The sequence below is a fragment of the Streptomyces sp. NPDC086549 genome, from assembly GCF_044746205.1.
Lineage (GTDB): Bacteria > Actinomycetota > Actinomycetes > Streptomycetales > Streptomycetaceae > Streptomyces.
In genome coordinates this window covers 1-57,671 of sequence record NZ_JBIVBS010000019.1, presented here as the reverse complement: position 1 = coordinate 57,671, position 57,671 = coordinate 1, and the positions used below count along the sequence as shown (strand labels likewise).

Here is a 57,671-nt window from a genome sequence, read left to right as displayed (position 1 = left end):
CGGTGTGCCCGACCTCGGCCAGGTCACCGTCGAACACCCGCTGCTGGCGGCGGCGGTGGAGACCGCCGAGTCCGGCGGCCACGTGTTCACCGGCCGGCTCTCGCTGAGCACCCACCCCTGGCTCGCCGACCACGAGGCCCTCGGCACCGTACTGCTGCCGGGCACCGCCTTCGTGGAGCTGGCGATCCGGGCCGGTGACCAGGCCGGCTGCGGCACCCTCGACGAACTGACCCTGCACGCGCCGCTCGTGCTTCCCGAGCGCGGGGGAGTGGCCCTGCAGGTGCTGCTCGGCGCCCCCGACGAGTCCGGGGCCCGTACCGTCGGCATCCACTCCCGCGCCGACGGCGAGGACCAGCCCTGGACCCGGCACGCCTCCGGCGTCCTGACCCCGCAGACCTCCGACGCCGGCTTCGACCTCGCCCAGTGGCCGCCCGCCGGCGCCGAGCCGATCGGCCTGGACGGCGCATACGACCGGCTCTTCGGCCGCGGTTACGCCTACGGCCCCGTCTTCCAGGGGCTGACGGCCGCCTGGAAACGCGGCGACGAGCTGTTCGCCGAGGTGACCCTGCCGGAGCAGGCGCACGCCGACGCCCAGGCGTTCGGCCTGCACCCGGCGCTGCTGGACGCCGCCCTGCACACCGAACTCGTCGGCGCCGAGGGGCAGGACGAGGGAGAAACCGTCCTGCCCTTCGCCTGGACCGGAGTCAGGCTGCACGCGGTCGGCGCGACCGCGCTCCGGGTACGTCTCGTCACCGACGCGCAGGGCAACACCCTGCTGGAGGCCGCCGACACCAGCGGCAGCCCCGTCGTCAGCGTCGAGTCCATCGTGGCCCGCGCGGTCTCCGCCGGACAGCTGGACGCCGCCGGCGGACGCCGGGAACTGCCCTACCGCCTGAACTGGACCACCGTGGCCCTGGACGGTGCCGCCCAGGACACCGACCTCGTCCACGTCACCGGCTTGGACCAGCTGGACCCCGACCAGCCGGTCCCGCCCACCGTGGTCGTCGGCTTCGACGCCCCCGGAGCCGACGGCACTCTGGAGGACGTCCGCGCCACCGCCCACCGCGCCCTGGACCTCGTACAGACCTGGCTCGGCGACGACCGGTTCGGCGAGGCGCACCTGGTCGTCGTCACCCGCGGCGCGGTCGCCGCCCCCGGCGACTTTGCGCCCTCCCTGACCCTCGCGCCCGTCTGGGGTCTGCTGCGGGCCGCGCAGGCGGAGAACCCCGGCCTGGTCACCCTGGCCGATCTGGACGACACCGACGCCTCCCGGCGCGCCCTCGCCTCAGCCCTGGCCACCGGCGAGCCGGAACTCGCCCTGCGCGAGGGCACGATGTACGCACCCCGGCTGGCCCGCACCGCCGACGCCGAGGCCCCCGCCGAGCCGGCCGCGCTCGATCCCGAGGGCACCGTCCTGATCACCGGCGGCACCAGCGGCCTGGGCGCCCTCGTCGCCCGCCACCTGGTCGCCGAGCACGGCGTACGGCACCTGCTGCTGACCAGCCGCCGCGGCGCCGACGCCCCCGGCGCCATCGCCCTGCACGACGAACTCGCCGCCTCCGGCGCCACCGTCACTCTCGCCGCCTGCGACGTCTCCGACCGAGCGGCGCTCGCCGCACTCCTCGGCACCGTCCCCGACGAGCACCCCCTCACCGCCGTGATCCACGCGGCAGGCGTCCTCGACGACGGTACGGTCGCCGCCCTCACCCCCGAGCGCCTGGACACCGTCCTCGCCCCGAAGGCCGAAGCCGCCTGGCACCTGCACGAACTCACCGCCGGCCACGACCTGGCGCTGTTCGCGCTGTTCTCCTCCGCCGCGGGCACCCTGGGCGCCGCGGGGCAGGCCAACTACGCCACCGCCAACGTCTTCCTCGACGCCCTCGCCGCCCACCGCCGCGCGGCCGGACTGCCGGCCACCTCCATGGCGTGGGGCCTGTGGGCCGAGGCCACCGGCATGACCGGAAACCTCGACGAGGCCGACACCGAACGGCTGCGCCGCCAAGGCTTCCCCGCCATGACCACGGCCGAGGGCCTCGCCCTGTTCGACCAGGCGCTCACCGCCGACGAGCCGCTCCTCCTGCTGCTCCGCCTCGACCTGGCCGCCCTGCGCGTCCAGGCCGGCGCCGGCAGCCTGCACAGCGTCCTCGGCGACCTGGTGCGCGTCCCCGTCCGCAAGACGGCCCGCACCGGCGGCGCCGCAGGCGGCTCCCTCGCCGACCGGCTGGCGCGACTGCCCGAGCCCGAACGCGACACCCTCCTGCTCGACCTCGTCCGCAGCCATGTCGCCGATGTCCTCGGCCACGACTCCGCCGACGCCGTCGAACCCGACCGGGCCTTCAAGGAACTCGGCTTCGACTCGCTGACCGCGGTCGAACTGCGCAACCGGCTCAGCGCCACGACCGGCCTGCGCCTGCCCGCCACCCTCGTCTTCGACCACCCCAGCACCCGCGCCGCGGCCCGGTTCCTCAAGGAGACGGCGCTCGGCACCTCAGCGTCCGGCGCCGCCGCGCCCGCCGTCACCGCCGTCGCGGCCGACGAGCCGATCGCCGTCGTCGCCATGGCCTGCCGCTTCCCTGGCGGCGTCGAGAGCCCCGAGGACCTGTGGCGGCTCGTCGCCGAGGGCACCGAGACGGTCTCCGCCTTCCCCACCGACCGCGGCTGGGACATCGAAGGCGTCTACCACCCCGAGCCGGGCACCCCCGGCCGCACCTACACACGCTCCGGCGGATTCCTCTACGACGCCGCCGAGTTCGACGCGGAGTTCTTCGGCATCAGCCCGAACGAGGCCCTCGGCATGGACCCGCAGCAGCGGCTGCTCCTCGAGACCTCCTGGGAGATCTTCGAACGAGCCGGACTCGACCCCGCCACCCTCCGGGGAAGCCGCACCGGCGTGTTCACCGGCGCGATGTACCACGACTACGCCAACTCCCGGGCCACCGGCTCCATCAACTCCGGCCGCCTCTCCTACACGTACGGGCTCGAAGGCCCCGCCGTCACCGTCGACACGGCCTGCTCGTCCTCCCTGGTCGCCCTGCACCTGGCGATCCAGGCGCTGCGCTCGGGTGAGTGCACCCTCGCCCTGGCCGGCGGCGTGACCGTGATGGCCACCACCGAGGTCCTCGTCGAGTTCGGCCTCCAGCAGGGGCTGTCCCCCGACGGCCGCTGCCGCTCCTTCGCCGAGGACGCCGACGGCACCGGCTTCTCCGAGGGCGTCGGCCTGCTGCTCGTCGAGCGCCTCTCCGACGCCCGCGTCAACGGTCACCCCGTGCTCGCGGTCGTCCGCGGCTCCGCCGTCAATCAGGACGGCGCCAGCAACGGCATCTCCGCTCCCAACGGCCCCGCCCAGCAGCGCGTCATCCGTCAGGCCCTCGCCAACGCCGGCCTCGGCCCGGCCGATGTCGACGTGGTCGAGGCGCACGGCACGGGCACGGTGCTCGGCGACCCGATCGAGGCGCAGGCCCTGCTGGCCACCTACGGCCAGGACCGCCCCGAGGACCGGCCGGTCTGGCTCGGCTCCATCAAGTCGAACATCGGCCACACCCAGGCGGCGGCCGGAGTCGCCGGTCTGATCAAGGTGATCGAGGCCATCCGCCACGGCGTCCTGCCCAGGACGCTGCATGCGGACGCCCCCTCCACCAAGGTGGACTGGACGGCGGGCAACCTTCGGCTCCTTACCGAGACCCAGGAATGGCCCGCCGCGCCGGACCGTCCGCGCCGGGCGGGTGTCTCCTCCTTCGGCATCAGCGGCACCAACGCCCACGTCATCGTGGAACAGGCCCCCGAGCAGTCCGCCGACCAGGCACCGGAGCAGTCCCCCGACACCGATGGCGACACTGCCGGCGTCCTGCCCTGGCTCCTGTCCGGCCGCACCCCGCAGGCCCTGCGCGCCCAGGCCGCCAGGCTCGCCGCCTGGCTCGGCACCGACCGGCAGGCCGCCGCGCCGGACATCGCCCGGGGGCTCGCCGTCGAACGCACCGCCTTCGAACACCGCGCCACCGTGCTCGCGGAGGACCGCGACCAGGCCCTGCGCGCCCTCACGGCCCTCGCCGAGGGCGACCTCCCCGCCACGACGGTGAGCGACCGGGCCCGCACCTCCGGCCGCAAGCTCGCCTTCCTGTTCACGGGGCAGGGGGCGCAGCGGGTCGGGATGGGGCGTGAGCTGTATGAGGCGTTCCCGGTGTTCGCGGAGGCTTTCGACGCTGTCCTGGCGGAGCTTGGTGAGCTTCCGTTGCGGGAGGTGGTCTGGGGTGAGGACGTTGAGCGGCTGAGTCGGACGGAGTTCACTCAGCCGGCTTTGTTTGCGGTTGAGGTGGCGTTGTATCGGCTGGTGGAGTCGTGGGGTGTCAGGCCCGATTTCCTGGCGGGTCACTCGATCGGTGAGTTCGCGGCTGCGCATGTGTCGGGTGTGTTGTCGCTGGCGGATGCGGCGAGGTTGGTGGCTGCGCGTGGCCGGTTGATGCAGGCCCTGCCGGAGGGCGGCGCGATGGTGGCCGTCCAGGCGACCGAGGAGGAAGTGCGTCCGCTGCTGGCCGACGGTGTGGGTATCGCCGCGGTCAACGGGCCCACCGCGGTGGTCGTCTCGGGTGTCGAGGCGGAGGCTCTGCGGATCAAGGCGCACTTCGAGGCCGAGGGTCGTAAGACGACCCGGCTGAAGGTGTCGCATGCGTTCCACTCGCCACTGATGGAGCCGATGCTGGCCGAGTTCCGTGCCGTGGCACAGGAACTGTCGTACGGCACCCCGTCCATCCCGATCGTCTCCACGGTCACCGGCCTCCCCGTCGGCGCCGACGAGATCGGCACCCCCGAGTACTGGGTCCGCCACGTCGGTTCGACCGTCCGTTACGCCGACGCCATGGCCCAGCTGCAGGCGCTGCAGGTCGGGACGTTCGTCGAGATCGGACCTGACGCGGCGCTGACCGCCACCGGCCCCGAGTGCCTGACCGGCGGGGACGAGGCCGACGCCGTGTTCGTGGCGGCGCTGCGCCGGGGCCGCGAGGAGCGGCGGGAGCTGGCGGCGGCCGTCGCGCTGGCCCACTGCCGGGGCGTCGCCGTCGACTGGCAGGCCTACTTCGCCGGGCACCCGGCCCGCCAGGTCGAGCTGCCGACGTACGCGTTCCAGCGTCGCCCCTACTGGCTCGCCGAGATCGGCGGCGACGGGGTCGTCGTCATCGGCGGCGCGACCGGTGCCACCGAGCAGGACGGCGCCGACACCGGGCGCTGGCGGGAAATCCTCGCCCTGCCCGACGGCGAACGGGAGCGGGCCGTACTGACCCTGGTCCGCGGCCAGGTCGCCGCGGTGCTCGGCCACGAGTCGTCGGACGCGATCGAGCCCGACCGGGCCTTCACCGAGCTCGGCTTCGACTCGGTGGCGGCGGGCGAACTGCGCAAGCGGCTCACCCGCCTCACCGGACACGGCCTTCCGGCGACCCTCGCCTTCGACCACCCCAACTCCCAGGCGGTGGCGGTCCTACTGCTCCAGGAGGGCTCGTCGGCCGAGGCAGGACCGGCCCAGTCGCTCCTCGCGGAACTCGACCGTGTCGAAGCTGTCCTGTCCGCCGCCCCCGAGCTGAACGGTGACACCACCCGGGTCACCGCCCGGCTCGAGGCCCTGCTGCGTGCCTGGCGCGACGCCCGGGGGAGGGCGGCCGAAGAGCAGCCGGACGACGACTTCACCACGGCCAGCGACGACGAGCTCTTCCAGGCACTGGACAACCTCGAGATTGGTTCATGAGCGATGGGGACTGACGACAAACTTCGTGACTACCTCAGGCGCGCCACGGCCGATCTCCAGCAGACCAGGCGCCGACTGCGCGAGACCGAGGCCAAGGACCACGAGCCGATCGCCATCGTGGCCATGAGCTGCCGGTTCCCGGGTGACGTCACCTCACCCGAGGAGCTGTGGGAGCTCGTGGACTCCGGCCGCGACGCCATCTCCTACTTCCCGGACAACCGGGGCTGGGACACGGAGGCGCTCTACGACCCCGAGCCCGCCAAGCCCGGCAAGACGTACAGCCGCCAGGGCGGGTTCCTGCACGACGCCGGCTACTTCGACGCCGACTTCTTCAAGATGAGCCCCAAGGAGGCCAAGGAGACCGACCCGCAGCAGCGACTGCTGCTGGAGACAGCCTGGGAGGCCCTGGAGCGGGCCGGCATCGACCCGGTCACGCTCAAGGAGACCAAGACGGGCGTCTTCGTCGGTGTGGTCTACCACGACTACCTCGTCGGTGGCGGCACCGGCAGCCTGGCCAGCGTCGCCTCCGGCCGCATCGCCTACACCCTCGGCCTCGAGGGCCCTGCGGTCACGGTCGACACGGCCTGCTCGTCCTCGCTGGTCGCCCTGCACCTGGCGGTCCAGGCGCTGCGTTCGGGCGACTGCACCCTGGCCTTCGCGGGCGGCGCCACCGTCATGGCCCACCCGCACTCCTTCGTCGGCTTCAGCCAGGATCGCGGTCTGTCCCCCGACGGCCGCTGCAAGTCGTTCGCCACCGCCGCCGACGGCACTGGCTGGGGCGAGGGCGTGGGCATGCTGCTCGTCGAGCGCCTCTCCGACGCCCGCGCCAACGGTCACCCCGTGCTCGCGGTCGTCCGCGGCTCCGCCGTCAATCAGGACGGCGCCAGCAACGGCATCTCCGCTCCCAACGGCCCTTCCCAGCGCAGGGTCATCCAACAGGCCCTGGCCTCGGCACAGTTGACCGCCGACCAGGTCGACGCCGTGGAGGCGCACGGCACGGGCACGGTGCTCGGCGACCCGATCGAGGCGCAGGCCCTGCTGGCCACCTACGGCCAGGACCGCCCCGAGGACCGTCCCCTCTGGCTGGGATCCCTGAAGTCGAACATCGGGCACGCCCAGGCCGCGGCCGGCGTCGGCGGCATCATCAAGGTCGTCGAGGCGATGCGGCACGGTGTGCTGCCCAGGACGCTGCACGTCGACGAGCCCACCTCCAAGGTCGAGTGGTCCGACGGAGCGGTGAGACTGCTGACCGAGGCCCGGGAGTGGTCCGTCACACCGGGCCGTCCGCGTCGGGCCGGCATTTCCTCCTTCGGCTTCAGCGGCACCAACGGCCACGTGATCATCGAGGAGGCACCGCCCGCCGAGGATTCCGAGCAGGGTGAGGCGACCGTCGGTGCCGCCGACGTCGTCCCGGTCCTCCTCTCCGGCAAGGGCACGGACGCCCTGCGCGACCAGGCACTGCGCCTGCTCGCCCGCGTCGGTGCCGACGACGAGCCCACCCTCCTCGACCTCGGCCACTCCCTGGCCACGTCCCGCACGGCCCTCCAGGACAGGGCGGCCGTCATCGCCACCAGCCGCGTCGAACTGCTCCGCAGGCTCACCGCCCTGGCCGAGGGCCGCCCGTCGCCCGGAGTCGTCCAGAGCGGCACCGTCTCCGACGGTCTTACGGCGTTCCTGTTCACGGGGCAGGGGGCGCAGCGGGTCGGGATGGGGCGTGAGTTGTATGAGGCGTTCCCGGTGTTCGCGGAGGCTTTCGACGCTGTCCTGGCGGAGCTTGGTGGGCTTCCGTTGCGGGAGGTTGTCTGGGGTGAGGACGTTGAGCGGCTGAGTCGGACGGAGTTCACTCAGCCGGCTTTGTTCGCGGTTGAGGTGGCGTTGTATCGGCTGGTGGAGTCGTGGGGTGTCAGGCCCGATTTCCTGGCCGGTCACTCGATCGGTGAGTTCGCGGCTGCGCATGTGTCGGGTGTGTTGTCGTTGGCGGATGCGGCGAGGTTGGTGGCTGCGCGTGGCCGGTTGATGCAGGCTCTGCCGGAGGGCGGGGCGATGGTCGCGGTGCAGGCGACCGAGGAAGAGGTACGTCCGCTGCTGGCCGAGGGTGTGGGTATCGCGGCGGTCAACGGGCCCACCGCTGTGGTCGTCTCGGGTGTCGAGGTGGAGGCTCTGCGGATCAAGGCGCACTTTGAGGCCGAGGGTCGTAAGACGACTCGGCTGAAGGTGTCGCATGCGTTCCACTCGCCGCTGATGGAGCCGATGCTCGACGAGTTCCGTGCCGCTGCACGGGAACTGTCGTACGGCACCCCGTCCATCCCGATCGTCTCCACGCTGACCGGCGTCGCGGTGACCGAAGGCGAGTTGGCGGATCCGGAGTACTGGGTCCGGCATGTCCGTGAGGCCGTCCGCTTCGCGGATGCCGTCGGTGTCCTGGCGGACAAGGGTGTCACCACGTACCTCGAACTCGGTCCGGACGCGGTCCTGACGGCGATGGGACAGCAGACCGCCGAGAACGCGGCCTTCGTGCCGTTGCTGCGCCGCGACCGCGAGGAGGAGACCGAGCTGGTCACCGGCGTCGCGCTGGCCCACTGCAGGGGTGTCGCCGTCGACTGGCGGGCCTTCTTCGCCGGGCGCGGAGCCGGGCTGGTCGACCTGCCGACGTACGCCTTCCAGCGCCGCTGGTTCTGGCGTGACCCGGAGGCCGCCGTCACCGCCGCGCCCGTCACCGCGGACGCCGTGGACACCGCCGTGTGGAACGTGCTGGAGCGGGCGGACGCCGGCTCCCTGGCCGACCGGATCGGCGTACCGGCGCCCGTGCTGGACGAGGTGCTGCCGGCGCTGAAGGACTGGCGCCGTCGGCAGCGCGACGAGGCCCGCACGGACTCCTGGTGCTACCGCGTCGACTGGCAGCCCGTCACGCTGCCGTCCGCCGAGCGCACCACACCGGACGGGACCTGGCTGCTCGCCGTACCCGAAGGACGTACCGACGACCCGCGTGTGCGTGCCGTCACGGAGGGGCTTGCCGCACAGGGCGTGTGGACCGTACGGCTCGAAGTCGGCGACCAGGACCGGGAGGCGCTCGCGGGACAGCTGCGCGCCTACACGAACCTGGCCGGAACGCTCTCGCTGCTCGCCCTCGACGACCGCCCCCACCCCCACCACGACTCGTTGTCACGCGGCACCGCCGCCACAGTCACCCTCGTGCAGGCCCTTGAAGACGCCGGACTCGGTGCCCCGCTGTGGTGTGTCACCGCCCAGGCAGTCGCCGCCGGCCCCGACGACGGGACGGCCGACCCCGCGCAGGCGGCCGTGTGGGGCCTGGGCTCCGCGCTCGGGCTCGACCTGCCCGGGCGCTGGGGCGGTCTGGTCGACCTGCCCGCCACGGTCGACGCCGAGACCGTGCGCCATCTGTGCCAGGTGCTCGCCGCGCCCGGCGACGAGGACCAGCTCGCCCTGCGCGGCGACCGGGTGCTCGGCCGCCGCATGGTCCGCACGCCGCTCGCCGACCGGCCCGCCACCCGTGACTGGACGCCCCGCGGCACGACTCTGATCACCGGCGGCACCGGAGGACTCGGCGCCCACGTCGCCCGGCTGTTCGCCGACCGGGGCGCCGAACACCTGCTGCTGACCAGCCGCCGTGGGCCGGACGCCGAAGGCGTCGCGGACCTGGTCGACGAACTGGCCGCACGCGGCACCCGGGTCACGGTCGAGGCGTGCGACGTCGCCGACCGCGAGGCGGTGCGCCGCCTGCTCGCGTCGATCCCCGAGGACCAGCCGCTGACCGCGGTCGTGCACGCGGCCGGCGTCATGCAGCGCATCGCCCCGCTGTCCGACCTGACCCTGGAGGAGTTCGCCGCCGTCGCCGACGCCAAGGCGGGCGGCGCCCGGCACCTCGACGAACTGCTCGGCGACCGTCCGCTGGACGCCTTCGTACTGTTCTCCTCCGGATCGGCGGTCTGGGGCAGCACGGGACAGGCCGCCTACGGCAGCGCCAACGCCTACCTCGACGCGCTCGCCCGCGCCCGCCGGGCCCGCGGTGCCACAGCGACCTCCGTCGCCTGGGGCTCGTGGGACGGCGGCATGGTCGACGCCGAACTCGGCGCCGCCCTCAGCCGGATCGGCACCCCACCGATGGACCCCGGTCTCGCCGCCGCCGCGCTGGGCCGCATCCTCGATCGCGACCTGACGCATCTCGTCGTCGCCGACATCGACTGGGCGCGTTTCGCCCCCGTCTACACCATGGCCCGCCCCCGCCCGTTGATCGACGCGGTGCCCGAGACCCGGGCCGCACTCGACCAGGGCGCGGCGCAGGGCGGCGCGGACCAGGAGGGGCCGGGCCTCGCCGCGCGGCTGAAGGAGCTGCCCCAGGCCCAGCAGGGCCGGGCGGTCCTCGATCTCGTCCGTACCCACGTGGCCGCGCTGCTCGGCTACGACGATCCCGCGGCCCTCGACCCGGCGCGGCCCTTCACCGACCTCGGCTTCGACTCGGTGGCCGCCACCGACCTCAAGCTGGCGTTGTCCGCCGCGACCGGACTCCAGTTGTCGGCCACGCTGGTCTTCGACCACGCGACCCCGGCCGCGCTCGCCGCCCACCTGCGCGACGAGCTGTGCCCGGAGACGGACGGCGGCGGGATCATGGCCGTCCTGGCGGAGCTCGACCGGCTTGAGGAAGCCTTGGCGGCCCTGCCGCCCGAGGACGTCGAGCGGCACCGCATCCCCGGCCGGTTGCAGACCCTTACGGCCCGGCTCGCCGGGACGGGCACGGACCCGTCGCAGGACGAGCAGCTCGCCGACGACGCGAGCGTCGACGACGTCCTGTCCTTCATCGACAAGGAGCTCGGCCTTGCCTGAGCTCCCCGGCACCGGCACCGGCCGAACGTGACCACCCGTACTACTCGAATCACCCGAATCACCCGAACCATTCGAACCAGCGAAACCATGCGTATCCCAAAGGATGTTGCGAGGCGGGCAGATGGCTGACGATCAGAAGCTCCTCGGGTACCTCAAGCGGGTCACGGCCGACCTGGCCCAGACCCGCCGCAGGCTCCAGGAGTACGAGGCCAGGGAGCAGGACCCGATCGCAATCGTGGCCATGAGCTGCCGTTACCCGGGCGGGGTCACCTCCCCCGAGGAGCTGTGGCGGCTGGTGGCCGACGGCGTCGACGCCGTCGGCCCCTTCCCGGCCGACCGCGGCTGGAACCTCGACTCCGTCGACGACGTCGAGTTCGCGCGTCGCGGCGGATTCATGGACGGAGCGGCGGAGTTCGACCCCGCCTTCTTCGGGATCTCGCCGCGCGAGGCCGTGGCCATGGACCCGCAGCAGCGGCTGATGCTGGAACTGTCCTGGGAGGCACTTGAGCGGGCCGGCATCCCCGCCGACAAGGTGCGCGGCGGCCAAGTGGCCGTCTTCGCCGGATCCGGTTTCCAGGACTACGGCGACCTGCTCAACGCCGCTCCCGAGGCGGCCGGCCCCTTCATGGGCACGGCCGCCGTCGCCGCCGTCATCGCCGGCCGCGTCTCCTACACCCTGGGCCTCGAAGGACCCTCGGTGACCGTGGACACCGCCTGCTCCTCCTCGCTGGTGGCCGTGCACCTCGCCGCCCAGGCGCTGCGCGAACGCGAGTGCAGCCTCGCGCTGGCCGGCGGCGTGATGGTGATGTCCACTCCAGGTCCCTTCATCGGCATGGCCCGCCAGGGCGGTCTCGCCGCCGACGGCCGCGCCAAGGCCTACGCGGACGCCGCCGACGGCACCGGCTGGGCCGAGGGCGCCGGCATCCTCGTACTCGAACGCCTCTCCGACGCCCGCGCCCACGGCCACCCCGTGCTCGCCGTGGTCAAGGGATCGGCTATCAACCAGGACGGCGCAAGCAACGGCCTCACCGCGCCCAACGGCCCCTCCCAGCAGCGGGTCATCCGCGAGGCGCTTGGTGCCGCCGGGATTTCCGCCACCCAGCTCGACCTGGTCGAGGGCCACGGCACGGGCACCACGCTGGGCGACCCGATCGAGGCGCAGGCGGTGCTGGCCACCTACGGGCAGGGCCGGCCCGAGGACCGTCCTCTCTGGTTGGGTTCCCTGAAGTCGAACATCGGGCACGCCCAGGCCGCGGCCGGCGTCGGCGGCATCATCAAGATGGTCATGGCGATGCGGCACGAGTCCATGCCGCGGACCCTGCACATCGACCGGCCCTCCACCCACGTCGACTGGAGCGCGGGCAACGTCCGGCTGCTCACCGAGGAACGCCCCTGGCCTCGCGGCGAGCACCCGCGCCGGGCCGCGGTCTCCGCGTTCGGCGTCAGCGGCACCAACGCGCACCTCATCCTGGAGGAGGCGCCCGCACCCGAGCCCGTCGATGACGGGGCCGTGGAGGCCGCACCGGCCCCGGCCGCCTGGCCGGCCGGCGCCCCGCTGCCCTGGCTCGTCTCAGCCCGCAGCGCCGACGCCCTCCGCGCCCAGGCCGAGCGGATCAGCGCATACGTCGACGAGCGCACCGACCTGAGCCCCCTCGACCTGAGCCACTCCCTCGCGACCACCCGTGCCGCGCTCGAACACCGCGCGGTCGTCCTGGCCGACGACCGAGAGTCGGCCGTCACCGCCCTCACCGCCCTCGCCCAGGGCGAGACCCGCTCCGATGCGCTGCGCGGCACCGTCTCCGACGGTCTTACGGCGTTCCTGTTCACGGGGCAGGGGGCGCAGCGGGTCGGGATGGGGCGTGAGCTGTATGAGGCGTTCCCGGTGTTCGCGGAGGCTTTCGACGCTGTCCTGGCGGAGCTTGGTGGGCTTCCGTTGCGGGAGGTGGTCTGGGGTGAGGACGCGGAGCGGCTGAGTCGGACGGAGTTCACCCAGCCGGCTTTGTTTGCGGTTGAGGTGGCGTTGTATCGGCTGGTGGAGTCGTGGGGTGTCAGGCCTGACTTCCTGGCGGGTCACTCCATTGGTGAGTTCGCGGCTGCGCATGTGTCGGGTGTGTTGTCGTTGGCGGATGCGGCGAGGTTGGTGGCTGCGCGTGGCCGGTTGATGCAGGCCCTGCCGGAGGGCGGGGCGATGGTCGCGGTGCAGGCGACCGAGGAGGAAGTGCGTCCGCTGCTGGCCGAGGGTGTCGGTATCGCGGCGGTCAACGGGCCCACCGCGGTGGTCGTCTCGGGTGTCGAGGCGGAGGCTCTCCGTATCAAGGCGCACTTTGAGGCGGAGGGTCGTAAGACGACTCGGCTGAAGGTGTCGCATGCGTTCCACTCGCCGCTGATGGAGCCGATGCTCGACGAGTTCCGTGCCGTTGCACGGGAGTTGACGTACGGCGAGCCCTCGATTCCGATCGTCTCCACGCTGACCGGCGTCGCGGTGACCGGAGGCGAGTTGGCGGATCCGGAGTACTGGGTCCGGCACGTGCGTGAGGCCGTCCGCTTCGCGGATGCGGTACGGGTGTTGGAGTCGGAGGGTGTGACCCGCTTCCTGGAGCTGGGTCCCGACGGTGTGCTGACCGCGATGGCGCAGCAGTCGGTCGAGTCGGAGTCGGTGCTGCTGACGGCCGCGCTCCGCAAGGACAGGCCGGAGGTCGCCGCCGTGCTCGCGGCCGCCGGACAGCTGCACGTGCGCGGTGCGGCCGTGGACTGGGCGGGCGTCTTCGCCGGGCGTGGCGCGGGCCGGGTCGACCTGCCGACCTATGTCTTCCAGCGCGGCCACTACTGGATCACCCCTGAGAATGGCGCCGGCGACGTCGCCTCCGCCGGTCTCGACGCGGCCGATCACCCGCTGCTCGGCGCCGCAGTGACACTGGCCGACACGGACGGGGTGGTGCTGACGGGCCGCCTGTCGACGTCCGTGCAGCCGTGGCTGGCCGACCACGTGGTCGGCGGCACCGTCCTCTTCCCCGGCACCGGCTTCGTCGAACTGGCCGTACGCGCCGGCGACCAGGTCGGCTGCGACGTCCTTGAGGAGCTGACCCTGGAGGCTCCGCTCGCCCTGCCCGAGCGCGGTGCCGTCCAGGTGCAGGTCGCCGTGGGGGCGGCCGACGGCTCCGGCACCCGTCCGCTGACCGTGCACTCCCGTCCCTCCCAGGACGCCCCCTGGACCCGGCACGCGGCCGGTGTGCTGGCGCGCGGCGCGGACCAGGGACGCTTCGACCTGACCCAGTGGCCGCCGTCCGGTGCCGAGGCCATCGACGTGGCCGGTCTGTACCCGGACCTCGCCGGCCTCGGCCTCCAGTACGGCCCGGTGTTCCAGGGGCTGAAGGCCGCCTGGCGCGACGGCGAGACGGTGTACGCGGAGGTCGCCCTCCCCGAGCAGGGGCACAAGGACGCGGAACGGCTGGGCCTGCACCCCGCCGTCCTCGACGCGGCCCTGCACGCCGTCAGCTTCACCGGCGTGACCGGTGGGCAGGCCGCGCTGCCCTTCGCCTGGTCAGGGGTCACCCTGCACGCGGCGGGAGCGGCCGCCGTACGGGTCCGGCTGACACCGACCGGTTCGGGCGTCGCCCTTGCCATCGCCGACTCCGGCGGCCGTCCGGTTGCCACGGTCGAGTCCCTGGTGCTGCGGCGCATTACGGAGGAGCAACTGGCGGCCGCCCGGACCGGTTTCCACGACTCGCTCTACCACGTCGAGTGGACCCCCCTTCCGGCGGTTCCGTCCGATACGCAGCCGTCCACCGCCGTCTTCACCAGCGCTCCCGGCTCGGACGCGGAGGCGGTACGGGCCGCCGTCCACCATGCGTTGGCCGAACTACAGTCCGCCGACGGGCGGTTGGTGTTCGTGACGCGTGGTGCGGTGGCGCTGCCGGGTGAGGATGTCACCGACCTGGCGGGTGCGGCCGTATGGGGTCTGGTGCGCTCGGCGCAAGCCGAGGACCCGGACCGTTTCGTCCTCGCCGACACCGACGACGAGGACGGCGCCGAGGCGGCCGTGTCCCTCGCCCTGGCGACCGGTGAACCGCAGGTCGTCGTACGGGGCGGAGCCGCCTACGGTGCCCGCCTGGCCCGCACGCCCGTGGCGACGGACGAGCAGGACCCGGTCTTCTCCGCGCAGGGCACGGTCCTGCTGACCGGTGCGACCGGCACGCTGGGTGGGCTGTTCGCCCGGCATCTGGTCACCGAGCATGGTGTGCGCCGGCTGCTGCTGATCAGTCGCCGGGGTGAGCAGGCGCCGGGCGTGGTGGAGTTGAGGGGGGAGCTGGCCGGGCTGGGTGCCGAGGTGACGGTGGCCGCCTGTGACGCGGCCGACCGTGAGGCGCTGGCCGCACTGATCGCGGACGTCGACCTGTCCGCCGTAGTCCATGTCGCCGGTGTCCTGGACGACGGCATCATCGCCTCCCTCACCCCGGAGCGGGTGGACAAGGTGCTGCGCCCGAAGGTGGACGCGGCCCTCAACCTGCACGAACTCACGGCGGACAAGAACCTGACTGCCTTCGTCCTCTTCTCCTCCGGATCCGGCACCCTGGGCGCCCCCGGCCAGGGCAACTACGCCGCCGCCAACGCCTTCCTGGACGGCCTCGCCGCCCACCGCAGGGCGCAGGGTCTGCCCGCCCAGTCCCTCGCCTGGGGCCTGTGGGCCGGGGGCATGGCCGACACCCTCGACGAGGCCGAGCGCGGCCGGATATCCCAGGGTGGGATCCACGCGCTCACCCCCGAGGAGGGGCTCGCGCTCTTCGACGCCGCCCAGCGCAGCACCGAAGCCACCCTCGTCCCCGTCAAGTTCGACCTGGCCGCGCTGCGTTCCCAGGGCGAGGACACGCCCGCCCTGCTGCGCACGCTCGTGCCGACCGGCACCCGGCGCCGCCGCAGCGCGGGCACCCCCAAGACCGAGACAGGCACGCTGAAGCACCGGCTCGCCGCGCTGCCGGAGGAGGAGCGGCAGCAGGCGCTGCTCGACCTGGTCCTCAACCGGGCGGCCGTCGTCCTCGGCTTCGCCGACGCACGGGCGGTCGAGCCCGAGCGCGCCTTCCGGGACCTCGGCGTCGACTCCCTGGCCGCCGTCGAACTGCGCAACGGGCTCAACGACGACACCGGCCTGCGGCTGCCCGCCACCCTCGTCTTCGACTACCCGAGCCCGGTCGACGTGGCCCGCCACATCCTGGAGGAGCTCTCCGGCCAGGACGCGGACGCGCCCGCGGCCGGACCGGCGAAGGCCGCCCCCCTCGACGGCGATCCGATTGTGATCGTGGGGATGAGCTGCCGTTATCCGGGTGGGGTGGAGACGCCGGAGGATCTGTGGCGGCTGGTGGCCGGTGGGGTGGACGCGGTGTCGGAGTTCCCGGCGAACCGTGGCTGGAACATCGACGAGCTGTACGACCCGGACTCCGAGCGTCCGAACACGAGTTACGTCAAGCACGGCGGCTTCCTGCACGACGCCGCCGACTTCGACCCGGCCTTCTTCGGCATCTCCCCGAACGAGGCCCTGGGCATGGACCCGCAGCAGCGGCTTCTGCTGGAGACGTCGTGGGAGGCGTTCGAGCGGGCGGGCATCGACCCGGCCGCGGTGAAAGGCTCGGCCACCGGCGTCTTCGCCGGGATGATGTACCACGACTACGCCGCGAACAGCGGCACCGGCGCCATCGCCTCCGGCCGTGTCTCGTACGTCTTCGGCCTCGAAGGCCCCGCCGTCACGATTGACACCGCCTGCTCGTCGTCGCTGGTGGCGCTGCATCTGGCGGCGCAGGCGCTGCGGTCGGGTGAGTGCACGCTGGCGCTGGCGGGTGGTGTCGCGGTGATGGCGACGCCGGAGGCGTTCGTGGAGTTCAGCCGGCAGCGGGGGCTGGCTCCGGACGGCCGCTGCAAGTCCTTCGCGGCTTCCACCGACGGCACGGCCTGGGGCGAGGGCGCGGGCATGCTCCTGCTGGAGCGCCTCTCCGACGCCCGCGCCAACGGCCACCCCGTCCTCGCCGTGGTCCGTGGCTCCGCCCTCAACCAGGACGGTGCGAGCAACGGTCTGACGGCTCCGAACGGTCCGTCGCAGCGCCGGGTGATCCGGCAGGCGCTGGCTTCGGCGGGCCTGACCACGAACGACGTGGACGCGGTGGAGGCGCACGGCACGGGTACCACGCTGGGTGATCCGATCGAGGCGCAGGCGTTGCTGGCGACGTATGGCAAGGATCGTGCGGAGGGCCAGCCGTTGTGGCTGGGTTCCATCAAGTCGAACATGGGTCACACCCAGGCGGCGGCGGGTGTTTCGGGCATCATCAAGATGGTTGAGGCGATCCGTCACGGTGTGCTGCCGCCGACCTTGCACGTCGACGAGCCCACCCACCAGGTCGACTGGTCCGAGGGCAACGTTCGTCTGCTGACCGAGTCCCAGCCCTGGCCGGAGACGGGCCGCCCCCGCCGGGCGGGTGTCTCCTCCTTCGGCATCAGCGGCACCAACGCCCACGTCATCATCGAACAGGCACCCGCCCTCGACACCGAACAGCCCTCGACCGGGGCCGACCTGCCCGCCGTACCGTGGCTGCTGTCGGCGAAGACGGACGAGGCGCTGCGGGGCCAGGCCGAACGCCTGCGGGCGTATGTGGAGAGCGACCCGGCGCTGCGTCCCGTAGACGTCGCCTACTCCCTCGCCACCGACCGATCCGCCATGGACCGCCGCCTCGCTGTGGTGGGTGCGGGCCGGGATGAGCTGCTGGCGGGTCTGGCCGCGTTGGTGGAGGGCCGGTCGGCTGCTGGTGTGGTGCAGGGGAGTGTGCGGGGGGCTGGTCGTACGGCGTTCCTGTTCACGGGGCAGGGGGCGCAGCGGGTCGGGATGGGGCGTGAGTTGTATGAGGCGTTCCCGGTGTTCGCGGAGGCTTTCGACGCTGTCCTGGCGGAGCTTGGTGGGCTTCCGTTGCGGGAGGTTGTCTGGGGTGAGGACGTTGAGCGGCTGAGTCGGACGGAGTTCACTCAGCCGGCTCTGTTTGCGGTTGAGGTGGCGTTGTATCGGCTGGTGGAGTCGTGGGGTGTCAGGCCCGACTTCCTGGCGGGTCACTCGATCGGTGAGTTCGCGGCTGCGCATGTGTCGGGTGTGTTGTCGCTGGCGGATGCGGCGAGGTTGGTGGCTGCGCGTGGCCGGTTGATGCAGGCCCTGCCGGAGGGCGGCGCGATGGTGGCCGTCCAGGCGACCGAGGACGAGGTACGTCCGCTGCTGGCCGACGGTGTGGGTATCGCCGCGGTCAACGGGCCCACCGCGGTGGTCGTCTCGGGCGTGGAGGCGGAGGCTCTCCGTATCAAGGCGCACTTCGAGGCGGAGGGTCGTAAGACGACTCGGCTGAAGGTGTCGCATGCGTTCCACTCGCCGCTGATGGAGCCGATGCTCGATGAATTCCGCGCGGTGGCGTCATCGCTGTCGTACGGCACCCCGTCCATCCCGATCGTCTCCACCCTCACCGGTGCCGCGGTGACCGGAGGCGAGTTGGCGGATCCGGAGTACTGGGTCCGGCACGTCCGTGAGGCCGTCCGCTTCGCGGATGCCGTACGGGTGTTGGGCTCGGAGGGTGTGACCCGCTTCCTGGAGCTGGGCCCCGACGCCGTACTCACTGCGATGGGCCAGCAGTCGGCCGAGAACGCGGCGTTCGTGCCTGCCCTCCGCCGCGACCGCGACGAGACCCGCGAGCTCGTCTCCGCGGTCGGGCGGATCGCAGTGCTGGGCGGGACCGTCGACTGGACGGCGTTCTACGCAGGCACCGGCGCCCGCCGCGTCGACCTGCCGACGTATGCCTTCCAGCGCCAGCGCTACTGGCTGGACGCGCTGGAATACTGGGCCGACGCCTGGGCGGGCGCGGACACCGGCGGCGTCACGTCCGCCGGCCTGGACCGGGCCGCGCATCCGCTGCTCGGTGCCGTGCTGGCGTCGCCGGACAGCGACGGTGTGGTGCTGACGGGCCGCCTGTCGACGTCCGCGCAGCCGTGGCTGGCCGACCACGCGGTCGGCGGCACCGTCCTCTTCCCGGGCACCGGCCTGGTGGAGCTGGCGATCCGCGCCGGCGACGAGGTCGGCTGCGCCCAGCTGGAAGAGCTGACGCTGGAGGCGCCGCTGGTGCTGCCCGAGCGCGGCGGAGTCGCCGTACAGGTGGTGGTGGGCACCGCCGCCGACGACGGCACGCGGCCGGTGCACATGTACGCGCGCCCCGACGACGAGGAGCAGTCCTGGACGCGCCACGCGACCGGTCTGCTGTCCCCCGGAGCGCCGGCGGCCGCATTCGACCTGGCACAGTGGCCGCCTCGCGGCGCTGAGCCGGTTGATCTGACCGGGATGTACGACACCCTCGCGGAGGCCGGTCTGGAGTACGGGCCGGTGTTCCAGGGCCTGACGGCCGCCTGGCGGTCCGGCGAGGACGTGTACGCCGAGGTGACCCTGCCCGAGGACACGGCTGCCGACGGGTTCGGCGTGCACCCGGCCCTGCTGGACGCGTCCCTGCACGCGACCGGGCTGCTGGCGGGCGGGGCCGAGGCCACACGCCTCCCCTTCGCGTGGACCGGCGTCTCCCTGCACGCCACCGGCGCCTCCCGGCTCCGGGTGCGGCTCTTCCGCAAGGGCGCCGAGGGCGTCGCCCTGGAGGTCGCCGACGAGCAGGGCCGTCCGGTCGCCACGGTCGGTTCCCTGGTCCTCCGGGAGGTGGCGGCGGACCAGTTGGCGGCGGCCCGGTCGGCGTTCCACGAGTCCTTGTTCCAGCTGGAATGGGTACGGCTGCCGGAGGTGCGAGCCGATGGATCGACGCCGGGTGATGTGGTGGTGCTCCGCACTGAGGCGGGTGCGGATGCGGACGCCGTGCGGACGGCGGTGCATCGGGCGCTCGCCGAGCTGCGGTCGGCTGCCGGGCGGTTGGTGTTCGTGACGCGTGGTGCGGTGGCGCTGCCGGGTGAGGATGTAACGGACCTGGCGGGTGCGGCCGTATGGGGTCTGGTGCGCTCGGCGCAGTCGGAGGACCCGGACCGCTTCGTCCTCGTCGACACCGACGAGGACGGCGACTCCGCAGTGTCCCTGGCGCTCGCGTCGGGGGAGTCCCAGGTCGTGGTCCGGGACGGTGCCGCGTACGGCGCCCGGCTCGTGCGCACTCCGGCGACACAGGACGACCGGGCAAGGCCCGCGTCGGTCTTCTCCGCGGAGGGCACGGTCCTGTTGACCGGTGCGACCGGCACGCTGGGCGGGTTGTTCGCCCGGCATCTGGTCACCGAGCATGGTGTGCGCCGGCTGCTGCTGACCAGTCGCCGGGGTGAGCAGGCGCCGGGTATGGCGGAGTTGGGGCGGGAGCTGGCCGGGCTGGGTGCCGAGGTGACGGTGGCCGCTTGTGACGCGGCCGACCGTGAGGCGCTGGCCGCACTGATCGCCGATGTGGATCTGTCTGCTGTGGTCCACGTGGCCGGTGTCCTGGACGACGGCGTGATCGCCTCGCTCACCCCGGAGCGGGTGGACAAGGTGCTGCGGCCGAAGGTGGACGCGGCCCTCAACCTGCACGAACTCACGGCGGACAAGAACCTGACCGCCTTCGTGCTGTTCTCGTCGGCCGCCGGAACGCTGGGCAACCCGGGCCAGGGCAACTACGCGGCCGCCAACACGTTCCTGGACGCCCTGGCCACGCACCGGCAGGCGCAGGGTCTGCCCGCCCAGTCCCTGGCCTGGGGCCTGTGGGGCGGAGGCATGGCCGGTGAGCTGAGCCAGGCCGACATCGACCGGATGAAGAGCACCGGCGTGCACGCGCTCACACCCGAGCAGGGCCTGGAGCTGTTCGACACGGCGGGTGCGCTCCCCTCACCCGCCCTGGTCCCCATCCGGCTGGACGTCAAGGCACTCGGCGCGGGCGACGGTGAACTGCCCGAACTCTTCCGCAGCCTGGTCCGCCGCCCGGCCCGCAGGGTCGTCAGCGGTACGACGGGTACCGCGGCCGCCTCGGCCCTGGCCCAGCGGCTCGCCGGGATGTCCCCCGAGGCGCAGGAGGCCGAGATCCTCGGCCTCGTCCGGGCCACGGCCGCGGCGACCCTCGGTCACGCGGGACCCGAGGCCATCGACCCGGAACAGGCCTTCAGCGAGCTGGGCTTCGACTCGCTGAGCGCGGTCGAGTTCCGCAACGGCCTCGGCGAGGCCGTCGGCATGCGGCTGCCGGCCACCCTCGTCTTCGACTACCCGAGCCCCGCAGTGCTCGCCCGGCACCTGGCCCAGGAGGTCACGGGCACCGGCGACGACCCCACGGGCGCGGCCGTCACCGTGGCCGTGACCGACGGCGATCCGATTGTGATCGTGGGGATGAGCTGCCGTTATCCGGGTGGGGTGGAGACGCCGGAGGATCTGTGGCGGCTGGTGGCCGGTGGGGTGGACGCGGTGTCGGAGTTCCCGGCGAACCGTGGTTGGAACATCGACGAGCTGTACGACCCGGACTCCGAGCGTCCGAACACGAGTTACGTCAAGCACGGCGGCTTCCTGCACGATGCGGGCGACTTCGACCCCGACTTCTTCGGCATCAGCCCCAACGAGGCGCTGGCCATCGACCCGCAGCAGCGGCTTCTGCTGGAGACGTCGTGGGAGGCGTTCGAGCGGGCGGGCATCGATCCGGCCGCGCTGAAGGGCTCGGCCACCGGCGTCTTCGCCGGGATGATGTACCACGACTACCAGGACAACACGAACACCGGTTCCGTCGCGTCGGGCCGGGTGTCCTACACCTTCGGCCTTGAGGGCCCCTCGGTGACCGTGGACACCGCCTGCTCGTCGTCGCTGGTGGCGCTGCATCTGGCGGCGCAGGCGCTGCGGTCGGGTGAGTGCACGCTGGCGCTGGCGGGTGGTGTCGCGGTGATGGCGACGCCGGAGGCGTTCGTGGAGTTCAGCCGGCAGCGGGGGCTGGCTCCGGACGGCCGCTGCAAGTCCTTCGCGGCTTCCACCGACGGCACGGCCTGGGGCGAGGGCGTGGGCATGCTCCTGCTGGAGCGCCTCTCCGACGCCCGCGCCAACGGCCACCCCGTCTTCGCGGTCGTCAAGGGCTCGGCGGTGAACCAGGACGGTGCGAGCAACGGTCTGACGGCTCCGAACGGTCCGTCGCAGCGCCGGGTGATCCGGCAGGCGCTGGCTTCGGCGGGCCTGACCACGAACGACGTGGACGCGGTGGAGGCGCACGGCACGGGTACCACGCTGGGTGATCCGATCGAGGCGCAGGCGTTGCTGGCGACGTATGGCAGGGACCGTGCGGAGGATCAGCCGTTGTGGCTGGGTTCCATCAAGTCGAACATGGGCCACACCCAGGCGGCGGCGGGTGTTTCGGGCATCATCAAGATGGTCGAGGCGATCCGTCACGGGGTGTTGCCGCCGACCTTGCACGTCGACGAACCGACGCCGCAGGTCGACTGGTCCGAGGGCAATGTCCGGCTGCTGACCGAGTCTCAGCCCTGGCCGGAGACGGGCCGTCCCCGGCGGGCGGGTGTCTCCTCCTTCGGCATCAGCGGCACCAACGCCCACGTCATCATCGAACAGGCACCGGCGGAGCTCAGCCCCGAGGACCAGGGCACGGCTCCCGACACGGTCGTCTGGCCGCTGTCCGGCAAGACCCCGGAGGCCCTCCGCGCCCAGGCCGAACGCCTGCGGACATACATCGACGGCGACCCTGACCTGCGCCCGCTCGACGTCGCCCACGCCCTCGCCACCCGCCGTACAGCGCTGGACTTCCGGGCTGCTGTGGTGGGTGCGGGCGGGGATGAGCTGCTGGCGGGTCTGGCCGCGTTGGTGGAGGGCCGGTCGGCTGCTGGTGTGGTGCAGGGGAGTGTGCGGGGGGCTGGTCGTACGGCGTTCCTGTTCACGGGGCAGGGGGCGCAGCGGGTCGGGATGGGGCGTGAGTTGTATGAGGCGTTCCCGGTGTTCGCGGAGGCTTTCGACGCTGTTCTGGCGGAGCTTGGTGGGCTGCCGTTGCGGGAGGTTGTCTGGGGTGAGGACGCGGAGCGGCTGAGTCGGACGGAGTTCACTCAGCCGGCTCTGTTTGCGGTTGAGGTGGCGTTGTATCGGCTGGTGGAGTCGTGGGGTGTCAGGCCCGACTTCCTGGCCGGTCACTCGATCGGTGAGTTCGCGGCTGCGCATGTGTCGGGTGTGTTGTCGTTGGCGGATGCGGCGAGGTTGGTGGCTGCGCGTGGCCGGTTGATGCAGGCCCTTCCCGAGGGCGGGGCGATGGTGGCCGTCCAGGCGACCGAGGACGAGGTGCGTCCGCTGCTGGCCGAGGGTGTGGGTATCGCGGCGGTCAACGGGCCCACCGCGGTGGTTGTCTCGGGTGTCGAGGTGGAGGCTCTGCGGATCAAGGCGCACTTTGAGGCCGAGGGTCGTAAGACGACTCGGCTGAAGGTGTCGCACGCGTTCCACTCGCCACTGATGGAGCCGATGCTCGACGAGTTCCGTGCGGTGGCGTCATCGCTGTCGTACGGCACTCCGTCCATCCCGATCGTCTCCACCCTCACCGGCGCCGCAGTGACCGAAGGCGAGTTGGCGGATCCGGAGTACTGGGTCCGGCACGTGCGTGAGGCCGTCCGCTTCGCGGATGCCGTACGGGTGTTGGAGTCGGAGGGCGTGACCCGCTTCCTGGAGCTGGGTCCCGACGGTGTGCTGACCGCGATGGCGCAGCAGTCGGTCGAGTCGGAGTCGGTGCTGCTGACGGCCGCGCTCCGCAAGGACAGGGCCGAAGTGCCCACGCTCCTGGGCACCGTGGCCCGACTGCACGTTTCCGGGGTCACGCCTGACTGGGCGGCGTTCTACGCCGGCACCGGACCCCGATCCGTCGACGGACTGCCGACGTACGCCTTCCAGCGCAGCACGTACTGGATGGACAGCGTCGTCGAGACGGGTACCGCCCTGTCCGAGATGGGCATCGGGTCCTCCGGGCACGCGCTGCTCGGCGCGGCCGTGACGCTGGCCGACAGCGACGGTGTGGTGCTGACGGGCCGCCTGTCGACGTCCGCGCAGCCGTGGCTGGCCGACCACGCGGTCGGCGGCACCGTCCTCTTCCCGGGCACCGGCCTGGTGGAGCTGGCGATCCGCGCCGGTGACGAGGTCGGCTGCGACCAGCTGGAAGAGCTGACGCTGGAGGCGCCGCTGGTGCTGCCCGAGCGTGGCGGAGTCGCCGTACAGGTGTCCGTCGGGGCACCCGGGGAGACGGGCGCCCGGCCGGTCGGCATCCACTCGCGTGCCGAAGGGGAGGACGAGCCGTGGGTGCGCCACGGAGTGGGCCTGCTCGCGCCTGCTGGTCCCCAGCCGTCGTTCGAGCTGGTGGAGTGGCCGCCGGCGGGTGCGGAGTCGGTGGATGTGGAGGGGTTGTACGAGGGGTTGGCGGAGGCTGGTCTGGAGTATGGGCCGGTGTTCCAGGGGCTGACGGCGGCCTGGCGGTCCGGTGAGGAGATCTATGCCGAGATCGCTCTGCCGGACGAGACGAGTGTCGAGGGCTTCGGGGTGCATCCGGCCCTGTTGGATGCGTGCCTGCATGCGATCGGGCTGCGTGGTGGTGATGACCGTTCCGCGAGGCTGCCGTTCGCGTGGACGGGTGTGTCCTTCCATGCCTCGGGTGCCACCCGGGTCCGGCTGAAGCTCACCTTCTCGGGAGAGGCGGTCTCGCTCGCTGTCGCCGATGGCGCGGGCCGTCCGGTGGCGAGCGTCGAGGCTCTGGCCCTGCGGGAGATTTCCGCCGACCAGTTGGCGGCCGCTCGGTCGGCGTTCCACGAGTCGCTCTTCCAGCTGGACTGGGCGGCGCTGCCCGGGGCGCAGGGCGGGCCGGTGCCGGATGACGTGGCGGTGCTGGACCAGGTTCCCGGCTCGGACGCGGAGGCGGTACGGACTTCGGTGCACCATGCGTTGGCTGAACTGCAGTCCGCCGATGGGCGGTTGGTGTTCGTGACGCGTGGTGCGGTGGCGCTGCCGGGTGAGGATGTCACCGATCTGGCGGGTGCGGCCGTATGGGGTCTGGTGCGCTCGGCGCAGTCCGAGTCGCCCGATCGCTTCGTCCTCGTGGATGTGGACGAGGAGAGCTCCGAGAACGCTGTCTCCCTCGCCCTGGCGACCGGTGAACCGCAGGTCGTCGTACGCGGCGGAACCACCTACGGGGCTCGCCTGGCCCGCACACCCGCCACCACGGAACCCGTGACCGAGCCGAGCTTCACGGCGCAGGGCACGGTCCTGTTGACCGGTGCGACCGGCACGCTGGGTGGGCTGTTCGCCCGGCATCTGGTCACCGAGCATGGTGTGCGCCGGCTGCTGCTGATCAGTCGCCGGGGTGAGCAGGCGCCGGGCGTGGTGGAGTTGAGGGGGGAGCTGGCCGGGCTGGGTGCCGAGGTGACGGTGGCCGCCTGTGACGCGGCCGACCGTGAGGCGCTGGCCGCACTGATCGCGGACGTCGACCTGTCCGCCGTAGTCCATGTCGCCGGTGTCCTGGACGACGGCATCATCGCCTCCCTCACCCCCGAACGCCTCGACACAGTCCTCCGTCCGAAGGTGGACGCGGCCCTCAACCTGCACGAACTCACGGCGGACAAGAACCTGACCGCCTTCGTCCTGTTCTCCTCCGCGGCCGGTGTCTTCGGCAACCCGGGTCAAGGCAACTACGCGGCCGCCAATGCCTTCCTCGACGCCCTGGCCACGCACCGCGGGGCGCAGGGTCTGCCCGCCCAGTCCCTGGCCTGGGGCCTGTGGGGCGATGATGCCGAGGGCATGGCCGGTGAGCTGAGCCAGGCGGACCTGGACCGCATGCAGCGCACCGGCGTTCAGGCGATCTCGGCCCGTGAGGGCCTGGAGCTGTTCGACACGGTGGGGACGGTGCCCGCGCCCGCCCTGGTCCCCATCCGCCTCGACCTGAAGGCCCTGCGCTCGGCGGGCGAGGAACTGCCCGCCCTGTTCAAGGGCCTGGTCCGCACTCCCGCCCGGCGCACCGCGGCGGCGGGCGATGGCCAGGCCTCTGCGACCGCGCTCAAGCAGCAGCTCACCGGCCTCTCCGCGGAGGACCAGGAAGCCCTGCTGCTGGACACCGTCCGTACGAACGCGGCGACGATCCTCGGCCACGCGGGCGCCGACGCCATCGACCCGGACCGGGCATTCAGCGAGCTGGGCTTCGACTCGCTCAGCGCGGTGGAGTTCCGCAACGTGCTCAACGGCCTCAGCGGCCTGCGGCTGCCGCCGACGCTCGTCTTCGACTACCCCAACGCCAGGGCGCTGGCCGACCACATACGAGCGGAGCTCGTCCCGGACTCGGGCGGCGACGGCAAGGCTGGGGGGTCGGGCGACGCCGAGATCCGCGCGGTCCTGCAGACCATTCCGATCAGCAGGCTGCGGGACGCGGGTCTGCTGGACGCCCTGCTCGAACTCGGTGGCGTCAGCGACGTACGCACCGAACCGGACGAGGCCGAAGAGGCCTGGGAGGGCTCGATCGACGACATGGACGCCGAAAGCCTCATCAGCCTGGCGCTCAGCAGCGGGGAAACGGGAGATGTGTAATGGCCGGCTCTGACCAGAACAAGCTCGTCGACGCGCTGCGGTCGGCGCTGAAGGAGACCGAGCGGCTGCGCGCACAGAACAAGAAGCTCACCGCGACGCTCCGCGAACCCATCGCCATCATCGGTATGAGCTGCCGTTATCCGGGTGGGGTGGAGACGCCGGAGGACCTGTGGCGGTTGGTCGCAGACGGCGTGGACGCGGTCACCCAGTTCCCGGCCGACCGGGGCTGGGACGCCGACCAGCTCTTCGACCCCGAGGCACAGCGCCCCAACACGACGTACGTCCGCGAGGGCGGCTTCCTGCACGACGCCGCCCACTTCGACCCGTCCCTCTTCGGCATTGCGCCGAACGAGGCGCTGATCATGGACCCGCAGCAGCGGCTTCTGCTGGAGACCGCCTGGGAGGCGATCGAGCGGGCGGGCATCGACCCGACCACGCTGAAGGGCTCGGCCACCGGCGTCTTCGCCGGGATGATGTACCACGACTACGCCGCCAACGCGAACACCGGCTCCATCGCCTCCGGCCGCGTCTCCTACGCCCTCGGCCTCGAAGGCCCGTCGGTGACCATGGACACGGCCTGCTCCTCGTCCCTCGTCGCGCTCAACTCCGCCGTACACGCGCTGCGTTCGGGCGACTGCACGCTGGCCCTGGTCGGCGGCGTCTGCGTGATGGCGACGCCGGAGACCTTCGTCGAGTTCAGCCGTCAGAGGGGCCTGTCCCGCAGCGGCCGCTGCAAGTCCTTCGCCGCCGCGGCGGACGGTACGGCCTGGGGCGAAGGCGCGGGCATGGTGCTCGTCGAGCGCCTCTCCGACGCCCGCGCCAACGGCCACCCGGTCCTCGCCGTGGTCCGCGGTATCGCCGTCAACCAGGACGGCGCCAGCAACGGACTCACCGCCCCCAACGGCCCCTCCCAGGTCCGCGTCATCCGCCAAGCCCTCGCCAACGCCCAGCTCGCCCCCGACCACATCGACGCGGTGGAGGCGCACGGCACGGGTACCACGCTGGGTGATCCGATCGAGGCGCAGGCGTTGCTGGCGACGTATGGCAAGGACCGTGCGGAGGACCAGCCGTTGTGGCTGGGTTCCATCAAGTCGAACATGGGCCACACCCAGGCGGCGGCGGGTGTTTCGGGCATCATCAAGATGGTCGAGGCGATCCGTCACGGGGTGTTGCCGCCGACCTTGCACGTCGACGAACCGACGCCGCAGGTCGACTGGTCCGAGGGCAACGTTCGTCTGCTGACCGAGTCCCGGCCCTGGCCGGAGACGGGTCGTCCCCGGCGGGCGGGTGTCTCCTCCTTCGGTATCAGCGGCACCAACGCCCACGTCATCATCGAACAGGCACCGGACCCCGAACCCGTCGAGGACACGACCGAACACGTCGCCCTCCCTGTCGTCCCCCTCCTCGTCTCCGGCAAGACGGAAGAGGCATTGCACGGCCAGGCCCAGCGCCTGAAATCCCACCTCGAATCCCACCCTGACCTGCGCCCGCTCGACGTCGCCCACTCCCTGACCAGCACCCGTACAGCGCTGGACTTCCGGGCTGCTGTGGTGGGTGCGGGCCGGGATGAGCTGCTGGCGGGTCTGGCCGCGTTGGTGGAGGGCCGGTCGGCTGCTGGTGTGGTGCAGGGGAGTGTGCGGGGGGCTGGTCGTACGGCGTTCCTGTTCACGGGGCAGGGGGCGCAGCGGGTCGGGATGGGGCGTGAGCTGTATGAGGCGTTCCCGGTGTTCGCGGAGGCTTTCGACGCTGTCCTGGCGGAGCTTGGTGAGCTGCCCCTGCGGGAGGTCGTCTGGGGTGAGGACGCGGAGCGGCTGAGTCGGACGGAGTTCACTCAGCCGGCCTTGTTTGCGGTTGAGGTGGCGTTGTATCGGCTGGTGGAGTCGTGGGGTGTCAGGCCCGATTTCCTGGCTGGTCACTCCATTGGTGAGTTCGCTGCTGCGCATGTGTCGGGTGTGTTGTCGCTGACGGACTCGGCGAAGCTGGTCGCTGCGCGTGGCCGGTTGATGCAGGCCCTGCCGGAGGGCGGCGCGATGGTGGCCGTCCAGGCGACCGAGGACGAGGTACGTCCGCTGCTGGCCGACGGCGTGGGTATCGCCGCCGTTAACGGGCCCACCGCGGTGGTCGTCTCGGGTGTGGAGGCGGAGGCTCTCCGTATCAAGGCGCACTTCGAGGCGGAGGGTCGTAAGACGACTCGGCTGAAGGTGTCGCATGCGTTCCACTCACCGCTGATGGAGCCGATGCTGGCCGAGTTCCGTGCCGTGGCACAGGAACTGTCGTACGGCACTCCGTCCATCCCGATCGTCTCCACGCTGACCGGCGTCGCGGTGACCGAAGGCGAGTTGGCGGATCCGGAGTACTGGGTCCGGCATGTCCGTGAGGCCGTCCGCTTCGCGGATGCCGTCGGTGTCCTGGCGGACAAGGGTGTCACCACGTACCTCGAACTGGGCCCGGACGCGGTCCTGACGGCGATGGGACAGCAGACCGCCGAGAACGCGGCCTTCGTGCCCGCCCTCCGCCGCGACCGCGACGAGACCCGCGAGCTCGTCTCCGCGGTCGGGCGGATCGCAGTGCTGGGCGGGACCGTCGACTGGACGGCGTTCTACGCAGGCACCGGCGCCCGCCGCGTCGACCTGCCGACGTATGCCTTCCAGCGCCAGCGCTACTGGTTCCACACCCTGGACTACCTGGCCGAATCCTGGGTCGCCGCCGAACTCGGCGGAGTGTCCGAGGCCGGTCTGGAACCCGCGGGACACCCACTGCTCGGCGCCGCGGTGACGCTGGCCGACACTGACAGCGTGGTGCTGACGGGCCGTTTGTCGTTGGCGTCCCAGCCATGGCTGGCCGACCATGCCGTCGGCGGCACCGTCCTTCTGCCTGGCACGGGACTGGTGGAACTGGCGATCGCAGCCGGCGACCGGGTCGGTCACGGTCGGCTGGAGGAGCTCACGCTCCAGGCGCCGCTGGTGCTGCCGGAGAGCGGCAACGTCGTCGTCCACGTCGTCGTGGACGAGCCGGACGACTCCGGCGTGCGCCGGTCGGTGCGCCTATACACCCGTACGGATGACACGGGCGACGTCCAGTGGACCCTGCACGCCACCGGGACCCTGTCCACCGCTGCACCCGAGGCCACCTTCGAGCTGGTGGAGTGGCCGCCAGCGGGTGCGGAGTCGGTGGATGTGGAGGGGTTGTACGAGGGGTTGGCGGAGGCTGGTCTGGAGTACGGGCCGGTGTTCCAGGGGCTGACGGCGGCCTGGCGGTCCGGTGAGGAGATCTATGCCGAGATCGCTCTGCCGGACGAGACGAGTGTCGAGGGCTTCGGGGTGCATCCGGCCCTGTTGGATGCGTGCCTGCATGCGATCGGGCTGCGTGGTGGTGATGACCGTTCCGCGAGGCTGCCGTTCGCGTGGACGGGTGTGTCCTTCCATGCCTCGGGTGCCACCCGGGTCCGGCTGAAGCTCACCTTCTCGGGAGAGGCGGTCTCGCTCGCTGTCGCCGATGGCGCGGGCCGTCCGGTGGCGAGCGTCGAGGCACTCGCCCTGCGGGAGATTTCCGCCGACCAGTTGGCGGCCGCTCGGTCGGCGTTCCACGAGTCGCTCTTCCAGCTGGACTGGGCGGCGCTGCCGGCCGCACAGAACGGGCCGGTCCCCGGTGATGTGACCGTCCTGCACCCCACTTCCGGCACGGACGCCGAGGCGGTACGGGCCGCCGTCCACCATGCGTTGGCCGAACTGCAGTCCGCCGATGGGCGGTTGGTGTTCGTGACGCGTGGTGCGGTGGCGCTGCCGGGTGAGGATGTCACCGATCTGGCGGGTGCGGCCGTATGGGGTCTGGTGCGCTCGGCGCAGTCCGAGTCGCCCGATCGCTTCGTCCTCGTGGATGTGGACGAGGAGAGCTCCGAGAACGCTGTCTCCCTCGCCCTGGCGACCGGTGAACCGCAGGTCGTCGTACGCGGCGGAACCACCTACGGGGCTCGCCTGGCCCGCACACCCGCCACCACGGAACCCGTGACCGAGCCGAGCTTCACGGCGCAGGGCACGGTCCTGTTGACCGGTGCGACCGGCACGCTGGGCGGGCTGTTCGCCCGGCATCTGGTCACCGAGCGTGGTGTGCGCCGGCTGCTGCTGACCAGTCGCCGGGGTGAGCAGGCGCCGGGCATGGCGGAGTTGACGCAGGAGCTGGCCGGGCTGGGTGCCGAGGTGACGGTGGCCGCCTGTGACGCGGCCGACCGTGAGGCGCTGGCCGCACTGATCGCGGACGTCGACCTGTCCGCCGTGGTCCACGTGGCCGGTGTCCTGGACGACGGCATCATCGCCTCCCTCACCCCCGAACGCCTCGACACAGTCCTCCGTCCGAAGGTGGACGCGGCCCTCAACCTGCACGAACTCACGGCGGACAAGAACCTGACCGCCTTCGTCCTGTTCTCCTCCGCGGCCGGTGTCTTCGGCAACCCCGGCCAGGGCAACTACGCCGCCGCCAATGCCTTCCTCGACGCCCTGGCCACGCACCGCAGGGCCCAGGGCCTGCCCGCCCAGTCCCTCGCCTGGGGCCTGTGGGGCGGAGGCATGGCCGGTGAGCTGAGCCAGGCCGACATCGACCGGATGAACAGCACCGGCGTGCACGCGCTCACACCCGAGCAGGGCCTGGAGCTGTTCGACACGGCGGGTGCGCTCCCCGCACCCGCCCTGGTCCCCATCCGCCTCGACCTGAAGGCCCTGCGCTCGGCGGGCGAGGAACTGCCCGCCCTGCTCAGGGGCCTGATCCGGGTCACCAGGCGCCGTACCACCCGTGCCAAGGCGGACCCGTCCGTCCTGCGCGGACAGCTCGTCGCGCTCGAGCCGGCCGAGCGGGAAACCGCCCTGCTGACGTTGGTGCTGGAGCACACGGCCAGGGTCCTCGGACACAGCTCCCCGGACGCCGTCGTCGCCGAGCGGGACTTCCTGGAGGCGGGTGTCGACTCGCTGAGCGCCATGGAGCTGCGCGGCGCGCTCAACAGCGTCCTCGGCCTCGACCTGCCGCCGATGGCCGTCTTCGACAGCAAGAGCCCCGTGGGACTGGCCCGTGAACTGGCCGAGGCTGTGGACCGGTTCGACGACGCGTCGGCCTCTCCGGGCGCCTCGGGCGGCGGCCGGGCGGCGCAGGACGACGAGGACACCGTGACCGGTCTGTTCCGCCGGACCGTCCTCGCCGGTGAGACCACCAAGGCGTTCGGTCTGCTGCGCGCGGTCGCCGATCTGCGTCCGACGTTCGAATCGCACGAGGACCTGGCCGTCCCGCTGCGCCCGGTGCGGCTGGCGGACGGTCCCGCCCGGCCGCGGCTGATCTGCCTCGGTACACCCATGGCCACCGGCGGCACGCACCAGCACGCCCGGCTGGCCTCGCACTTCCGTGACGTGCGCTACCTGGCCACCCTGCCGTCGCCCGGCTTCGGTCGCGGCGAGAACCTGCCCGCCTCCGTCGACGCGCTCACCTCGGCGCTGGCGCACGCCGTGCTCGACGCGGCCGAGGGCGAGCCCTTCGTCCTGCTCGGCTACTCCTCCGGCGGGCTGCTCGCCTACGGCACCGCGGCCCGACTGGAGCGGGACCTGGGCACGCCCGCGGTCGGCGTGGTCCTCGTGGACACCTACGTGGTGACGCAGGAGACGGGTGGCGGCATGCAGGCCCAGGTGTTCGAGCAGATGTCCGCCGCGCTGGTCGAACGGGACTCCCAGTACGGCCTGTTCGACGCGGCCGGGTTGTCCGCCATGCGCGCCTACTTCGACCTGCTGCCGCTGTTCCCGCTCGACGGCATCGAGACCCCGGTGCTGTTCGTCGGCGCCGAACACAGCTTCCTGTCCGACGCCTCCGACGCCTCCGACGCCTCCGACGGCGCCGACGACTCCTGGAAGGCCCGGCCCTGGAACCCTGGGCACACCTACCGCTCCGTGCCCGCCGACCACTTCACGATCGTGGAGGAAGAGGCGCAGCGGACGGCCAGGACCGTGGAGGAGTGGCTCTCAGGGGTGCTCTAGGGGCGGTGCCGGCCGGGAGGGCCCGCCTAGGGTCGCCAACAGCCCTCAGACCAGCCCAGACAGGTGAAGAAGGTGAGGAACATGACGCCGCCCCCGAGCGCCAAGGGAACCGTTCCGTTCGGCGAGTACAAGACCTGGTACCGGGTCACCGGAGACCTCGGCTCGGGACTCGCGCCGGTCGTCGTGGTGCACGGCGGCCCGGGCTCCACGCACGACTACCTGCTGCCGCTCGCCCGGCTCGCCGAGGAGGGCCGCCCGGTCGTGCACTACGACCAGATCGGCAACGGCGGCTCCAGCCATCTGCCCGGCCGTGGCGCGGACTTCTGGACCGTGGAGCTGTTCCTCGCCGAGCTCGACAACCTGCTCACATCCCTCGGCATCGCCGACGACTACGTACTGTTCGGGCAGTCCTGGGGCGGCCTGCTGGTGGCCAAGCACGCCGCCGCCCGCCCCGCGGGGCTGCGCGGACTCGTCATCGCCAACTCGCCCGCCTCGTACCCGCTGTGGCTGGAGGAGATGGCGGTGCTGCGCGCCCAGCTGCCGCCCGGCGTCAACGAGACGCTGCTGCGCCACGAGGCCGCCGGGACGACGGACACCGAGGAGTACTACGAGGCGATGACGCCCTTCTACGAGAAGCACGTCTGCCGCCTCGAGCCGTGGCCGCGCGAGTACCGGGCCTCGTTCTACGAGGTCTACAACGACCCGACCGTGTACTACGCGATGAACGGCCCCAGCGAGTTCCACGTCATCGGCACGCTGAAGGACTGGGGCGTCGAGGACTGCCTGCCGGACATCGCCGTGCCGACGCTGGTGCTCTCCGGCCGCCATGACGAGGCCACGCCGAAGACCGTGCGGCCCTACGACGAGCTGATCCCCGACGCGCGCTGGGTGATCTTCGAGAACTCCAGCCACCTGCCGCACCTGGAGGAGCCGGAGTCCTTCCACGAGGTCATGACGGAGTACCTCAAGAGCCTCTGACGGGGACCGCTCGATCCGTTCGCAATGGCAGGGTAAGTTCTGCTGGAGATTCGCTCGAATTTCACTTGAGTGGAGCTCGAATTTCGCTGGACAATTTCCTGATCCGGATGTGGCGTGAAGCTGTCCGTCGGTGTATGTGCTGAGCGCGTCCCGCAGGTGATGACCTGCCTCGATGTGCCCGTAGGCCGGATCGGCGGACCTTCTCCAGGACTCGTGAACGGTCCTTTCTGGCCACCTGGAAAGCGCTTCGATCGGAGCGTGTCTGGAGTTCCGCTTGAGCGGCGGAATTGCCCTCATCCGGCCAGTACGCCACGCGGCTATGGTTTCGGATAAGGCCCTGCGCCCATGTCCGGCGGAGGGTCTGGTAGGGGAAGGGCTAGCCGCGAAAAACGCCGCAGAGGACGGTATGGGACTGACCACCTCTCGCCCCCTGATGGCCTATCAGAAAACGTTGTGATGCCGACAACTACGCATCTCTCCCGATCCGATTGACCCTCCCCCCACGTTCTGCGTATGGTCTACACAGTACCGCGTGCGCCGCACGCAGTAAAAAGCTCGATCCGATCACGGGAGGCATCGAACATGCCTGAAGTCACTCGCAAGGCCGGCCGGAAGGAGTGGACCGCACTAGGTGTGCTCATGCTGGCCCTGCTGCTCGTGTCGATGGACATGTCGGTGGTGTACTTCGCCGTTCCCAACATCACTGAACAGCTTGAGCCCAGCGCCACCCAGCAGTTGTGGATGTTCGACGCCTACAGCTTCGTGCTGGCGAGCCTCTACATCACGATGGGCGCCGTCGGTGACCGGATCGGCCGCCGCAAGCTGTTGATGCTGGGTGCGCTCATCTTCGGCATCGGTTCGGTCCTCGCGGCCTACAGCCAGAGCTCGGAGATGCTCATCTTCGCCCGCATCTTCCAGGCCGTCGGCGGTGCGACTCTTGAGCCCACGGCCATGGCGCTGCTGCGGGTGATGTTCCACGACCCGAAGGAGCGCACCAAGGCCGTCGCCATCTTCGTCGGCACGCTCGGCATGGGTGTGACCGCCGGTCCGGTGCTCAGCGGTCTGCTGCTCGCGCACTTCTGGTGGGGTTCGATCTTCCTGATCAACGTGCCGTTCATGTTGATGCTGCTGGCCACCGCCCCGATGCTCCTGCCGGAGTCCAAGATCCCACGGGCCGGCAAGTTCGACCTGCTGGGATCGCTGCTCACCATCGTCGGTCTGTTCCCGCTCATCTACGGCATCAAGGAGATCGCGGCCAACGGGACCGACTCGCTGCGCCTGGCCTGCATCGGCGTCGGCGTGGCCAGTCTGATCGCCTTCGCCATCCGGCAGCGCGCCTCCGATCACCCCATGCTGGACATGGCGCTGCTGCGCCGCCGGGCCGTCAGCGGTGCGGTGATCACTAAGCTCATCGGCTCCTTCGCCCTGATCGGCTTCACCGTCTTCACCGCGCAGTACCTGCAGTCGGTCCAGGACCGCACCCCGCTGAACGCGGCGCTGTGGAGCCTGGTGCCCTCGGTGGGTGTCGCCATCGTCCAGCCGGCCACCGTCGGGTTCCTGGAGAAGGGCGTGCGGCGGTCCTCCATCACCGCGGGCTGCTTCGCGATGGCGCTGGGCGGCTTCGCGATCATGACGCAGCTCGACGCCGGCTCGCCGCTGTGGCTGATGCTGGTGGCGATGAGCCTGCAGGCCGGCGGTCTGGTCTCGGTCCTGGGTCAGTGCACGGACATGCTGGTCGCCAACGTCAGTGAGGAGGAGGCCGGTTCGGGCACCTCGGTGCTGGAGACGGGCTCGCTGCTCGGCGGTTCGCTCGGTATGGCCCTGCTCGGCAGCGTCGGCGCCTACGTCTACGGCAACGACGTCAAGGACAAGCTGCCCAGCGGTCTGCCCAAGGAGGCCTACAACGCGGCTCCCGACACCCTGGGCGGAGCGATCGTCGCGGCGCAGAAGATGCCCGGCGAGACCGGTCACACGGTCCTCAAGGTGGCCCGCGACGCCTTCACCCACGGCCTCAACCTGGCGGCCGTCGTCGCCGGTGGCGTGGTCATCCTGGGCATGGTCTTCGTGACCATCGTCCTGCGGAAGGTGCCCAACGCCCCGCTGGCCGACCAGGAGTCCGAGTCCATCGTCGTCGCCCAGCAGACGCCGGCGTCCTGGCAGGCCGGGGCCGACAGCCCCGCGCAGGCCGCGATGTGGTCGGACCAGAGCCAGCCGCAGAGGTACTGACACCGGTTCCCCATCAGCAGGTATCAGCAGGCACGGGTCTCCGCGAGGCCCGTGCCTGTTCCTTTGGTGCCGGGTCCGGTTGACGGAGACCCTTGTACTGCGTACGCTATAAACATGAAAGCGTGCGACGCACGCAATGGTGGGCGCCTCGGATGTCCGCCTTTGGACCACGGTTCCGTCGATCGCTCGTGTTCCCCCGTCCGACGATCGGCACGAGGGCTTGACCCCCGCTTCCTGGCGGGGGTCAAGCCCTCGGTCGTACACCGTGGCCGCTGGGCTAAATTGTGATGACGATTTGTCGGCACAGCCGGAGAAACAGAGCCGGGAGAAGGCGGGCGCATATGGGTAACGACAGTGTCATCGGCCTGCCGGCGAGCATCGAAGTGGCCTGGGGACTTCGGGAACCCTCCCAGAAGGGGCCCAAGCGCGTTCTGAGTCTGGGCCGCATCGTGGACACCGCCGTACAGATCGCGGAATCCGAGGGGATCGGCTCCATTTCCATGAGCCGCATCGCCAAGGAGCTGAATTCCTCGACGATGTCCCTCTACCGCTACGTGTCCGCCAAGGACGAGCTGCTGCCCCTGATGGTGGACGCCGCCTTCGGTCCGCCCGTGCCCCACCCGAACCCGAAGCCGCACTGGCGGGCGGGGCTTGAACACTGGAGCCGCTCCTACCTGGCCGTACTGCGCCGGCACTCCTGGGTGGTGCGCATCCCCATCAGCGGCCCGCCCTCGACGCCCCACCAGATCGCGTGGGCCGAACAGGGGCTGTGCTTCCTGCAGCGCAGCGGCCTCACCGAGGCCCAGAAGATGTCCACGATCCTGCTTCTGGCCGGCCTGGTCCGAAACGAGGCACAACTCGCCGAAACCTACGAGGCCTTCTCGAAGGCCGGTGCCGACGGCGCCGAATCGATGCTGGACTACCGCCGGCTCATCGAGAAACTGGCGGACGCGGACCGTTTTCCCGCCATCAACGCGGTGATGGAAGCGGGTGTCTTCGACAACTCCGACGGCGAGGACGCGGAGTTCGACTTCTCCCTGAACTGCGCCCTGGACGGAATCGAGGCGCTGATACGGCGCCAGCGGCGGGAAGTCCGGCAGGCGAAACGGAGCGAGTGACCCGGTAGGCCCCTCATTCCCCGGGGTGCCACTCCTCGCTCGCCGCCAGGAGGTCTGCGGCCCAGTCGGCGAGCAGCGCCCGCCCGGTGCCGGCGGCCGCCCCCGTCGGATCGCCGAGCACCCCGTTGGCGGTGACCGCCCGCAGTCCGCCACGCCGCAGTTCGGGCAGTACGGCCGACAGCGGCCGGGTGTCGCCCGGCACGGACCGCTCCCGGCGCACCGTGGCGGGCCGCAGCGCCAGCATCGCCGACGTCTCGTCCCGCCCGGCATGACTGTCGGAGGGATCCCCGGCCGGCTCCCAGAAGTGCGCCCGGCGTCCCTCACCGCGCAGCCGGGCCACCGCACGCCGTACCGGTACCGCGTTTCCGCCGTGCGCGGAGACGAACGCCACCGCGGCGAACGCGTCGGCGGAGCGGCCCAGTTCGGTCAGCAGCAGCTCACAGGCCGTCCGGCCGATCGACAGGGTGCCGGGGAAACCGGCGTGCTCGCCGCTGGAGCCGTAGTGCACCGGCGGCGCGAGCACCACCCATTCCCGCACCGCCGCCAGCCTTTCCGCGAGCGCGAGCGCGATGTCCGTGTCCACGGTGAACGGCAGATGCGGCCCGTGCTGCTCGGTCGACCCCACCGGCACCACCAGCACACTGCGCCCGGCCACGTCGGCCACCTCGGGCCAGGTCAGCTCGGCGAGCCTGCGCGGTCCCTTCCTGTCCACCGCCCTCACAGCCGCCGTACCCCGTCCCGCCCCGGCCAGGGCGAGGTGTCTGGGCGCAGGGGTGCCAGGGTGCGGTGGCGCAGAGCGCCCCACCAGACGCCGGCACCGTAGGCGAGGTCGTCGGCGATGCGGGCGGTGAGCCACTGGGGGAGGGGCAGCGGGGGGCGCAGTTTGCGCCAGTCGGTGATGTGCCGGGACCACGCGGCGGCCAGGAGCAGCCTCCCGTTGCGGGAGGCGGCGAGGGCGGGCACCGCCACCGGCCACCACGACCGGGTGACCGCGTCGGCGAACAGCCGGCCCGCTCCCCAGTGACCGCGCAGGGCCAGGGCGACGGACTCCTCGGCCGGCACCCCCACGCCGTGCAGCTTGCGCGGCAGCAGCGACGCCGTGATCAGGGCGGTCCCGGCGGCCGCGGCCGGCCGCCCGGCGGCGACCGCAGCCCAGCACGCCAGCGTCCACGGCGACACACGCAGCGGCGTCGCCGCACCGCCGTGGCGCAGTGCCAGCGGCGCGGCCGAGGTGCCGTAGTCGAAGCGCTGACGCGCCCACGCCGACCAGCGGGAGCGGGGCGCGTGCCGCACCTCGGACGCCGGTTCGTAGCGCACCAGCTGCCCCCGGTCGGCCAGCCGCCACACCAGGTCGACGTCCTCGCCGAAACGCATCGACTCGTCGAAACCGCCCAGTGCGCGCAGGGCGGAGAGCCGTACGACGAGGGCGGCCGTGGGGACGTAGCCGACCCGGCTGCCGGGACGGACCACGGCGGGCAGCGGGCCCAGGTCGAGGGGGGAGCGCTCCTGTTCGTACCGCTCCAGCGCGGTGCCGCCCGGCCGGCTGCGCACGCGTGGCGCCACCGCGGCCACGCGCGGGTCCGCGAAGTGCGGCAACAGCGCGTCCAGCCAGCCCGGTTCGGGCACCACGTCCGCGTCCAGGAACGCCACCAGCTCCGTACCGGCCCGTTGCCAGCCGCTGTTGCGCGCGGCGGCGGGGCCGCGCGAGGCGGGGTGCCGCACGGTGGCGCCCGGCAGCGGCACGGCGGAACCGTCGTCCACGACCACGGCACCGGCGAGGCCCGCCAGTGCCCCGAGGGTCGCGGTCACCTCGGGGCGGTCACGGACCGGGACCACCGCGGTGACGTCGGCCGCGGTGAACGGGCCCGCCTCGTACCGCGGATGGACCAGTCCGGCGGAGACCAGCTGGCCGGCCAGCCGCCGCTGCCCCGGCCGGTCGGCCACCGCCGCCCCGTCCAGCCAGCCCTCCACCAGCCGCGCCCCGGCCTCGGTCAGCCGCAGCACCCGGTAGGGCGAGCCGCCGAGCAGGGTACGGCCGCCGGACAGGCGGCTGAGGGACGGGTCCGGGGTCAGGCGCAGCCGCGGGAAATCCTCGGTGCCTTCGGGAGTCACGGTGCTCATGGCATGAAACCTCCGTCCGCGTGGACGACCGTGCCGGTGATGGCGGACGCCTCCGGGCCGCACAGCCAGCACACCGCTGCCGCCACCTCCTCCGGCTCCAGCAGTCGGTCGAGCAGCTGGTGCCGGGCGAACTCGGCGGTGTCCTCAAGCCCGTAGAGACCGGCGCTGGCCCGCAGCATCGCGGTGCGGGTGGAACCGGGGGAGACAGCGGTGGCGGTGATCCCGGTGCCGCGCAGGTCGGCGGCCAGCCCCCGGATCAGGCCCACCACCGCGTGCTTGGCCGCGTTGTACCCGGCCAGGTGCCACAGCCCGTGGTGGGCGGCCGCCGAGGCGAGGGCGACGAACCGGCCGGAGCGCGGCTCGGGCTGGGCCAGGAGCCGGGGTACGGCGGCGCGCGCGAGGTTGGCCACCCCGCGCACCCCGATCTCGAACAGGGCGTCCCACTCGCCGTCGGTGGTCTCCCACAGCGGCCGCCCGCCGACCATCACGGCCGCCGCGGCCACGGCGGCGTGCAGTTCCCCGGAGTGCCGGCGGGCCAGTTCGACCGCGGCCTCCAGCGCCGCCTGATCGCGGACGTCGGCCACCATCGGCAGCACCGCGTCCGGCCAGCGGTCCGCGAGGGCGTCGAGTTCCTTCTCGGTGCCCAGCGGGTAACCGACGCCGGGCAGGTCGCGGCACACGTCCACGGCTACCACCAGCCAGCCGTCCGCGGCCAGCCGCTCCACCACGGCCGCGCCGATGCCGCGCGCGGCCCCGGTGACGACGGCCGTGCGCCGCCCGGATGCGGTACGGCGCGGGGCGGCTGGGGATGCGGGATCCATGCTCCAAGTCCTTTCTCGGCTACGCCTCCATCCTTTCCGGCTACGCCTCCGCGCCGTGCTCCCGCAGATGCGCGAGCAGCAACTCGGCCGCCTCCTCGGGGGAGTCGGGGGTCACCACACGGGGCGGGGTGCGCGGCGGGGCGAGGGCGCCGGTGAGGGCGAGCAGCCGCTGCCGGGTGCCGCCCTCGGGGCCGGGCAGCACCTTGGCACGCGGCCGGTAGGGGCGCACCCGGCCCGCCCGCACGGCAGCTCCCTCCGGGGCGGTCACCCGCACCACGGGGATCTCGGCCCGGCGCGCCGCGAGGGCCGTGGCGAGGGGCGCCCGGCGCGGCCGTACCGTCCCCGGCTCGACCGAGCACACCGCGGGCAGCGGCACCTGAAGCTCCTCGGCCCGTCCACCGTCCAGCCGCCGTACGGCCCTCAGCCGCGCCCCCTCCGGCACGACGTCACCGACCGACAACTCCACCAGCCCCAGCGCTTGCGCCCATCCCAGCCGAGCGGCCAGGTGGGCCGGTGTGGCGCCGGTGCCCCGGTCCACGGAGCGGTCGCCGCACACCACCACGTCAGGTGTCCGGCCCCGGGAGGCGAGGCCGGTCAGCAGACTGTGGGCGGTGGCCGCCTCGTCGCCGTCGGGGCCCTCGACACGCAGCGCCTCGTCGGCGCCGGCGGCCAGCGCCTCGCGCAGCATCTCCTCGGCCCCGGCGGGACCCACGGTCACCGCCAGACAGCGCCCGCCGAGCCGTTCGGCCAGCCGCAGCGCGTGCTCCAGGGCGCACCGGTCCGCCGGGCCCGCCCCGGCCGCGTACGGCGCGGTGGGGGCCGTGCCGGTCAGGGGGTGCGCGGTGACGCGCGGGTCCGCCCAGCGCAGCGCGACGGCCACCAGCACGGCGCTCACCCCTGCCGGAAGGCGACGCCGTGGCCGCCCTCGGGGTAGGTCCAGGAGATGGCGCCGGGGGCGTCGCAGACCTGGTAGCAGGTGCCGCACTCGAAGCACTGCTCGTAGTTGAAGAGGATCCCGCCGTCGCCGGTGGGCACGAACAGGTCGGCGGGGCAGGAGTGCACGCAGGCGCGGACCTCGCAGGAGCGGCACACGTCGGTGTCGACCGTGATGTGCGCCTTCTCGGCGACGCGGAAGTCCACGGTGGCCATGCGGTCCTCGAAGGAGACGCCGGGGCGGGCGTCGCCGGTGGGTGTCTGGGTCATCCGAAGGACCTCGTTCCGGTGAACGCGTCGGACAGCAGGTGGCGCAGCCGCACGCCGCGCCGGCGGGCCGCGCCCGTCAGGAGCCGGCGCAGGCCCGGCTTGGGACGCGGGTTGTCGACCGTGAAGAACCCCTGGGCCACGTCGCACAGCAGCCCCGGGTACGACTGCTGCACCCGGTCGGAGAAGACCAGTCCCGGCACCCGGCGCAGCCTGCGATGGTCGGCCAGGACGAAGGACTCCTCCAGCAGCCTGCGGTAACCGGCCAGCCCCGCACGGGAGGTGTCCCCGGCGGTGACCGCCGCGGCGGCGGCCCGGCCGGCGTACATGCCCGCGCCCAGCGCGTAGTTGACGCCCTCCAGCCAGACACCGGCGGCCAGGCACATGGCGGCCGCGTCGCCGGCCACCAGGATGCCGTCGCCGGTGAGCTCGGGCATGGTGTCGTAGCCGCCCTCGGGGATCAGGTGGGCGGAGTACTCCTTGAGTTCGGCGCCGCGCAGCAGCGGGGCGATCGCCGGGTGCTCCTTCATCCCGGCCAGCACCGCCTCGGGGCGGGTGCCGGACGCGGCGAGCCCGGTGAGCGACAGCACCACGCCGACGCTGACGGACTCCAGGTTGGTGTAGAGGAACCCGCCGCCGGGGATGCCGCCGGTGCAGCCGAGGACCTCGATGTCCTGGCCGTGCCGCCCGCTCAGCCCGAACCGCTCCTCGACCACCTCGCGGGGCAGGGCGAGGGTCTCCTTCACACCCAGCGAGGTGTGCTCGGCCTGCTTGCCCGGCACCTTCGCGAACAGCCCCGCCTCCTTGGCGAGGAAGGAGTTGACGCCGTCGCAGGCGATGACGATCCGGGCGGTCAGGTCGCCGTCGGGCCGGTCGGTGCGCACCCCGGTGACCCGGCCGGCCCCGTCGCGCAGCAGGCCGGTGGCGGTGGTCGCGGGCACCAGGACGGCACCGGCGTCCTGGGCGAGGGAGGCGAGCCAGCCGTCCAGCTCGGAACGGAAGGCGGTGGCGCCGTTGTACGGGGGGCGGCCCCAGTCCTCGGTGCGGAAGTCGACGGTGAGGGCCTGGTGTCCGGTGAGCATCATGGTGGAGCGCCGGGTCACCCAGCGCTGCACGGGCATGTGCTCCCACCAGTTGGGTACGAGCTCGTCCAGGATCCGCCCGTACACGACACCGCCGTACACGTTCTTGGCACCCGGATACGGTCCGCGCTCCAGCAGCGCCACCGACATCCCGGCCCGGGCCGCCTCCAGCGCGGCGGCCGAACCGGCCGGGCCCGCGCCGACGACGACCACGTCGAAGGCGGGCGCGCCGTTCGTCTCAGGCGGCATCGCGCGCCTCCCCGCCGTCGGCGCCGGCGGCGCCGGCGGTGAGCAGCCGTACCAGGGCGGCGAGCACGGCGGGCGCGTCGGCCACGATGCCCAGGTCGGCCATCGCGGTCATGGGGCAGTACGGGTCCGTGTTCACGCTCACCACATGGCGCGGCGAGCCGAGTCCGCCGGTGTGGTGCGGGGCGCCCGAGACGCCGAAGGCGACGTACAGGTCGGGGTCGACCGTGACGCCGGTGGTGCCGATCTGCCGGGCGTACTCCAGCCAGCCCGCGTCGGTGACCACCCGGGTGGCACCCACCGCCATGCCCAGGGCGGCGCCGGCCTCGGTGAGCAGGGCCACCGCCTGCGGCCCGCCGAGCCCGCCGCCCGCGCCGAGCAGCCGCCGGGAGCCGGCCAGGTCACCGGCGTCGGCCGACGCGTCGAGGGCGGCGACGTGCACCGCGTCCGGTACGCCGCCGGTGTCGTACGGCAGGGTCAGCCCGGTCGTCTCCGGTGGCCCGGGCACCGGTGCCGCACCGCGCACCCCGGGCTCCAGCGTGGCCACGAACGGCCCGTCCACGGTGAGTTCGACCAGTCCGCTCCCGCCCAGGCGCAGCACGTCGGCCCCGTGCGGCAGGACTTCGAGGGCGCCCGCCAGCAGCGGCCGCCCCAGCTCTACGGCCAGCCGGGGCGCCAGGTCGCGCCCGTCGGGAGAGTTGGGCAGCACCACGGTGTGCACCGGCGCGAGCACCGGCGCGAGCGCGACGGCCAGGGCCGCGGGCGCGGTGCCGCTCTCAGCCAGCCACACCCGCCGGGCGGCGACCAGCCCGCCGGCCGCCGCACCGACGTCCGAACCGGCCACCACCACGGCCCCGTCGGCCTCGGCGACGGCCTCGTCGGCGCCGAGCGGCAACACCCCGTCCCGCACGACCAGCACGGCGACCCGCGACGCAAGCACGGCGTTCACAGCGCCGCCCCCGCCCGGTGGCCCTCGACGACCGCGGCGTGGGCGCGGCGCGGGGCGAGGCAGTCGCCCGCGCGGTGCACGGGGAACGGCGCGTCCCTCAGCGCGTGCCAGAGGGCGTCCTCCGGCGTCTGCTGCAGCGCGCAGACCACCCAGTCGTAGTGCTCCTGCGCCATGGTCCCCGTGGTGTGCGTGAGGATGTCCAGCTCCACGGCCCCGTCCCCCTCCCCGCTCGGCCGGGCCCCCATCACCACCTGGTCGGTGGCGTGTCCGATGCCTTTGGCGTGGGCGCGCACGGTGTACGTCTCCAGGTCGAGCGTGATGCCCAGGTCCTGCCCGACCACCATCCCGGGCGTGCTGATCCGCACCCGGCAGCCCCGGTCGGCCAGCACTTCGGCCACCGAGGTGGCCTGGTGGAAGCCGAGTTCGTCGACGACGAGGACCCGCTGCCCGGCCACCGGCGCGGCGCGGCCCTCCAGGACGTCCCGGACGTCCACGATCCGCTTCAGCTCCCCCGCCCAGTGGGGCGGTTGGGGCCGGGCCCCGGTGGCGAGCACGACGGCGTCGGGCGACTCGGCGCGCAGCGACTCGGCGGTGGCCTCGACGCCGGTGCGGATCTCCACCCCGTGGCGCAGGCACTCGGCCAGCAGATTGCGTACGACGTCGAGGAACTCGGCGCGGGTGGGCGCCGTGGCGGCCGTCGCCACCTGGCCCCCGGTGGCCGCCGAGCGCTCGTACAGCGTCACCTCGTGCCCGCGCCGCGCCGCCGTCGCCGCCGCCTGCAGCCCGGCCGGGCCGCCGCCGACGACCAGAACGCGGCGCGGCCGCGGGCCCGGGGCGGGCAGCGGCACCGCCTCGCGCCCCGCGCGCGGGTTCTCGATGCAGCCGAGCCAGCGGTTGAGGCCCATGCGGCCCACGCACTCCTGGTTGCAGGACAGACAGGTGCGGATGTGCGGGGTGTGCCCGGCGCGGGCCTTGGCGGCGAAGTCGGGGTCGGCGATCTGTCCGCGCACCACGCCGACCAGGTCGCAGTGCCCCTCGGCCAGGGCCCGTTCGGCCTGCACCGGGTCCTTGATGCGGCCGACGCCGATGACCGGCAGCCGTACCGCCTTGCGGATGGCGTTGGAGACGAACAGGGCGTAGCCGGGCGGCACCGACATCGACGCCTCGATCATGTAGAGGGTCGAGGTGGCCACGCCGATCGAGGTGTTGATGTAGTCGACCTTGCCGGTGGCCTCCACCAGCCGGGCCGTCTCGACGGCCTCCTCGATGGTGGTGCCGCCGTCGAGGAGCTCGTCGCCGCATATCCGCACGCCCAGCACCCGCTCGGGGCCGATGGCCTCGCGCACCGCGTCGACGATCTCCAGCAGGATCCGCGCGCGGTGCTCCAGCGGGCCGCCGTAGGCGTCGGTGCGCAGGTTGGTGGCGGGGGACAGGAAGCCGCGCACGATCGAGGAGTGCGAGCACTGGAGTTCGACCCCGTCGAAGCCGCCGTCCGCGCAGTGTCCGGCCACCGTGCCGTACCCGGCGACGATCTCGGCGATCTCCGCGGTGGTGACCGCCTTGGGCACCTCCCGGAACAGCGGGTCGGGCACCGGCGAGGGCGCCCACACCGGCAGCCGGGAGTACATCGAGGAGGCCTGGCCGCCGTTGTGGTTGAGCTGGGCGAGGATCGGGGTGCCGTGCGCGTGCACCGCCTCGGTGACACGCCGGTAGCCGGCCACGACCTCCGGCCTGAAGCCGTGGATCAGCTTCTCGTACGGCCAGTCGGTCGCGTGGGTGGAGTGCTCCTCGGTGATGATCAGCCCGGCGCCGCCGGCCGCCCGCGCCGAGTAGTACGCCGCGTGCTGCTCACTGGGCAGGCCGTCCTCGGCGTAGTTGGTCAGGTGCGCGGAGAACACGATCCGGTTGGCCAGCGTGAGCGGGCCGAGCCGGAGTGGTGAGAACAGCAGCCTGAGCCGGCTCATCGGGCCGCGCCCCCTTCCGCGCCGCACAGCGCGAGGGCCGCGCGCCGGCCCTCCAGGAGTGCCTCGTGCACGGTGCGCGGCGCCACGCAGTCGCCCGCGCGGACGGCACCGTCCGGGGCGTCCAGGGAGGTGTCGGGCAGCCGGTGCCCGCAGTGCACCACGGCCGCGCACTCCACCTTGTGCTGCTCGCCGGTGATGACGTCCTCCACCAGGGCGGAGTCCGCGAGCACGGCGCGCAGCACGGTGCGGCGCAGCAGGCTCACCCCGGCGCGCCGCAACCGCGCGTGGGCGTCGGCGAGGTCGCCGGTGAGCGCCAGCTGGGTGCCGGCCACCTGGTCCTGGGTGACGATCGTGACGGCCCGGCCCCCGTCGGCCAGCCGCTCGGCGAGGGCGACGCCGGTCGCGTCCCCGACCGGGTCGTCGACCAGCACGGGGCCGTCGGGCAGTTCGGCGCCGGCCGCCAGCAGTTCGGCGGCCTCCAGGACCGTACCGCCGTCGACGTCGTACCGGCGCGGGCCGGGGCGCGATCCGGTGGCCAGTACGACCCGGCGGCCGGCCAGGTCCTCGCGGCCGGCGGCGGCGCCGGTGCGTACGACGACGCCCAGCCGCCGTACCTCCGACTCCAGCCAGTCCAGCAGCGGTGTCCAGCGCTCGCCCGCGATCCGCAGCAGGCCGCCGAGCCGCTCCGCGCGTTCCACCAGTTCGACGCGGTGTCCGTGCCCGGCCAGTACCCGCGCGGCCTCCAGCCCCGCGGGCCCGCCGCCCACGACCAGGACGGCGTCCCGCCGTGTGCCGGACGTCCCGGGAGGCACGCCTTCGGGCCTCCCGGGAGCATCCGCCTCCCGCTCCGCAGCGGCCTCGGTCACCGGCTCCCGCCCGCGGGGGAATTCGGGCGGGTCCTCGGTCTCGTGGCCGCTGCGGGGGTCCACGGCGCACGAGACCACCGGGTTGCGGTTGTCCCGTACGCGGCACTTCTGGTTGCACAGCACACACGGCCGCACCCGCTCCGGGTGGCCGGAGCGCACCAGCGCGACCAGCTCGGGATCGGCGATCTGGGCGCGGGTCATCTCCACCAGGTCGGCGACCGAGTCGTCCAGCGCGCGCTGGGCGTGCGCGGGGTCGGTCACCGAGCCCTGCAGCACGACGGGCACCGCCCCGGCCACCGCGGTGCGCACGGCGGCGCACAGGTCGGTGTTGAAGCCGGGCGGGGTGTGGAAGTCGGGCCGGGTGGCGGAGGTGGACATGGCCGAACCGCGCACCACCACCAGGTAGTCGAGCAGCGGGGCCAGCTCGCGGGCGAAGTCCTCGGCATGCTGCGGGGTGATGCCGGCCCACGGCGCGAGCTCGTCGCAGGACAGACGCAGTCCCAGCAGCCGGCCGTCGCCCACCGCCTCGCGCACCGTGTGCAGCACCTCCCGCACCAGCCGGAGCCGGTCGGTGCCGTAGGCGTCCTGGCGCTGGTTGGTCAGCCCGGACAGGAACTGGCGCAGCAGGCTGTACTGCCCGGCCTCGATCTCCACCCCGTCCAGCCCGGAGCCGGCCGCGAGCCGGGCGGCCGCCCCGAACCCCTCGCGCAGCGCGGCGAGTTCGGTCTCCTCCAGCTCCATCGGCAGCTCCCGGCTCACCACGTCGGCGACCCGGGACGGCGCCCACAGCGCCGACTGGTGGTACGCGGAGGAGCCCTGCGATCCGGCGTGCCCTAGGGAGGCCACCACCAGCGTCCCGTACGGCGCGCAGGCCGCCTTGGCGGCCGCCCAGCCGGGGCCGCAGTCCGCGGCCAGCGGGGCGCGCTCGTAGGGCCAGTCGGAGGGGTGCACGCTCGCCGTCTCGGTGACGATCAGTCCGGCGCCGCCGGCCGCGCGCCGCGCGTAGTAGGCGACGTGCCGGTCCGACAGTTCCCGGCGGCGGGCCAGGTTGGTCTCGTGCGGCCCGAACACCACCCGGCTGGGGGCGGTGCGCGGGCCCAGTGCGACGGGCTCGGTCAGACGCATGGTCACGCCGCCCCCGGGCGGCCGGGCGCGAACCCGGCCAGCGGGTCGGTGTCACAGGCCCGGTCGGGCACGGCGCCGGGCGGCCGGCGGCCGATGACCACCGGTACCGGTCCGGAGCGCGTGCGGTGCGAATGGTCGGCACCGGGCCGCGGGGCCGTGCCCGCGCCGACCGCGGCCAGCGCCCGCTCCCCGTTGCCCTTCACGCACTCGGGGTCCGGTCCGTCCAGCGGCAGGCCGGTGAAGAACTTCGCCGCCATGCAGCCGCCGCGGCAGGCGTCGTACGCCGAGCAGGCGGTGCAGGCGCCGCCGGTCTGCGGGGAGCGCAGCTCGGCGAACAGTGCCGACTCGCGCCACACGGCGGTGAAGCCGCCCGGCGAGCGCACGTTGCCGGCGAGGAAGGTGTCGTGGATGGCGAACGGGCAGGCGTAGACGTCGCCGACCGGGTCGATCAGGCACACCACCCGGCCCGCCCCGCACAGGTTCAGGCCCGGCAGCGTGGCCGGGCCGAGGGCGTTGAGGTGGAAGAAGGAGTCGCCGGTCAGCACGTGCTCGCCGTGCGCCAGCAGCCACTCGTACAGCGTGCGCTGCTGCTCGGCGGTGGGGTGCAGCTCGTCCCACACGTCGGCGCCGCGCCCGGAGGGCCGCAGCCGGGTGATGCGCAGCTGGGCGCCGTGGGCGTCGGCGATGGCCTTGAAGTCGTCGAGCTGGCCGGCGTTGTGCCGGGTCACCACCACGCTGAGCTTGAAGTCGCGCATGCCCGCGTCGGCGAGGTTGCGGATCGCGGCCATCGCGGTGTCGTACGAACCCGGACCGCGCACCGCGTCGTTGACCTCGGCGGTCGCCCCGTCCAGGGAGATCTGCACGTCGACGTAGTCGCTCGCGGCCAGCCATTTCGCCCGCTCGGGCGTGATGCGCACGCCGTTGGTGGAGAACTTCACGCCGACGTGGTGGGCGGTGGCGTACTCGACGAGCTCCCAGAAGTCGGGGCGCACGGTGGGCTCGCCGCCGCCGATGTTGACGTAGAAGACCTGCATGCGCTCCAGCTCGTCGATCACGGCCTTGCACTCGGCCGTGGTCAGCTCCCTCGGGTCGCGCCGGCCCGAGGAGGACAGGCAGTGCACGCACGCCAGGTTGCAGGCGTAGGTCAGCTCCCAGGTGAGGCAGATGGGGGCGTCGAGTCCGCTCTCGAAGTGGTCGACGAGCTTCACGCTGCTTCCTCCAGGCGGTCGGCGGCCGGCTCCCCGGGACGGGGTTCGATCAGGCCGCCCGCGGCCAGACCGGCGAGGGCGCCGAGGTAGGCGGTGCGCTGCCCGGCCGGCAGCCCGGCCGCCTCCAGCGCCGCGTGCACGTCCGGGTGGTCGGCCAGCGACCGTACGACCGCGACGAGTTCGGGGGTCTTCAGGAAGCACAGCCGGCGGGTGCCGAAGTGGTAGGCGAGGGCTCCGAAGGGCTCCGGGCGCAGCGCCACGCTGGGGGAGCACCGGTAGGGGCGCTCGGGGGTGAACACGACGGCCTCCGGTCAGTAGACGCCGCACATACCGTCGATCGACACCTCTTCGACGAGCAGCTCCTCGGTGTACTCGGCCTCCGCCGTCGTCTCCTCGACGTCCATGGCAGATCCTCCCTCCGCTGCGTGTGGCACGGTCCTGGAAGGAAATGGTGCGCGAGCCCACCGAAAACGAACACCCCTAGAAAAATAGGGGTGGTGCAGCGCCGAGTGCCTGGAATTCACGCGGCCCGGCCGGATTTCCGATCCGTTTGAGTCGCGGCGTCCACCGCGTCCCATTCCGCGCGCGGATCACCGGTGATCGCGCGCAGCGCCAGGGAAAGCTCACCGCCGGTCGGGGCGGATTCCGGGTCGATCAGCCACTGGGCCATGACCCCGGTGATCAGCGCCTGGTGGAAGGAGCCGACCGCGCTGGCCGTATGCCCGTCCCGCTTTTCTCCCGTTGCGTCCGGCAGGATTTCGCCCAGGCCGACCCGTGCCTCCGTCATCCCTTTCACCAGCGCCGCGCGCACCTCGGGAGAATGCCCAGCCTGGGTGATCGCCTCGAAATTCGCCGCCCACAGTCCGCGGTGCCGGTCGAACAGCTCCGTCACCTTGGTCCACAGGGCCTCGACACGCTCGTGGGACGTGCCCCCGCCGCGCGTGCCGCGGACGAGCGCCGCCTTCAGCGCCGCACCCCACTCGACGTTGGACTGGATCAGCGCCTCGTTGAGCAGGGCCTCCTTGGAGCCGTAGTGGTAGCCGATGGAGGCGAGGTTCGTGCCCGACGCCGCGACGATGTCGCGGGCCGTCGTGCGCGCGTATCCCTTTTCGGCCAGGCACTGCTTCGCGCCCTGGAGTAAAGCCTCGCGATGTCCCACCCCAGGCAGGGTCCGCTCTTCGGCGCTCCCTGAAAACCCCCTAAAGCACTGGTGCGGGAAGGCTAGGGGGTCCGGCGGGGCCGCCCGGCCGGTGCGGGGCGGGACCTGTGGATCCAGGGCGGGCCTGCCGAAGCTAAGGGGCAACTAGGGGTTAAGAGCCCGACGGCCGGACACCACACTGGCCCCCATGAAGAATGAGAACCGGACGAAAAGCGCCCTGGTATTTCCGGGGATGGGGCCCTCCCCCTTCGCTGAAGTCGGCAAGTTCATGCTTGTCAACCCCTTCGCCCGGGAACTCGTCGCGGAAGCCGACGACACCCTCGGCTATTCACTCTTCGACCGTTTCCGGGAAGCGGAGGGCGACTACTCGGTCCACGCCCAGGTCGCCTTCTTCGTGAACTGCCTGGCCCTCGCCCGGTGGGCCGAGGCCGAGTTCGGCGTCGAACCCGCCTTCGTCACGGGACCGAGCTTCGGCGGCAAGGCCACCGCCGTGCGCTCCGGCGCCCTTTCCTTCGCCGACGGGGTCCGCCTCACCGAACGGTTCGCGCACTGCCTCGACGCGTTCTTCGCCGAGGAGTACCCCGAGGACGTCGCCACCCAGTCCTTCACCCGCACCTCCGGCACCGCCCTCGACGAGATCCTTGCCGAACTGGCCAACGAGGACGAGTGGTACGACGTCACCTGTGTGGTCGACGAGGACTTCCGCATGCTCACACTGCGCGCCTCCCGGCTCGACTGGCTCCAGCAGCGGCTCCGCGCGGCCGGCGGACTGCCGCTGTACGTCATGCGGCCGCCCATGCACTCCGCGGCGTTCGCCGCGCTGCGCGCCCGGGCGGCCGTCGAGGTGATGGACGGCCTGGAGTTCCGGGACCCGACCCTGGCGGTCGTCTCGGACCAGGACGGCACCCTGCTGACCACCGGCGAGGAGATCAGGGACCTGCTGCTCGACTGCTGCGTCCGCGCGGTCGACTGGCCGACCGCTCTCGGCTCCCTGCGTGACCGGGGCGTCGGCACCCTCTACGTCGCCGGGCAGGACGCCCTCTTCGGCCGGGTCGGCGTCGCCACGAAGAACTTCAAGGTCGTCCCCGCCAGCCCCCGCCTGGCCCTGCGCCCGAAGCGCCGCCCGACGGCAGTGGCGGCCTGACGGGGTTTGCCGGAACCCGCGCCACCCCCGACGGGAACGCACCCCGTCCCGCACCGCCCCGCACCGCGCCCCGCGCGTGCCGAGTCCCTCGGCCGCGTCCCTTCCGGAGGAACCATGACCCAGCAGCACCCCGGCGGCCTGCACGAACGCTTCCTGCGCGGACTGGCCCTCTCCGCCGCCCGCCCGGCCCTGCGCATCGGCTCCGAGACGATCACCTACCGGGACCTGCACCGGCAGGCACTCACCTGGGCGGGCTCCCTCTGCGGCTCGAAGGCCGTCGGCATCCTGGCGGGCAAGACCGTGACGGCGTACGCGGGCATCCTCGGCGCCCTGTACGCGGGCGCCACCGTCGTCCCGCTGCACCCCGACTTCCCGGCGGCCCGCACCCGGCACATGCTCGAACTGTCCGGCGCCACCGCGGTGGTCGCCGACGAGCGGGGCCGGGCCGTCCTGGCCGGCCTGGGCGACGACGTGCCCGCGCTGGAGGTCGTCGACCCCACCCCGGACCGCGCCCTGGCCGCGCCGCGCACGGGCACCTCGCCCGGCGACACCGCGTACATGCTGTTCACCTCCGGCTCCACGGGCCGTCCCAAGGGCGTGCCGATCAGCCACGGCAGCACCCGGCACTACTTCGAACTCCTCGACGCCCGCTACGACTTCACCCCCGACGACGTCTTCTCGCAGACCTTCGACCTGAACTTCGACTGCGCGATGTTCGACCTGTTCTGCGCCTGGGGCTCCGGGGCTACCGTCGACGTCACCCCGCAGACCGCCTACCTCGATCTGCCGGCCTACCTCGACGGGCACGGCATCACCGTGTGGTTCGCCACGCCCAGCGCCATCTCCCTCGTCCGCCGCATGGGCGGCCTGACCCCGGACGCACTGCCCGGCCTGCGCTGGAGCTTCTTCGCCGGCGAGGCCCTGCGCGCGCACGACGCCGTCGACTGGCAGGCCGCCGCGCCCGCCTCCACCCTGGAGAACATCTACGGGCCGACCGAGCTGACCGTCACCATCACCGGCCACCGCTGGGACCCCGCGACCTCGCCGGAGCGCAGCGTCAACGGACTGGTCCCCATCGGCGCCGTGCACCAGGGCCACGACCACGTCCTGGTCGACGAGGACGACCGGGAGACCCCCGTCGAGGGCGAACTGCTCATCACCGGCCCGCAGATGTCGGCCGGCTACCTCGACCCCGCCGACGACGCGGGCCGCTTCGTGGAGCGCGACGGCCGCCGCTGGTACCGCACCGGCGACCGGGTGCGCCGGCTGGCCGACGGCGAGCTGGTCTACCTCGGGCGCCTCGACTCCCAGGTGCAGGTCCAGGGCTGGCGCGTGGAACTCGCCGAGGTCGAGCACGAGCTGCGCTCCTGCGAAGGCGTGCAGGACGCGGTCGCCGTGGGCGCCACCACCCCGTCGGGCACCGAACTCGTCGTCTACTACACCGGCGATCCCCGACCCGCCGCACGACTCGCCCGCGCCCTGCGCGAACTGCTGCCCAAGGGCATGCTGCCCCGCCGCTTCGAGCACGTGCCGGAGTTCCCGCTGAACTCCAACCGCAAGGTGGACCGCAAGGAGCTCACCCAGCGGGCCACCGCCCTCCTGGCCCAGCCGACCCGCCCGGCCGCCTGACCGGCATCCCGCTCCGCCGCGCCCCGGCAGCGGCGGTGAGCCCGCGGTGAGCGTGCGGTGAGCGCCGCTCGCCAGGGTGATGTCCACACCGGCTCCACCGGGGAGACGGGCGGACATGACAGGAGCGGGACCATGGGCGAACTGACCGGCAGGACGGCACTGGTGACCGGCGCGTCCCGGGGCATCGGCCGGGCCGTAGCACTGCGGCTGGCGGCCGAGGGCGCGTGTGTCGCCGTGCACTACGGCACCGACGCGCACGCGGCCGAGCAGACGGTGGCGCGGATCGAGAAGGAGGGCGGCAGGGCCTTCGCGGTACGGGCCCGGTTCGGCGCCCAGGACGCGGTGGACCGGCTGTTCGAGCAGCTGACCTCGGGCCTGGCGGAACGCGGACTGAACGGGCTGGACATCCTCGTCAACAACGCGGGCATCAGCTCCGGGCACCCGATCGCCCACGTCACCCCCGAGGAACTGCGGCAGCTCTTCGAGGTCAACGTCAGCGCCCCGTTCTTCGTCACCCAGCGCGCGCTGCCGCTGCTGAAGGACGGCGGCCGCGTCATCAACATGGGCTCGACGGCCAGCCGCTTCGCCGTCTCCGTCCAGATCGGCTACACCCTCACCAAGGCGGCCCTGGAGGCCCTGGCCCCGACGCTCGCCAACGAACTCGGCCGACGCGGCATCACCGTCAACACCGTGGCCCCGGGCGCCATCCGCACCGAGCTGACCGCCGGCTACCTGGACGTCCCCGAAGTGGCCGCCGAGCTGGAGGCCATGACGGCCCTGGGCCGCCTCGGAGACCCGCAGGACGTCGCCGACGTAGTCGGCTTCCTCGCCGGCCCCCGCGGCCGCTACGTCACCGGCCAGACCATCGACGTCTCCGGCGGCACCTACCTGGGTCCGATCATGCCCGCGTGAGCCGACGCCCGACCCGCCCCCGATGAATAATCACCGGCATGCGGTTTTCCATCCTCGGCGAGACCCGGGCCCGGCACGACGACGGAACGGAACTCCCGCTGGGCGGACCGGCCCGCCGGGCGCTGCTCGCGCTGCTGCTCGTCAGCGCAGGCGAGACGGTGCCGGCCGACCGCCTGGCCGAGGAGGCCAACCCCGCCGGCCCCCAGTCCGCACACGCCCTGCAGTCCCAGGTGTCCCGGCTGCGCTCGGTCCTCGGTCCCGCCGCGCCCATCGAACGGTCCGGCGGGGGCTACCGGATCGTCGTGCCGTACGACGCCGTGGACGCGGGCCGGTTCGAGCGGCTGGCCCGGGGCGGCCGCGACGCCCTGGGCACGGGCGACCCCGGTCGGGCCACGGCCCTGCTGCGCGAGGCACTCGGGCTGTGGCAGGGCCCGGCGCTGGCGGACCTCCCCGAGTCGCAGACGGCGCGGGCCGCCGCCGTACGCCTGGAAGAGCTGCGGCTCGCCGCACTTGAGGACCGCCTGGAAGCCGACCTGCGGCTCGGTGAACACCGCACGGCGATACCGGAGTTGCGGGAGCTGACCAGACGCCACCCGCTGCGGGAGCGGCCGGCCGCCCTGCTGATGAGGGCGCTGTCCGCCGAGGGCGGCCAAGCCGCGGCGCTGGTGGTGTACGAGGCGACCCGACAGCACCTGGCCGAGGAATTGGGCGCCGACCCCTCCCCCGAACTCGCCGCCCTGCACCAGGAGTTGCTCCGCTCCGACCCGGCGCCGAGCCCCGCCCGGCCCCCCTCCCAGCTGACCGCGCTCGTCGGGCGCGACACCGAGGTCGACGCACTCGGCGCACTGCTGCACCGGGCCCGCCTGGTCACGCTGACCGGACCGGGCGGTGTCGGCAAGACCCGGCTGGCCGTCGAGGCCGCCGCCGGCACGCCCGGCGAGGTGTGCTTCGTCCAGCTGGCATCGCTGCGCGACGACACGGCCGTACCGCAGGCCCTGCTCGGCGCGCTCGGCCTGCCCGGAAACGGCCTCCACCTCGGCGCGGACGGTCCCTCACCGGCCGACCGCCTGGCCACCGCGCTGTCCGACCGGCCGTTGCTGCTGGTCCTGGACAACTGCGAGCACCTCCTGGAGGCCACCGCCACACTGACCGCCCGGCTGCTGGCCGCGTGCCCGCGCCTGCGCGTCCTCGCCACGAGCCGCGAGCCGCTGGGCATCATCGGCGAACACCTGCACCCGGTACGGCCGCTCGACCCCGACGCGGCCGTCCGCCTCTTCACCGACCGGGCCGCGGCCGTCCGCCCTGGCGTCGCCGCGGCCCCGGACACCGTACGGCGCCTGTGCGACGCCCTCGACAACCTGCCGCTGGCCATCGAACTGGCGGCGGCGCGCCTGCGCACCCTGGCCCTCGACGACCTCGCCCGGCGGCTGGACGACCGGCTCGGGATGGCCGCCCGCGGCGGCCGCACCGCCGACGGACGGCACCGGACCCTGCGCTCGGTGGTCGCCTGGAGCTGGGAGCTGCTGCCCGAACCCGAACGCCGGGCCGCCCGCCGCTTCGCCGTCTTCACCTCGGGCGCGACCGCGTCCACCGCACTGCGGGTGTGCGGCACCGACCCGGACATGCTGGAATCCCTGGCCGACAAGTCCCTCCTGGAGACCGCCGACGGCCGCTACCGCATGCTGGAGACCGTCCGCGCCTACGCCGCCGAGCAACTCGACGCGGCCGACGAACCCGGCACCGTCCGCCGCGCCCACGCCGAGCACCTCCTGGACCTGGCCCGCACCGCCGACCCGCACCTGCGCGGCTCCGCCCAGCTCGACTGGCTGGCCCGGCTCACCGCCGAGCACGACGACCTCCTGGCCGCCGTCCGCTGGGCGGTCGGAGCCCCCGAACCGGCCACGGCCCTGACCCTGCTCGCCGCCGGCGCGCACGCCCTGTGGATCCGCGGCATCCCCGCCTGCGTCGCCCCGTACGCCGCCGCCCTCCTGGAGACTCTGGACGGCGAACCCCCCGCCGGACACGACGAGGAGTTCGCGATCTGCGTCCTGCTGGCGGCCTCCGGCACGGACGGCCGCCAGGTCTGGCACCGGCATCGGGCCCGCGCCGAGGCGGCCCTCGAAGCCGTCTGGTCGGGCACCGGGCAGGGCCGCCATCCGGCCGCGCTGCTGCTGTGGATGCTGCGCAATGCCGCCGACGGCGACGCGCACCGCGCCCACGCGCTCGTCTCCGCCCGGCGCGACGACCCGGACCCCTGGGTGCGGGCCGTCGCCCAGTACGTCACCGCCTTCGGCGCCCTCGGCGAGGACGATCCCGCGCGTGCCGAACACGCCCTCCACACCGCTGCCGAGACCTTCCGCGCTTTCGGCGACCGCTGGGGCACGGCCCTGACCCTGGACGCCCTGGCCGCACTGGCCGGCGGCCGCGGCGACCACCCGGAAGCGGTCGCCCGCACCGACGAGGCACTCGCCCTCACCGAGCGGCTCGGTGCCCCGGCGGACACCGCCGACCTCCTGGTCACCCGGGGCGACCACCTGGCCGAGGCCGACCTCGCCGCGGCCCGCGCCGACTACACCCGGGCCGCGGCCCTGGCCCGCCGCGTAGGCAGCCCGGCCTGCCTTGCGGCGGCCCTGCGCGGACTCGGCGACCTGGCGCTGCTGGAAGGGGACCCGGCCACGGCGGAGCGCCTGTACCGGGAGGCGCTCGAACGGCTGGACGCGCGCTGGGTCAGGAGCATCGGCGACCGGGTACGCACCCTTGCCGGACTCGCCCGCGTCGCAGAGGCCCACGGTGACGGGCCCACGGCCCGGTTGCGCTACCGGCAGGCCGCCGAAGCGGTGACCGTGCCCGGTACCACCGCCCCGGTCGTCCTGCGGCTGCTGGGCCTGCCGGAGACGGTCCACGAGGCCGTCCGCCGGGGCTGACCCGGCACCCGCACCACCGCTGTGCTCGGTCTGTGCCCCGTCCGCAGGGTGGTGCCGGCACCACCCCCGGCCGGAGCCCAGACCCATGGCCGCTCGTGGCCCGGTGGAGCGATGCTCGATGCACCGGCCGGAACACCGGGCCGGAGCACCGAGCGGGACCCCGTCGAGAGGAGAAGACCATGCGTGTCGTGCCGGGTGAGGGAGTGACCAGCACCGCTCTGGCGAACGGTCAGATCGCCCTGCGGGCGAAGGGCCGCACGGAAGGATTCCGCTGCACGCCCCTCGCCGCCACGATGTGGTTCGCGCTGCGCCACAGCGACGGCTTCGTGGACCTCGCCGTCGACTCGCTGGCGCACCTGTGGGACACCGACCGGGACAAGGTCCGTACGGTGATGGACGCCTGGTCCCGCGAACTGATCACCGAGGGCTGGCTGCAGCCGGCCCTCTAGACAGGGCTGAGCTGCGGGCGCACCCGGTCCAGGAGCAGGGCGAGGAACCGGTCGGGATGTGTGTACGCCGCGAAGTGCGCGGCGTCCTCGACCAGTTCGAAGTGCTTGACGGGCGCCTCGACGTCGTCGAAGAAGCGACGGGCCCGACCGGGCGGAGTGACCAGGTCGTGCGCCCCCTGGAAGACGAAGAACGGCACCTCGAAACGCGTTCCGTCCGCCCAGTCGTCGAAGGTGGCGGTGTCCGGGAAGATCCGCGCCGACAGCTTCATGCCCTGGAAGAACGCGGACAGGTCGGGCAGCGAGTGCAGCGGCGAGAACCACAGCGACGGCAGCACCGCCGACTTCAGGGCGGCGAAGCTCTCGGGGTTGCCGGCCATCACATAGCGGTGGTAGAGGGCGTGTTGCTCCGCCGTCCAGACGCGCTGATCGGGCCCCATGGCCTCCACTTCGGCGACCTGCTTGTCCCGGCCCGCCGCACGCAGCCGCTCCAGCAGTTCCTTGTACGCGGATCCGTCACGGCCCCCGTCGTAGATGTTCTGGTCGATCCCCACGTACGCGGAGAAACGCTCGGGGTGGTCGCGGATCAGCCGCACACCGAAACCCGTGCCGAGCGAGTGTCCCACCAGCACCACGCGCTCGACCCCGAGCCGGGCGCGGACGTGGTCGACGACCTCCAGCGCGTCCTGGTACAGCCGCTGGTAGGTGAGCTCACCCTGCCCCTGTGCCCCGCCGCGCCGCAGGGTCTTTCCGGCGCCGCGCATGTCCCAGCGCACCAGCGTGAAGTGTTCCTCCCACGCCCGGGTCCGGGCGGTGAATATCGAGGTGACCGAGCCGGGCCCGCCGTGCACTTCCACCAGCACCGGGTTGGACACGTCGTCGCCGCGGACCGAGAGCCACTGCTCGATCCCGCCGATCCTCGTGAAGTACTGCTCGTCGACGCCACGGTCGCCGTCGACGCGTAACAGCCGGGCGTCCCGCCCCCGCACCAGGGACCGATGGACGAGGACCCCCGCCGCCGAAGCGGCCACCCCCACACCGGCCACCTTGGTCACAATCCGTCCGAACACGAACCCACCCACTCACTGTGTGTCAGAGAACGTCAAGGTGATCGCTATCCAAGTCGTGTCGCAGCCGTACGACAACCCACCGTTGAGCCGCCTACGACGACACAAGCGCCCCTCTAACGAGCCTGACTAGCCTCTGGCCAGGTGTACGACCGACCCGGCATCGCCAAGGGGCTGCCGCCCCGTAACGACAGGAGCCGACACACGTATGACTGTGGAAACCACCGCGCCCCCCATGACGGGGAGTTCACCCGCCAAGGAGATCCGCCGCGTCGACCGGGTGATCATCCGGTTCGCGGGGGACTCGGGTGACGGTATGCAGCTCACCGGTGACCGGTTCACGTCGGAGACGGCGTCCTTCGGCAAC

The 57,671-nt window shown here is 72.7% G+C and carries 25 protein-coding genes and 1 pseudogene (1 of these 26 running past the window's edge); 12 read left to right on the top strand and 14 right to left on the bottom strand.

Annotation, left to right across the window (positions count from 1 at the left end):
• The 7 genes and pseudogenes from ACIPSA_RS41195 to ACIPSA_RS41165 all read left to right on the top strand — a co-directional run.
• A pseudogene (locus ACIPSA_RS41195) lies at nt 1-5,731 on the top strand (SDR family NAD(P)-dependent oxidoreductase) (its annotated part extends 1,334 nt beyond the left edge of the window); the annotation flags it as partial.
• Between the two features lie 3 nt (nt 5,732-5,734).
• The gene (locus tag ACIPSA_RS41190; protein WP_402644726.1) at nt 5,735-10,573 is read left to right on the top strand and encodes a type I polyketide synthase; all 4,839 of its coding nucleotides are present in this window, start codon (nt 5,735-5,737) and stop codon (nt 10,571-10,573) included.
• Between the two features lie 106 nt (nt 10,574-10,679).
• Complete coding sequence (locus ACIPSA_RS41185; protein ID WP_402644966.1) at nt 10,680-26,111, top strand: SDR family NAD(P)-dependent oxidoreductase; 15,432 nt, start codon at nt 10,680-10,682, stop codon at nt 26,109-26,111.
• A gap of 35 nt (nt 26,112-26,146) precedes the next feature.
• Nucleotides 26,147-32,119, top strand: a complete 5,973-nt coding sequence (locus ACIPSA_RS41180) for a type I polyketide synthase (protein ID WP_402644964.1) — start codon at nt 26,147-26,149, stop codon at nt 32,117-32,119.
• Between the two features lie 81 nt (nt 32,120-32,200).
• Nucleotides 32,201-33,097 (top strand): proline iminopeptidase-family hydrolase, encoded by an 897-nt coding sequence (locus tag ACIPSA_RS41175; protein WP_402644725.1) that lies wholly within the window; start codon nt 32,201-32,203, stop codon nt 33,095-33,097.
• Nucleotides 33,098-33,679: 582 nt separating this feature from the next.
• Entirely contained in the window at nt 33,680-35,323 is a 1,644-nt protein-coding gene (locus ACIPSA_RS41170) for an MFS transporter (RefSeq protein ID WP_402644722.1), read from the top strand.
• A gap of 341 nt (nt 35,324-35,664) precedes the next feature.
• Complete coding sequence (locus tag ACIPSA_RS41165; protein WP_402644719.1) at nt 35,665-36,441, top strand: TetR/AcrR family transcriptional regulator; 777 nt, start codon at nt 35,665-35,667, stop codon at nt 36,439-36,441.
• A gap of 13 nt (nt 36,442-36,454) precedes the next feature.
• Here ACIPSA_RS41165 and mftE read toward each other — a convergent pair whose 3' ends face one another.
• From mftE to ACIPSA_RS41100, 13 genes are all read right to left on the bottom strand, one after another.
• On the bottom strand, nt 36,455-37,153 hold the full coding sequence (gene mftE / locus ACIPSA_RS41160) for a mycofactocin biosynthesis peptidyl-dipeptidase MftE (protein ID WP_402644717.1): 699 nt from the start codon (nt 37,151-37,153) through the stop codon (nt 36,455-36,457).
• A 5-nt stretch (nt 37,154-37,158) separates the two neighbouring features.
• Complete coding sequence (gene mftF, locus ACIPSA_RS41155; protein ID WP_402644714.1) at nt 37,159-38,562, bottom strand: mycofactocin biosynthesis glycosyltransferase MftF; 1,404 nt, start codon at nt 38,560-38,562, stop codon at nt 37,159-37,161.
• Nucleotides 38,559-39,383 carry a mycofactocin-coupled SDR family oxidoreductase gene (locus ACIPSA_RS41150; protein WP_402644711.1) on the bottom strand — a complete coding sequence of 275 codons (825 nt, stop codon included), beginning with the start codon at nt 39,381-39,383 and terminating at the stop codon, nt 38,559-38,561. Before ACIPSA_RS41150 ends, mftF begins: the two co-directional genes overlap by 4 nt.
• Nucleotides 39,384-39,423: 40 nt before the next feature.
• Nucleotides 39,424-40,278, bottom strand: a complete 855-nt coding sequence (locus ACIPSA_RS41145) for a mycofactocin-associated electron transfer flavoprotein beta subunit (protein ID WP_402644708.1) — start codon at nt 40,276-40,278, stop codon at nt 39,424-39,426.
• Nucleotides 40,275-40,586, bottom strand: a complete 312-nt coding sequence (locus tag ACIPSA_RS41140; protein ID WP_402644706.1) for a ferredoxin family protein — start codon at nt 40,584-40,586, stop codon at nt 40,275-40,277. The genes ACIPSA_RS41145 and ACIPSA_RS41140 overlap by 4 nt, the downstream gene beginning before the upstream one ends.
• Nucleotides 40,583-41,914, bottom strand: a complete 1,332-nt coding sequence (locus ACIPSA_RS41135; protein WP_402644704.1) for an FAD-dependent oxidoreductase — start codon at nt 41,912-41,914, stop codon at nt 40,583-40,585. Before ACIPSA_RS41135 ends, ACIPSA_RS41140 begins: the two co-directional genes overlap by 4 nt.
• Nucleotides 41,904-42,860: a mycofactocin-associated electron transfer flavoprotein alpha subunit gene (locus tag ACIPSA_RS41130; RefSeq protein ID WP_402644701.1), complete on the bottom strand. Its 957-nt coding sequence runs from the start codon at nt 42,858-42,860 to the stop codon at nt 41,904-41,906. The genes ACIPSA_RS41135 and ACIPSA_RS41130 overlap by 11 nt, the downstream gene beginning before the upstream one ends.
• Nucleotides 42,857-44,824 (bottom strand): mycofactocin system FadH/OYE family oxidoreductase 2, encoded by a 1,968-nt coding sequence (locus ACIPSA_RS41125; protein ID WP_402644700.1) that lies wholly within the window; start codon nt 44,822-44,824, stop codon nt 42,857-42,859. Before ACIPSA_RS41125 ends, ACIPSA_RS41130 begins: the two co-directional genes overlap by 4 nt.
• Nucleotides 44,821-46,815 (bottom strand): FAD-dependent oxidoreductase, encoded by a 1,995-nt coding sequence (locus ACIPSA_RS41120; RefSeq protein WP_402644962.1) that lies wholly within the window; start codon nt 46,813-46,815, stop codon nt 44,821-44,823. Before ACIPSA_RS41120 ends, ACIPSA_RS41125 begins: the two co-directional genes overlap by 4 nt.
• A gap of 2 nt (nt 46,816-46,817) precedes the next feature.
• Nucleotides 46,818-48,023 carry a mycofactocin radical SAM maturase gene (gene mftC, locus ACIPSA_RS41115; protein WP_402644697.1) on the bottom strand — a complete coding sequence of 402 codons (1,206 nt, stop codon included), beginning with the start codon at nt 48,021-48,023 and terminating at the stop codon, nt 46,818-46,820.
• Nucleotides 48,020-48,322, bottom strand: a complete 303-nt coding sequence (gene mftB, locus ACIPSA_RS41110) for a mycofactocin biosynthesis chaperone MftB (protein ID WP_402644694.1) — start codon at nt 48,320-48,322, stop codon at nt 48,020-48,022. The genes mftC and mftB overlap by 4 nt, the downstream gene beginning before the upstream one ends.
• Before the next feature lie 12 nt (nt 48,323-48,334).
• Entirely contained in the window at nt 48,335-48,427 is a 93-nt protein-coding gene (mftA, locus tag ACIPSA_RS41105; RefSeq protein ID WP_402644692.1) for a mycofactocin precursor MftA, read from the bottom strand.
• Nucleotides 48,428-48,543: 116 nt separating this feature from the next.
• Nucleotides 48,544-49,182, bottom strand: a complete 639-nt coding sequence (locus tag ACIPSA_RS41100; RefSeq protein WP_402644690.1) for a TetR/AcrR family transcriptional regulator — start codon at nt 49,180-49,182, stop codon at nt 48,544-48,546.
• Between the two features lie 187 nt (nt 49,183-49,369).
• Here ACIPSA_RS41100 and ACIPSA_RS41095 point away from each other — a divergent pair, with 187 nt between their 5' ends.
• The 5 genes from ACIPSA_RS41095 to ACIPSA_RS41075 all read left to right on the top strand — a co-directional run bounded on the left by ACIPSA_RS41095 (nt 49,370) and on the right by ACIPSA_RS41075 (nt 56,240).
• Entirely contained in the window at nt 49,370-50,326 is a 957-nt protein-coding gene (locus ACIPSA_RS41095; RefSeq protein WP_402644687.1) for an ACP S-malonyltransferase, read from the top strand.
• A 114-nt stretch (nt 50,327-50,440) separates the two neighbouring features.
• Nucleotides 50,441-51,955 (top strand): AMP-binding protein, encoded by a 1,515-nt coding sequence (locus ACIPSA_RS41090; protein ID WP_402644685.1) that lies wholly within the window; start codon nt 50,441-50,443, stop codon nt 51,953-51,955.
• Nucleotides 51,956-52,087: 132 nt separating this feature from the next.
• Nucleotides 52,088-52,867, top strand: coding sequence for an SDR family NAD(P)-dependent oxidoreductase (locus ACIPSA_RS41085; protein ID WP_402644682.1), 780 nt, complete (start codon nt 52,088-52,090; stop codon nt 52,865-52,867).
• A gap of 38 nt (nt 52,868-52,905) precedes the next feature.
• The gene (locus ACIPSA_RS41080) at nt 52,906-55,791 is read left to right on the top strand and encodes an ATP-binding protein (RefSeq protein WP_402644679.1); all 2,886 of its coding nucleotides are present in this window, start codon (nt 52,906-52,908) and stop codon (nt 55,789-55,791) included.
• Between the two features lie 179 nt (nt 55,792-55,970).
• Nucleotides 55,971-56,240, top strand: a complete 270-nt coding sequence (locus ACIPSA_RS41075) for a PqqD family protein (protein WP_402644676.1) — start codon at nt 55,971-55,973, stop codon at nt 56,238-56,240.
• On the opposite strand, the gene ACIPSA_RS41070 is transcribed toward ACIPSA_RS41075, so the two are convergent.
• Nucleotides 56,237-57,307, bottom strand: a complete 1,071-nt coding sequence (locus tag ACIPSA_RS41070; RefSeq protein WP_402644673.1) for an alpha/beta fold hydrolase — start codon at nt 57,305-57,307, stop codon at nt 56,237-56,239. The genes ACIPSA_RS41075 and ACIPSA_RS41070 overlap by 4 nt on opposite strands.
• Nucleotides 57,308-57,671: the final 364 nt, after the last annotated feature.

Bases quoted from the DNA above. Each gene is read 5' to 3' on its own strand.
- ACIPSA_RS41190 (WP_402644726.1), top strand. From the start codon at position 5,735: ATGGGGACTGACGACAAACTTCGTGACTACCTCAGGCGCGCCACGGCC.
- ACIPSA_RS41175 (WP_402644725.1), top strand. From the start codon at position 32,201: ATGACGCCGCCCCCGAGCGCCAAGGGAACCGTTCCGTTCGGCGAGTAC.
- ACIPSA_RS41170 (WP_402644722.1), top strand. From the start codon at position 33,680: ATGCCTGAAGTCACTCGCAAGGCCGGCCGGAAGGAGTGGACCGCACTA.
- ACIPSA_RS41165 (WP_402644719.1), top strand. From the start codon at position 35,665: ATGGGTAACGACAGTGTCATCGGCCTGCCGGCGAGCATCGAAGTGGCC.
- mftF (WP_402644714.1), bottom strand. From the start codon at position 38,562: ATGAGCACCGTGACTCCCGAAGGCACCGAGGATTTCCCGCGGCTGCGC.
- ACIPSA_RS41150 (WP_402644711.1), bottom strand. From the start codon at position 39,383: ATGGATCCCGCATCCCCAGCCGCCCCGCGCCGTACCGCATCCGGGCGG.
- ACIPSA_RS41140 (WP_402644706.1), bottom strand. From the start codon at position 40,586: ATGACCCAGACACCCACCGGCGACGCCCGCCCCGGCGTCTCCTTCGAG.
- ACIPSA_RS41135 (WP_402644704.1), bottom strand. From the start codon at position 41,914: ATGCCGCCTGAGACGAACGGCGCGCCCGCCTTCGACGTGGTCGTCGTC.
- ACIPSA_RS41125 (WP_402644700.1), bottom strand. From the start codon at position 44,824: ATGAGCCGGCTCAGGCTGCTGTTCTCACCACTCCGGCTCGGCCCGCTC.
- ACIPSA_RS41120 (WP_402644962.1), bottom strand. From the start codon at position 46,815: ATGCGTCTGACCGAGCCCGTCGCACTGGGCCCGCGCACCGCCCCCAGC.
- mftA (WP_402644692.1), bottom strand. From the start codon at position 48,427: ATGGACGTCGAGGAGACGACGGCGGAGGCCGAGTACACCGAGGAGCTG.
- ACIPSA_RS41095 (WP_402644687.1), top strand. From the start codon at position 49,370: ATGAAGAATGAGAACCGGACGAAAAGCGCCCTGGTATTTCCGGGGATG.
- ACIPSA_RS41090 (WP_402644685.1), top strand. From the start codon at position 50,441: ATGACCCAGCAGCACCCCGGCGGCCTGCACGAACGCTTCCTGCGCGGA.
- ACIPSA_RS41085 (WP_402644682.1), top strand. From the start codon at position 52,088: ATGGGCGAACTGACCGGCAGGACGGCACTGGTGACCGGCGCGTCCCGG.
- ACIPSA_RS41080 (WP_402644679.1), top strand. From the start codon at position 52,906: ATGCGGTTTTCCATCCTCGGCGAGACCCGGGCCCGGCACGACGACGGA.
- ACIPSA_RS41075 (WP_402644676.1), top strand. From the start codon at position 55,971: ATGCGTGTCGTGCCGGGTGAGGGAGTGACCAGCACCGCTCTGGCGAAC.